A 57671-nucleotide genomic window follows, 5' to 3' on the forward strand; every position below is an offset into this window, starting at 1 on the left:
CGTCATGTTCGAGCGTCATGTTCGAGCGTCATGTTCGAGCGTCATGTTCGAGCGTCATGTTCGAGCGTCATGTTCGAGCGTCATGTTCGAGCGTCATGTTCGAGCGTCATGTTCGAGCGTCATGTTCGAGCGTCATGTTCGAAGGTAGTTAGTTGTCCGTTTCGTCATTGCTGCAATTTCTGGAGTTCGCCTGTGCGCCGTTTGTTCGTTGCCGTTTCCCTCGCTGTTCAACTTGCCGTTCCCGTCGCCGTTCAGTTCGCCGCGCCCGCCGCGCATGCGCAGAGCACGCAGAACGCGCCCGATCCACAGAAGCTGCTGCGCGACAGCGACGCGATCCGCACGCCGGCCGGCTCGTTCGTGCTGAACGCGACGCTGACCGAGTATCGCGGCGGCAAACAGGTGGACGGCAACGCGCTGACCATCTACTCGAAGCCCGATGCGCCCGGCGGCGCGTTCCGCACGCTGGTGCGCTTCGTCGAGCCGGCCCGCGACGCCGGCAAGCTGATGCTAAAAAACGGCAACGATCTGTGGTTCTACGATCCGGCCAACCAGGCGAGCATCCGTATCTCGCCGGACCAGCGGCTGCTCGGCCAGGCGGCCAACGGCGACGTGGTGACGGTGAATCTCGCGCACGACTACACCGCGAAGCTGATCGGCGCGGAGGATGTCGCCGACGGCGACCGGCAGACCCGTCATTGCTACAAGCTGTCGTTGTCCGGCCAGTCGGCGGGGCTCACGTATCACCGCATCGAGATGTGGCTCGATGCGAGCAATAGCCGGCCGGTGAAAGCGAAGTTCTACTCGGAGAGCGACCGGTTGCTGAAGACCGCGTTCTATCGCCGCTATACGTCGGAGCTCGGCGTCGAGCGGCCGACGGAGACGGTGATCATCGACGGCCTCGATTCGAGCTGGGTCACGGTGATGCGTTTCTCCGGCTACGCGTGGCGTGAGATTCCCGATGCGTGGCTGCAACGCGATTCGCTGCAGCGCTTCAAGGCCGAATGACGCGGCGCGCGGTGCGGGCGCTCGCGCCCGCGGCGACGCTGTGGATGGCGACGTGCTGGCCGTTCGCGTGCGGCAAGGCGATGGCGGCCGAGATTGAGCCGCTCGATGCGGCGGGGACAGTCGGCGCGGCGGGCGCGGAGGACGGAGCGGGCGGAGTGGATGCTGCGACGAGCGCAGCCACCACGGACGCGGAGCACGCGGCGGGCGTGGCGAGCGTAGCGGATGCTTCGCCGAGCACTGCCACCACGGATGCGCAGCCGGCGGCGGGTGCGACGCGCGCAGCGGATGCTACGGCGAACACTGTCGCCACGGACGCGCAGCCAGCGGCAAGCACGACGCGTGCGGCGGACGCTACTGCGAGCACTGCCCCGAGCACCGCCGACGCGATCCCCGACGCGATCCCCGACGCCACCGACGCCGCCCTGAAACTCGCCGACTCGACCCCCGACACACCGGTGCAAACCTCGCGCCCGTGGAAGGTCGCGATCGAAGAAGCGCTGCGCGCGAGCGGCAGCCGCGACGGCACGCACTCGGCCCGCAACCAGCTGTCGGTCGATTTCCAGTACGCGCAGGCGCTCGGCTCGGCGTTCGTCGTCAACTTCGCCGCGCGCTACGACCGTTTCGATCCGCTGTCCGCGCAGGCCGAATCGCATCGCGACGTACCGCTGGTGAAGGAGGGCTATGTCAGCTGGCATCTGTCGTCGCTGCAGCAACTCGACGTCGGCCGGATCAACGCGCGCATCGGCGCGGGCATCGGCTACAACCCGACCGACTTCTTCGGCGCCGGCGCGATCACCACCGACGTGCGTCCCGATCCCGACAGCCGCCGCACCAACCGGCTCGGCAGCGTCGCGGTGCGCGCGCAACAGCTGTGGGATACGGGCTCGCTGTCGCTTACGTATTCGCCGCGGCTCGCGAGCCGCAGCCTGCCGGGCAACCCGAACGCGTCGTCGGATTTGCAGCGCACCAACGGCGTCGAGCGCTGGGAGCTGCTCGGCAGTCAGCGGCTCGGCGCGAGCGTGCAGCCGCAATGGCTGATCTACCGTCAGCAGGGGCAGTCGCCGCAGTTCGGCCAGAACCTCAGCGTGCTGCTCGGCAATTCGGTGGTCGCGTATGCGGAGTGGACCGGGGGGCGGCGCCGCTCGCTGATCGGCCGCGCGAACGGGATCGACGACACCGCGTTTCGCGCGAGTTCGTCGATCGGCGCGACGTGGACGTTGCCGGTCGATCTGTCGCTGACCGCGGAGCTGCAAAGCAATGCGGCGGGCGCGAGCGCCGCGCAATGGCGCTCGCTCGCGGCCAGCAATCCGGCCGCGTGGGGCAACGCGGTGCAGACCGCGGTGACCTCGCAGGAACTGCCGGCCCGCCACGCGCTGTTCGTGATGGCGATGTGGCGCAACCTCGGCATGCGCGGTCTCGATCTGTCCGCGTTCGTGCAGGCCGACGCGGGCGGCGGCCGCCAGTATTGGGCCGAACTGCGGCGGCGCTTCCAGAGCTTCGACGTCGCGGTGCAGGTGCAGACCCAGGTGGGTCCGGCGTGGAGCCGCTTCGGCGCGATGTCGGAGGCGCGCAGCGTGCAGGTGCTGGCCAGTTTTTATCGATGAGTTTTACCAGGCAATTGCGGCAACGATTCAACAACTTCAGCAACGACACGGAGGAGAGAGCGAATGAGCGAGCACATCCCAGGCGAGGCGGCTGGCAGATCCACCGGCAACCGCGCCGGCAACCCCAACGGCAACCCCGGCAGCGCGGGCCGGCGCATGTTGCAGGTGGCGACCGCGATCCTCGCGGTGGTGCCGACCGTCAGCGGCCTCGTCGCGATGACCGGTGTCGGCGATCCGTTGTACGCGCAGCTGGCGCTGCCGCACGACGCGACGCTCGATAGCAACCTGCGCTTCTACGCGGGCGTCTGGCTCGGCCTCGGGCTCGCGGCGTTCTGGGTGGTGCCGCGCATCGAACGCGAAACCGCGTTGTTCCGCGCGCTGTGGCTGATGATTTTTATCGGCGGCATCGGGCGTCTGCTGTCGCTGTTCGCGCTCGGCCTGCCGTTTCTGCCGTTCGTCGGCTTCACCGCGCTCGAGATCGTTGGCGCGCCGCTGTTCGTCTGGTGGCAGCACCGCGTTGCGCGCGCGGCCGCCCGGCGGCGCTGTCCGAATGTTTGACGTGAGCATCCAGCAATCCCTTAATTCATCCACCCAATTCATCCACCCTGAGAGACCCTAGCTTTGAATAAGATCAGTTCCACTGTCCGTTCCCTGCGCAACCGGATCGCCGGCCGCGCGCGCGATACGCTGCTGGCCGCGCTGCTCGCGCTCGGCCTCGGCGCCGGCCTTGGCGTCGCCGCCGTCCCCGCGCACGCGGGCACCAGCGCGGCCGCCGGCACCTATGCGCAGACCCGCTACCCGATCATCCTCGTGCACGGGCTGACCGGCACCGCCAACTACTTCGGCGCGCTGCCGTACTGGTACGGGATGCAGGCCGACCTCAAAAGCCACGGCGCGACCGTCTACGTCGCCGATCTGTCCGGCTTCCAGAGCGACCTCGGCGCGAACGGCCGCGGCGAACAGCTGCTCGCGTACGTGAAGCAGGTGCTCGCGGTCACCGGCGCGCAGAAGGTCAACCTGATCGGCCATAGCCAGGGCGGTACGACCTCGCGCTACGTCGCCGCGGTCGCGCCGCAACTGGTCGCGTCGGTCACGACGATCGCGACCCCGCATCGCGGCTCCGAATTCGCCGACTTCGTGCTGGACGCGCTGAAGCTCGACCCGACCGGGATCGCGACGCCGGTGTTCGGCTCGGTGCTGAACATCTTCGGCGTGCTGTCGAGCGACACCCACAACACCAACCAGGATGCGATCGCGGCGCTCAACGCGCTGAGCACGAAGACCACCGCGTCGTTCAACCAGCTGTTCCCGAGCGCCGGCCTCGGCAAGCAGGGCTCGTGCAAGACCGGCGCGGCCAGCGAGAGCGTGAACGGCAACACGCATCTGCTGTACTCGTGGAGCGGCAACGCGTTCCAGCCGCTCTCGGTGTTCGGCATCGTGACCGGCGTGCTCGATACCAGCCTCGGCCTGATCGACCCCGCCGCGCTCGATGTGTCGACGCCCGTGTTCGGCGTTGCCGGCCTGATCATGGCCAAGAGCAAGGCCGGCGCGAACGACGGCTTCGTGTCGACGTGCAGCTCGCTGTACGGCTCGGTGATCAGCACCAGCTACAAGTGGAATCACTTCGACGCGATCAACCAGTTGCTCGGCATTCGCGGGCTGAACGCGGCCGATCCGGTCATGGTGCTGCGCACCCACGCGAACCGTCTGCGCAGCGCCGGAGTGTAACGATGGCGCGCGCCGAAACTGACTGGAAAGTGTTGTTCGCGGTGGGCGGCGCGATCGCCGCCGGCATCGTCGCGTGGGTGCTGCTGGCCGGGCGCGCCGACGACGCGCCGGCGCTCGCGGACGACGAGCCGGCGGCGCCGCTCGCGGCGTCTGCGGTCGATGCCGCCGCGAGCGAGCCCGACGCGCCGTCGCTGGCGCTGCCGGCGTCGCTGGCCGGCACCGAGGCGCCGCGGCTGCCGCTCGATGGCCGCGGCCACCTGGCCCATACGCGCGCGGTGCGCGACTTCTTCGACTACTTCCTGACCGCGCAGGACAACGAAACACCGCGCACGATCGACGCGCTGGTGCGCCGCGCGCTCGCCGCGCAACTGGACGGCACGCCCGCGGCCGGCGAAGCGCTGGCGGTGTGGCAGCGCTACAGCGCGTATCGCGCGGCCGGCGCGCAACTGACGGCGCCGGCCGGCATGGCCGGCAGCGTCAGCGGCAAGCCGGACCTCGACGCGTTGCAGCAGACGATCGACCAGCGCGCGGAACTGGCGACCCGCGTGATGGGCGACTGGAGCGACGCGTTCTTCGGCGACGAGTTGCGCGAGCAACGCGACGACCTCGCGCGGCTACGCATCACGTCCGATCCGAATCTGAGCGACGCGGACAAGCGCGCGCGTCTGGCGGCGCTCGATGCAGCGCTGCCCGAACCCGAACGCGAGGCTCGCGAGCGCACGCGCACGCAGCAGGCCGCGATCGAGACGGTCGCGCAATTGCAGAAGCAGCACGTGCCGGCCGACGAACTGCGCGCGCAGGTCGCGCAAACGCTCGGTTCGGCTGCCGCCGAACGGGTCGTGCAGATGCAGCGGGACGCCGACGACTGGCAGGCGCGCTACGCGAGCTACGAAGCGCAACGCGCGCAGCTGGAGCGGGCCGGGCTGACGCCGCAGGACTACGCGGCGCAGCTCGCGCATCTGCGCCAGCAGAGCTTTCCGGACAGCGGCGACGCGCTGCGCGCGGCGGCGCTCGATCAGGGCGCCGGTCATTGAACGGGAACGGCGGCGCGCGCACGGCACGCGCCGCCATCCCGATCGAAAAATAGAACAGGACCGAAGGTCCACAGGGGGAGCGGTTTTATGCGGTTGTCTTCGCTATGGGTAGGGGCGCTGGTTGTTCTTGGCCTGTCGTTCAGTCATGGCGCGTCCGCGCAGGCGCTATCGGCCGCGCAGGACTTCGCCGATCTCAGCGCGAGCGCCGAAGCGCTTGCCGACAATGCCGCGCAGAATTCGACCGGCGGGCTCGCGTCGGTATTCGCGCGGCAGCGCTGCGTGAGCGGCTATACGTTCGACGGCAAACAGGGCGCGCTCGCGCTGACCGTTGGGATGACGAACTATCGGCTGTTCAACCCGGACACCAATTCGTTCGATACCGTGTCGATGCGCTCGTACAACGGCTGTCCGGCCGGCCCGACGCTCAGCGTCAAACCGGGCATGCGGCTCGACGTGACGCTGAACAACCGGCTGCCCGCGGAAAGCCCGGCGACCTGTCCGCCGAATCCGGACCCGGCGGCGCCGCACTGTTTCAACACGACCAATCTGCACACGCACGGGCTGCACGTGTCGCCGTCCGGTCATGCGGACAACGTGATGGTCAGCGTCGCGCCGAACGCGAGCTTCGACTATCGCTTCGAGATTCCCGCCAGTCATCCGGCCGGCACCTTCTGGTATCACTCGCACCAGCACGGCTCGACCGCGATCGACGTGTCGAGCGGAATGGCCGGCGTGCTGATCGTGCGCGGCTCGCGCACGGCAGCCGCGCGCGCGGCGAACGGCGGGATCGCGGACATCGATACGATCCTGCATCGGCGTGAACGGCAGCAGCCGTTTCGCGAGCACGTAATGCTGTTCCAGCAGATCGAATACGGCTGTTTCGACAACGCGACGGCGAGCGCGCCGCTCGCCAATCCGGCGACCCAGGCCTGGGTGTGTCCGCCGGGCGGCGTCGGCGAAATCCGCAATTACACGAACCAGCTGAACTTCGTCGCCGATCCACGGCCCGGCCATGCGGGCGAGTTCAACAGCACGTGGGCGATTTCGGGCCGCTATACGCAGATCAACGGCGTTGTGCAGCCGGTGTTTCCGGGCGTCGCGAGCTATGTGCCGGCCGGCGAAATCCGTCGCTGGCGGATGATTCACGGCGGCAATCGCGACACGATCAACGTGAAGATCGTGCGCGCGAATCTGCCGGCGCTCGGGCTCGCCGATTCGCCCGCGTTGAGCACCGGCGACGTGGACAGCGCGACGCGCGCGGCCGCGTCGAGATTGAGCGCCGCGCATGGCCGCGCGCAACAGACCACGCTCGACGCGCTGTGCAACGGCGAAACCGTCAAGCAGGTGGAGATCGCGGTGGATGGGCTGACGCGCGCGTCGATGGTCGAGAAGGACGTGAACACGCTCGACCCCGGTTATCGCAGCGACGTGCTCGTCGCGTTTCCGCAGCCGGGTCTCTACTGCATCCTCGACGAAGCGGCGAGCGCCGCCGCGACGATCAATTTCCGCCGCCACTCGGCGAGCGTGAAGGACCGCCGCCTGCTCGCGTTCGCGCGCGTCGGGCCGGGCACCAACATCCCCGCGTATGTCGACGACGGTCTCGGTCATTCGAAGTACTGGCAATACGTGCGCAACCAGCTGGTCGACGCGAACCAGAATCTGCCGCGCGACGTGCTGGCCGATCTGAACCGGCTCGACACCCGCGCGTTCGCGCCGCCGCGCGTCACCGACGGCGTGCCGGCGCGCACCGTGCCGGTCGCGTTCGATGTGGATACGTCGTCGGGCGCGCCGCATTTCGTGATCAACGACCGGCTCTATGACATGAGCCGCATCGACCATACGGCGACGCTCGGCACGCTCGAAGAATGGCGCGTCAGCGCGACCGTCGCGGGCGGCGGTCATGTGTTTCATATCCACGTGAATCCGTTTCGCGTCGCCGATGTGCTGAACCCGGCCGGGCAGTCGATCTACGACTCGACCGGCGCGTGCACGCAGGCGGAACTCGCGACCGGCGACGCCGAGTACTGCACGCAGCGCGACGTGCTGCGCGATACGGTGTTCGTCAAACCGGGCTATACGCTGGTGCTGCGCACGCGTTACGAGGATTTCACCGGCCAGTTCGTGATGCACTGCCATATCCTCGATCACGAGGATCAGGGGATGATGCAGAACGTCGCGATCGTCGCGGCGCAGGGCACGGGGAGTGCGGGGTTGCCTGCTGGGGCGAATGGCGGGAACGGTGCGAATGGATCGAAGCTCGCGCAACTGCTGAAGCCGACCGGAATCGCCGCGCTGCCGGTGATCGGCGATCTGCTCGCGAAGCTGTTCGGCACCGCGTCTAACCAGCTCGACGCCGCGTTGGCCGCATCGCTTTGCAAAGGCAGCCGCTGACAAGCTGACGGGTTGACGCGAGGCCGCGCCGCTCAATCGTCGTTCACGTCACCCGCATTGTCAGCATGATGCGCGACCAGTTCGAGCAGCCCGTCGAGTTGCGGCGAGCGGTTGCCGGCGCGCCACGCCATCAATAGTTCGATCTCCGGCACCGGGCCCGCCAGCGGCCGCGTGCAGATCGCCGGGTTGGTCAGCGACGCGGTGTAGCCCGGCAGCAGCCCGAAGCCGAGTCCCATGCCGATCAGGTTCAGGTTCAACAGGATATTGCTGGCCACCTGAATCACCTTCGGCTGCACGCCGTGCTGCCGGAAGTAACCGTCGACCACGTCGTACACGTCGCCCGAATAAAGCGGATGCGTGCTGATGAACGCCTCGCCGTCGAGCTGCGCGGGCTTGATCCGCTTGTAGCGCGCAAGCGGATGCGCGACCGGCAGCACCACGAGGATCGGCTCGCGCAGCACCACTTCGCTGAGCAGATCGGGCGAGCGGATCGGCTTGCGCATGAAGGCCACGTCGATCTCGTTGTCGAGCAGCATCTGCTCCTGTTCGGAGGTCGGGATGCTGCGCAACTCGACGTTCAACTCCGGAAAGCGCAGCCGCAGACGCGGCAGGATCGCCGGAAAGATCCGCACCTCGGCGGCCGGCACGAAACCGATCGTCACCGTCGAACTGCTTTTGCGGCCTACGTGCCGCGCGCGCGTGACCGCGCGTTCGGCCTGCGCGAGCGTGAGCCGCGCCTCGATCAGAAACACGTTGCCAGCCTCGGTCAGTTCGACCTTGCGGCGCGTGCGCTCGAACAGCTGCGTGCCGACCTGTTCTTCGAGATCGCGAATCTGCTGACTCAGCGACGGCTGCGCGGTGCGCAAACGCTCGGCCGCGCGCGTGAAGCTCAGCTCCTCGGCGACGGCGATGAAGTAGCGCAGGTGTCTCAGTTCCATCGGCGGGCTTCCTCGGCGACTCGTTCAGTTATCGTTGAAATGTCTTAATCCAAACAAACAAAATATTTTACAGCGTAGGCTCGGAAACCGATCATTGGCGCCACACCCCACCTAAAAACCTCCTGTGGAGGAGACGCCAAATGTCTCAGAAATCGATCGATTTCGACGCGCTCGTCGACGCGCGCACCGGCCGGGTCGCAGCGTCGATCTATTCGGATCCCGAACTGTACGAACTGGAGCTGGAGCGCATCTTCGGCCGCTGCTGGCTGTTTCTCGCGCACGTCAGCCAGATTCCGAAAGCCGGCGACTACTTCAATACCTACATGGGCGAAGACCCGGTGATCGTCGTGCGTCAGAAAGACGGCTCGATCAAGGCGTTCCTGAATCAGTGCCGGCATCGCTCGATGCGCGTGAGCTACGCCGATTGCGGCAATACCCGCGCGTTCACGTGTCCGTATCACGGCTGGTCGTACGGCACCGACGGCGCGCTCGTCGATGTGCCGCTCGAAGCGCGCGCGTATCCGCAGGGGCTGTGCAAAAAGCAGCTGGGCTTGCAGGAAGTGACCCGCGTCGCCGAATACAAGGGGCTTATTTTCGGCAACTGGGACGCGAGCGCGCCGGAGCTCGAAGCGTATATGGGCGATATCGCGTGGTATCTGGACGGCGTGCTCGATCGCCGGCCGGGCGGCACCGAGATCGTCGGCGGCGTGCATAAGTGGGTGATCGACTGCAACTGGAAGTTTCCGGCCGAGCAGTTCGCGAGCGATCAGTATCACGCGCTGTATTCGCATGCGTCGGCGGTGCAGGTGCTGGGTGCGAAGCAGGGCGACGCGGAGGGCGCGGCCGAAGGCGGCGACGGCGGCGACGCCGGCAAGGCGCTCGGCGCCGGCCAGACCGCGCGACCGGTGTGGGAGACCGCGAAGGACGCGCTGCAATACGGCCAGGCCGGCCACGGCAGCGGCTTTTTCTTCACCGAGAACCCGGACGCGAACGTGTGGGTCGACGGCGTCGTGTCGCAGTACTTCCGCGACACCTATCCGGAAGTCGAGGCGCGTCTGGGCAGCGTGCGCGCGCTGCGCCTCGCCGGCCACAACAACATGTTCCCGACGATGTCCTGGCTGAACGGCACCGCGACGCTGCGCGTCTGGCATCCGCGCGGGCCGAATCAGGTCGAGGTGTGGGCGTTCTGCATCGCCGACAAAGACGCGTCCGATGAGGTCAAGCAGGCGTTCGAGCGCAGCGCGACGCGCGCGTTCGGACCGGCCGGTTTTCTGGAGCAGGACGACTCGGAGAACTGGGTCGAAATCCAGAAGGTGCTGCGCGGCAAGCGCGCGCGCTCGACCAAGCTGATCGTCGAAATGGGTCTTGGCAACGAGAAAGTGCGCGACGACGGCATTCCTGGGATGACGAACTACATTTTTTCGGAGACCGCGGCGCGCGGCATGTATCGCCGCTGGGCCGATCTGCTCGCGTGCGACAGCTGGGACGAAGTGCTCGAGCGCACCCGCGCGTACGAACAGGAGGTGCTCAAGCATGACTGAAGCCGCTTTGACGCGCACGGCCGCGGTGCCGCTGCAACTGCATCACGAGATCGAACAGTTCCTGTATCGCGAGGCCGAGTTGCTCGACGACTGGCGTTTTCGCGACTGGCTCGCATTGATGGCGGCAGACGTCCACTACTCGATGCGCACCACCGTCAACGCGCAGACGCGCGACCGCCGCCGCAGCGTGCAGCCGCCGACCACGTGGATTTTCAACGACACGTACGCGCAACTGGAGCGCCGTATCGCGCGACTCGAAACGGGGATGGCGTGGGCGGAGGAGCCGCCGTCGCGCACCCGCCACCTGGTGACCAACGTGGTGGTGAACGCCACTGATGAGGCCGACACCTTCGACGTGCGCCTGAACTACCTGCTGTACCGCTCGCAGAAAGAGCGCGACGAAACGATCTACGCGGGCAAACGCTGCGACCGCGTGCGTCGCGCTGACAACGCGGCCGGCTGGCAGATCTGCCGCCGCGAAATCACGCTCGATCAGGCCACTCTTAATTCACACAACCTCAGCGTACTTTTCTGAAGCGAATCCCATGACACGCATTCTCGTTTGCGCGGATAGCGCATTGCCCGATGGCGAGGCAATCAAGGTGGAAGGTCCCGGCGAAGCGGTCGCGGTGTTCCGTTCGAATGGTGAGCTGTACGCATTGGCCGACCGTTGCAGTCATGGCAATGCGTCGATGTCCGAAGGGTACGTCGAGGACGACGGCACGGTCGAATGTCCGTTGCATGCGGCGCGCTTTTGCCTGAAGACCGGCGCGGCGCTGTGCCAGCCGGCCACCGAAGCGCTCAAGACCTTCCCGGTCGCGCTGCTCGACGGCCAGATTTACGTCGACGTGCCGGAGGCGGCGGCATGAGCGCGGCGGATACGACAAATACGCAAGCTGCGCAACACGCGGCGAGCGGCGCCGGCTGGCTGCAGGGCCAGGTCGCGCTGATCACCGGCGGCGGCTCGGGGCTCGGTCTCGCGCTGGTCGAGCGCTTCCTGCACGAAGGCTGCCGGGTCGGCGTGCTCGAACGCTCGGCGGAGAAAGTCGCGGCGTTGAACGAGCGCTTCGGCGACGCCGTGGTCGCTGTGGAAGGCGACGTGCGCTCGCACGAAGACAACGCGCGCGCGGTCGACGCGACGCTCGCGCGCTTCGGCTCGCTCGATACCTTCGTCGGCAACGCGGCGATCTGGGACCACGCGGCCGGTCTCATGGACCTGCCGGCCGAACAACTGGCGAGCGGTTTCGACGAACTGTTCGCGATCAACGTGAAGGGCTATCTGCTCGGCGCGAAAGCCGCCGCGCCCGCGCTGCTCGACAGCGAGGGCAGCATGATCTTCACGCTGTCGAACTCGTCGTTCTATCCGGGCGGCGGCGGTCCGCTCTACACCGCGAGCAAGCATGCGGCGGTCGGCGTGATTCGTCAGCTCGCGTACGAACTCGCGCCGAAAGTGCGCGTGAACGGCGTCGGTCCGTGCGGAATGGCCAGCGATCTGCGCGGACCGGCCGCGCTCGGCCAGCAGGACAAACGCATCATGGATTCGCGCTCGCCCGATGCGATCGCGAGCATCCTGCCGCTGCAGTTCTTCCCGGAACCGGCCGATTTCACCGGGCCTTACGTGATGCTCGCGTCACGCGCGAACAATCGCGTGCTGAGCGGCGTGATGATCAATGCCGATGCGGGGCTCGGCATTCGCGGCATCCGTCATGTGGCGGGCGGGCTGCATCTGTGATGTGTGCTCGCATCGGTCTTGCCTCGGTTTGGATAGCGGTTTGAATTAGCAGGTTGAATCGATGAATCGTTCTACTTATGTAATTGTTGGCGCGGGCCAGGCCGGCGCGAACGCCGCGGCCGAATTGCGGCGCCAGGGTTTCGACGGCGACGTGCTGCTGATCGGCGATGAAGCGCATGCGCCGTATGAGCGGCCGCCGTTGTCGAAGGGGATGCTGCTGGAGCCGGAGCAAACGCGCTGCGCGGTGCACGCGGACGGCTTCTACGACGAGCAGCGCATCGCATTGCGGCTCGGCGTGCCGGTGGTCGCGCTCGATCGCGCCGCGCGCACGCTGACGTTGGCCAATCGCGACACGATCGCCTACGACAAGCTGCTGCTGTGCACCGGCGCGCGGGCGCGGCGACTGCCGCTGCTCGACGCGCTGAAGACGAATGTGCATACGCTGCGCACGCTCGACGACGCAAGCCGGCTCGCGAGCGAGTTGCAACCGGGCCGGCGGATCGTGCTGGTCGGCGCGGGCGTGATCGGTCTGGAACTGGCGTCGAGCGCGCTCGAACTCGGCGCGCAAGTAACGGTGATCGAAGCCGCGGGCTCGGCGCTCGGACGTTGCGCGCCGCCGCTGTTGAGCGAGTTTCTGTGCGACGTGCATCGCTCGCGCGGCGTGAGTTTTTATTTCGGCGCGACGCTGGTGGACGCAATCCGCGAGGCCAGCGAGATCGTGCTGAGCTTGCTGGACGGCACACGCATCGCGGCCGATGCGGTGATCTACGGAATCGGCGCGCAACCCGACACCGCGCTCGCGCAAGCGGCGGGCCTTGCGATCGATAACGGCATCGCAATCGATGCCAACTACCGCACGTCGGATCCGCACATCTACGCGGCCGGCGACGTCGCGAGCCGGCAACACGCGGCGAGCGGCATCTATCGACGTCTCGAAACATGGGAGAACGCGCAGAAGCAGGGGATCGGCGCCGCGCGTGCGATGCTCGGCGTCGCCGGCGAAGCCGACGCCGCGCCGTGGTTCTGGACCGATCAGTGCGGCCTGAACGTGCAGTTCGCCGGCGACATGGCCGCGCCGCACTGGCTCGTACGCGGCCAGCTCGACGGCTCGCCGTGCGTGCTGCTGGGGCTCGACGAACACGGCGCGCTGAGCGGCGCGATCACGATCAACCTCGGTCGCGAGATGCGCAGCGCGCGGCAACTGGTCGAACGGCGCGCGAAGTTTGCGCGCGACGTGTGGCTCGATGCGGGTCGTAGCTTGCGGGAACTCGCGAAGCAGGTGCGGTAAACCGGTGCTCGGATCGGCAGCGCTCGCGCCACGCGGGGTGCCGCCGCCGCTCAGCGGCCTGTCGTTTGCAACAGATCGCGCGCGCTGCTCAGCATGCCGTTGGCGATCTTGCCCGCATCGATCCGGTAGCTGCCGTCGCGCAGCGCGGCCTTGATCGACTCGACCGCCGCCGTATCGATATCGGATTCGCTCGACGTGCGCAGCGACGACGTCGACGACAGATCCACCGTCTGGGTTTGCGCGCCGGCCGCGTTCACTGGCGGCACCGCGCCGGCGCCGCTGTTCTCATCGCCGGGGTTCGTCGCGCGTGGTGCGCCGTTCTGCAAAACCGCGTACGTGTTGTTGCCGGATTCGATCTTCATCGCTCTGTTCCTCACCTGTTGACTGCTTAACGGTCGGGTCGCTGAAATCTTCACCGTGGCGGCGGCGCCGTCCGCGGGTCCGCGCTGCGGCGAAACCCGCAAAGCCTTGCCGGACGGGCTTGCCGGCGATTTGCAACAAAGTGAAACAGAGTGTAAGGATTGCCGTGCGAGGCGGCGCGCCGCGCCGCGCGCTGCGGCCCAACGCTCAGTCGTAAGAACGCGCGTCCCGGCGCCGCCCCCACACCCCCGCCGCGATCCCAGCAGACACTGACGCAACGCGAGCAGCAGCGTCGTGCCGAGCAGCAGCGTCGCGATCGGGAACGTGCCGGCGGTATTGAGCGCGATTTCCTGCGGCCGCTCGCTGAGCAGTTGTAGCCGGCGCCGGGTCATCCGCGTGCCGAGCGTCTGCAGTTCGCTCTTCAGCATGCGCTCCGCGTCGGGCAACAGAATCGTTTCCTCGCCGTTCTGATTATTTTCAGCCCCGTATTGCATCCCAAACTACCTGGTACTGGAGATCTGAGAAATGAAACGCACCGACGCATATTGGAACGGCTATCGCGGGTTTGGAGACGGCGTTCTGCAGAAGCAAAATCCGAACGCCGAGAACACCTTCGGGATCGCGCTATCGAACTCCCCCACTTCTCCCGGCCGGACACTCACTACGTCAGCTCGATGGATACCTGACCACTCATTTCGGTGATATTAAAAAAGCAAATCTGTCTTTCGGATAAATCCGAATTGGATATTCCCCTTATTAACTTTCAGGAATTGACATTGGTTAACTCCATAAAATCTCGCTTCTGCGATAACTTTCGCCCCGGTAAAAGAATAATCGCTACAGAAAATGAATACGAAGATGTTTCGGCTGGTCTACAGCCGATGCCGGGGTATGCTCGTTGCAGTCGCCGAGACCGCAAGCGCTGCACGCAAAGACAATGCAGGCGAGACCACTGTCTCTTCAGCGCCCTCCCTCTCGCTGTTTTCAATGCGGCTGGCGGCCTTTGCCGCGCTGCTGACGTTCGGCGTCGTGCCATCGCTCGTTGAAGCACAGGTGGTCGGTGGCGGTGCGCACGCGCCGAATGTCATCAGTACCGCCGACGGGGTGCCCCAGGTCAACATCAACACCCCTAGCGGTGCGGGTGTGTCGGTGAATACGTATTCGCAGTTCGACGTTCAGAAGCCCGGCGCCATCCTGAACAATTCCCCGACCATCGTGCAGACGCAGCAGGCGGGCATGATCAACGGCAATTCGAATCTCGCGCCAGGCCAGTCCGCGCGGATCATCCTCAACCAGGTCAACAGCAATTCGCCCAGTCAGCTGCGCGGCTTCATCGAGGTGGCCGGGAACAAGGCCGAAGTCGTCGTCGCAAACGGCTCGGGCATCGTCGTCGATGGCGGCGGCTTCATCAATACCACGCGCGGCATTCTCACCACCGGGACGCCGATGCTCGATGCGGCCGGCAACCTGACCGGATTTAATGTAACGGGCGGCGCAATCTCGGTGCAGGGAGAAGGTTTCGACGCATCGGATATCGATCAGGTGGACCTGATTTCCCGGGCGGTACAGGCCAACGCAAAGATTTACGCCAATACCCTGAACGTCGTCACCGGCGCAAACCAGGTGAATCACGATACGCTGGCCGCGACGCCTGTCGCAGGCAATGGCGCGGCGCCGGGCGTGTCGATCGATGTGAGCCAGCTGGGCGGTATGTACGCGAACCGTATCGTCCTGGTAGGCAACGAGTATGGCGTCGGGGTCGCGAATGCCGGCACGATCGCCGCTCAGGCCGGTGACCTTACGCTGACGACTTCAGGCCAGCTCGTCCAGTCGGGCAGGATGACCGCAAGCGGCAATCTGGGTATCAACGCAGCAGGCGTGGCGAACACCGGCACCGTCTACGCGCAGCAGAATGCCGTTGTCCGCGCAGCCGGCGCGCTGACCAATAGCGGTACGCTGGCGGCGCAACAGGATACGACGGTCAACGCCGGGTCCATCAGTTCGACCGGCGCGCTCGGCGCAGGGGTGAGCGGTGACGGCACGGTGGGCAATGGCGGCGAGCTGTCGCTATCGGCTTCTGGCCAGCTCAATGCCACCGGCCTGAACGTGGCGGGTGGCAATGCCACGCTGCAGGGCAGCGACGTCACACTGGCGGGCAGCCAGAGCGCTGCGAATGGCGCGCTCAATGTTTCCGCCGTACAAACGCTCGACACCAGTGCGGCGACACTCAACGCGTCGCAGCTATCGCTGGCGGCTGCGAACCTCATCAATCGCGGCGGCACGCTCACGCAGACCGGCACCGGGCCGACCACCGTCAATGTATCCGGCACGTTCGACAACACGAACGGATCGCTGGCGACCAACAGTGCCAGTCTCACGCTCACACCCGCCGCGCTGATCAATGACGGCGGCAGTATTACCGATTCCGGCACCGGCGCGCTGTCCATTACCACCGGTTCGCTATCGAACAACGGCGGCACCATCGCCACGAATGGGGCGCTGGATGTTCACAGCGGCGCGGTATCGAACCGGGGAGGGACGCTGGCCGGGCAATCGTCCGCGGCGTTGCAGGTGGCCTCGCTCGATAACAGCGCAGGCGGCTATGTCGGCGCACGCGACGTAGCGATAACCGGCACGGGCACGCTCAACAACGCGGGCGGCGTGGTGCAGGCTGACGACGTCCTTGACGTGTCAGCGCAGAGCATTGCGAACGATGGCGGCACACTCGCGAACGGCGGCACCGGGGCTACGACAGTAAGCGCCAGCGGCGCGCTCACGAACACCGGCAACGGACTGATTGGGGGCAACGGTGGTGTGTCCGTCGCGGCAGGCAGCATCAACAATGCGGGCGGCACGGTCACCGCATCCGGTGCGACAACCGTCCAGTCCGGCAACTCGCTCGACAATTCAACGGGTCTGATCCAGGGCAGCGGCAGTGTATCGGTGCAGGCATCCGGCGCGCTCGTCAATACCGGCGGCCAGATCGAATCCGACGGCGCGGCTACGGCATTGCAGGTGTCGGGCGCATCGGTGGACAACACGAACGGCCGTATCGCCAATGTCGGCACGGGTGCGACGACCGTTAGCGCGGCGAATATCACGAACGCCAACACGGGCGGCGTGAGCGGCGCGGGCACCATCGGCGGCAACGGCGACGTGACCGTGAAGGCGCAGACGCTGTCGAACACGGACGGCGCGCAGATCGTGTCAGGCCACGACCTGACGCTGAACGAGACGGTCAATAACACTGGCGGCACGCTCTCGGGCGCGAATAACCTGACGCTCGACCAGACGGGCGCGACGGTCGTGAACCGGAACGGTTCGATCCACGCCAACGGTGGGCTCGGTCTGAACGTGGCGGCGCTCGACAACACGTCGGGACGGATAGGTAATGACAACGGCAGCGGCGGCAGCGTCGCCATCACGGCCGGCACCCTGGCAAACCAGGGTGGTGCGATCGGCAGCGATGAAGACCTGAGCGTCACGACGAACCAGCTGAGCGGCGACGGCCGCATCGTGGCGGGCCGTGACGGCACAGTGACTATCAATGGCGACTACACGCTCGACAGCGCCAATCTGATCCAGGCGAATCACGATCTGGGCTTCACGGTCGCGGGCAACTTTACCAATCAGGGCACCCTGGGCGCGGTCAATGCGCTGACGGTCAACGCGGCCAATGTGGACAATCAGGCGGGCGCCGACCTCAATTCGTCCAGCACGACCGTGAACGCGGCAAACGCGATCACCAACGAAGGCCGCATCGAAGGCGATACCGTCACGACGAACAGCGCCACGCTGACCAACACCGCCACCATCATCGGTAACACGGTCACGCTCAACGGCAGTCAGGCGATTGTCAACGCGGGCGCAGCAGCGATCATCGCGGCGGCGTCCGACGTGAATCTGTATTCGGGCGGCGATATCTCGAACACCGGCGGCGCCAATATCTTCAGCCTCGGCGATATCAACATCGCCGCCGACGCCACACGCGACGCGAACGGTCTGCTGGCCAACCGCAGCCAGTCGGTCACGAACGACCAGTCCACCATCGAGGCGCAGGGCAACATCGAAGTCGCCACGCAGACGCTGACCAACTCGCGGCCCGCGCCGACGGTTGAGACCGTGACGACCGATGTCGAATCGGTTCACCAGACCAAGCGCAGCAAGTACATGGCCTGTACGCCGAGCAATGGCGACGGGAATGCGGGCTGTGGTGATGCGGTGTGGTCGGGGCCCTACAAGACGCCGCTCACGGCGACCTACGCCGCTTCGGACGTCGTTTCGGAAACCTCCGGGCCGAACGCAACCGACCGCGCGCTCGTCGTGAACGCGAACGGTGTCCAGCAGACGATCTGGTACAACACGGCCACGACGAATTCCGACGGCTCGGTCACGGTGACCTACTGGGACGCCTACGACCCGAACATCAACTACGATCCCGCGACCGAATATCCGGTGCGCAGCGATGGACACAATGGCTACCAGCGCGTGGAGATTGCGCGCGATACGACAACGACCACGCAGCAGGACCAGATCGCCGGCCCGCAGGCGCAGCAGGGTCAGCTGCTTGCAGGCGGCAACCTGACGCTCGCGAATGTCGGCACGCTGAACAACGTGCATAGCGCGATCGCCGCGGGAGGGTCGATCCAGATCGGCGCGAGCCAGCAGGACGGCGAAATCGGCAACGGAACCGGCAACTACGGCGGCACCACGGTCAACAACATCGGCCAGACGCTGTACCAGTACCAGCGCCAGGACATCGTGTCGACCTACGCATGGAACGAGAACATCACCCAGGACGTGGGGACGGTACCCGAGCCGTCGATCGTGCTGGCGCCTGTCGCGATTGGCGGTACCGGCGGCACCATCATTGCAAATAACGCGGTCCAGATCGTCGGCACCGACATCAACAATACGAATGTCGCGGCCGCGAGCTCGGCGACGGGCGCAACGGGCGGTACGCTCGGCGCGAACCAGGCTCTGGCTGGCCAGCAGGTCAAGGCCCCACAAACGGTCGCGAGCGGCACTGGCGCGCTGAACATCACGCTGCCTTCGAGCGGCCTGTACAGCTATCAGAGCGCACCCGGCGCGGCTTATCTGGTCGTGACCGATCCGCGGCTGACGAGCTATACGAGCTTTATCTCCAGCGACTACATGCTGCAGCAGCTGGGGCTGAATCCGCAGAGCGTCGAGAAGCGCCTCGGCGACGGCATGTACGAAGAACAGCTGATCCGCGAGCAGATCACACAGTTGACAGGCCGCGTGTATCTCCAGGGTTATACGAACAACCTGGACGAGTACACCGCGCTCATGACGAACGGTGTGAACGTCGCGCAGCAGTTCGGGCTTGAACCTGGTATTGCGCTGACGGCCGCGCAGATGGATGCGCTGACCAGCGATATCGTCTGGCTGGTGAGCCAGACCGTGACCCTACCGGACGGCACGACCCAGCAGGTGCTCGCACCGGTCGTGTATCTCGCGCAGACCCATGCGAACGACCTGCAAGCGACCGGCGCGCTGATTTCCGCCGATGACGTGGAGATTCACGCGACGGGCAGCGCGACGAACAGCGGCGTGATCAAGGGCGGTACGCAGACGGTGGTGAGCGCGACGGACATCCTGAACCGCGGCGGCACCATCGGCAGCAGCGGTACGGACGGAACCACGGTCGTTTCCGCGACCAACGACGTGGTGAACGCGTCCGGCATGATCAGCGGCAATCGCGTGGCGGTGCTGGCCGGTCACGATATCGTCAATACGACACTGGTCGATACGGGCGGCGTGAGTTCGGCGGCCGGCAACGGCAAGGTCAGCCAGACGCTGCTCGGTGCGCAGGGCACGATTGCATCGACCGGCGACATGGTGATTGCAGCGGGCAATGACCTGACCGTGCGCGGCGCGAATATCAGCGCGGGCGGTGACGCGCAGATCACCGCCGGTCATGACATCACGGTTGATGCGGTGCAGTCCACCACGTCGCAATCGCTGGCGCAGAACGACCAGCATCATTGGGAAGAGAGCACTGTCCTCAACCAGACCAGCGCGATCTCCGCGGGTGGCGGTCTGGCGATACAGAGCGGCAACGACGCAACGTTCAGGGGCGCGACGGTGACGGCCGGCGGTGATATGGCGGTTGTTGCGGGCGGTGACCTGACGGCGACCACGGTCACCGATACCGCGAAATACGACAACGTCGCTGCCGATAGCAAAACCCGCAAGGAAGTCGATCACACGTACGACGAGCGGGCCGTGGGGACGAGCTTTACGGCGGGTGGTGATGCGACGCTTGGGGCGGTCAGCGGGGATGTCGACAAGGGCAATGTGACGCTGACCGGCTCGACACTCTTGGCCGGCACGGGAGCAGCGACCATCGCCGCAAGCGGCGACGTCACGCTGAACGAAGCCCGCGAGCAGCATGACAGCTACGTGTCGACCGAATCGAAGCGCGGCAGCGTGTTTCACGGATCGACCACGGACACGGTGCAGAGCACGCAGGCCAATATCGGCGTGGCAAGTACCGTGTCAGGCGATACCGTGAACATCAATGCGGGCAAGGACCTGACCGTGAAGGGCTCGACGGTCGCGGGCACGAACGACGTGAATCTCGCCGCTGCTGGCAACGTCAACATTACGACGTCGCAGGATACGCAGAGTACGTCCACGTACTACCAGAAACACGAGTCGGGATTCGGTACAAGCGGCGGAATCGCTATCTCGGTTGGCAGCAAGACGCAGACCGATACCATTAATACGTCGCAGGTGACGAACACGGGCAGCACCGTTGGTTCGCTCGAAGGAAGTCTGAACATCGCCGCGGGCAAAGATCTGCATGTGACGGGCAGCGACCTCATCGCCGCGAAGGACGTGACGGGCACCGGCGCGAACGTCATCATCGATGCTGCAACCAATACCGCTCATTCAGATGAAACGCATGAGGTCAAACAGACCGGTTTTACGCTGGGCCTGTCAGGCAGTGTGGGCGATGCGATTAACGGTGCAGTTGCACAGGGGCAGAGCCTTGCCAGCGGCAAGAGCGACGACCGCGCAACGGCATTGCATGCGATCGCGGCAGGTGGCAACGCGGGGATGGCCGCGGTAGGTGGAAAGGCGCTGCTCGATGGTGCCAAAGGTCCGAATGCGCCGTCGATCGGCGCACAACTGAGCTTCGGCAGCAGTCAGAGCAAGAGCACGTCCAGCGAGGACCAGACCACGCATACCGGCTCGACGGTACAGGCTGGCGGCACGGCCTCGTTCGTTGCAACCGGTGACGGCACGGCGGGATCGGGCAATCTCACTGTTGCGGGTTCGAACGTGAGCGCGAATGACGTGGTGCTTGCTGCTAAGAACCAGGTCAACCTGCTTAACACCACCGATACCGATTCAACCGCCAGCACGAACAAGTCGAGCAGCGCGAGCGTGGGCGTATCGTGGGGCACGCAGGGCTTCGGGGTGTCGGCGTCGATGTCGAATGCACATGGAGATGCGAACAGCGACGCCGCAATTCAGAACAACACGCACGTGACGGGTGCGAACAGTGTGACGCTCGTGAGCGGCGGCGATACGAACATCATCGGCTCGAACGTGAACGGCGGCACGGTCACAGCGAACGTTGGCGGCAACCTGAACGTCCAGAGCGTGCAGGATACGACCGCGAGCACCGCTCACCAGAGCAGCGCGGGCGGTGGTTTCAGCATCAGCCAGGCCGGCGGCAGCGCGAGTTTCAGCGCACAGAACGGCCATGCGGATTCGGACTATGCCCAGGTCAAGGAGCAGGCGGGTATCCAGGCGGGTGGCGGCGGGTTCAATATCAACGTCAATGGCAACACGGACCTGAAAGGCGCGGTGATTGCCAGCGATGCGGATGCGTCGAAGAATTCGCTGACGACCGGCACGCTCAGCTACAGCGATATCGAGAACCGGTCACATTACAGTGCGACGAGTGGGAGCATCGGTGTTGGCGCGGGTGTGGGGAGCACCGGCAAGTCGGTTGGGCCGGGATCGGTGAGCGGCGCCGGCGGTGCGGTGCCGATGCTCCTGAACGAGAACGGCGACGGCAGCGCGACCACGCGCAGTGCGATCGGCGCCGGAGCGATCAATATCACCGACGGCGAGCATCAGACGCAGGATGTGGCCGCCCTGAATCGTGACACGACGGATACGAATGGTACGGTCTCGAACACGCCGGATGTGAACCACATCCTGAACCAGCAGGCGGATACGATGGCGGCGGCGCAGGCGGCCGGCCAGGTAGTGGCGCAGGGGATTGCGGCGTACGCGGATTCCAAACAGGAGACTGCCCAGAAAGCGGCGGACGCGGCCAAAGCTTCCGGTGATATGGAGAGCTACGCGAAGTACCAGGCGGAGGCGGATTCCTGGGCAGAAGGCGGAACGAATCGCGTGGGGCTGCACGTCGCGGGTGGTGCGTTGCTTGGAGGTCTTGCCGGAGGTGGAATTGGCTCGGCGGCGGCCGGCGCAGCCGGCGCCGGAATGTCGGCGGCGCTGGCCGGGAAGCTGAATAGCCTGGCCGATGAGATCGGCAACGCGACGGGCTCCATGACCCTGGGTAATGTGACGTCGAATGTGCTGGCGGGGTTGAGCGGTGCGCTGGTGGGTGGGGGCATGGGCGCGTTTACGGCGTCGAATGCGGACCTGTATAACCGCAGCACCACTAACGCCGATGGCAAGGGCGGCACAGGCAACCCGTTCGGTATGGGTAAGGATCTTGTGTCGAGCGTATGCGGTGCGGGCGCGCAGTGCAGCGATGCGACGCTGAATGCGGCAATTCAGGCACAGCGAGACAATGCAGCGGCGGCCTCGGAGAACATGAAGGCCGTGGCCATTTACGGTGCTGCTGCTGCGGGTACTGCGGCTGCGGTGGCGCTTGCTCCGGGAGCCCCGATCTTCAGTTCGGTAGGGGCGCTGGGCTCTGCCGCTCTGACTTCTCCGATGGGCACGGGCGTAATCAGCGCGGGGATTAACGCAGGATCACAATACATTCAGAACGGAGGTGTCAATCTGGTCGATGTGGCAGGAGCATTTGGCACAGGCGTCGCGGGTTCGTATGGCGGTTTGCTTTGGAATGTAGGCGTCAATACATTTGGCGGTGCCACGACAACTGGGCTAAATAACATCCTACAAGGGAAGAATGACAGCGTCGTAGGTGCTGCCATCACGAGCGGCGTGTTCAGCTCGGTGGGTTATGGCGCCGGTTCGGTTACGGCAAACACGATTAACTCAATAATGAAGCCGACGATCAATAACGCTGGCTCTTGGGCTGGCAGCGGAGTATGGGCAGGGAGCGGATACAATCTCTTTAACCCCAACAATACCGCCGTCATCGGTGGCGGCTTCACTGGGGGCACTTTGCAGGAGATTGTGCAAGGTGCGACTAATGGAGTACAGCAAGCGGGAAACAAGAAATGATCGGTAAATTGGCCGCCGTTTTTTTATGTACTTTTTGCATTTGGTTTTTTGCATGCTCAATTGTATGGGTCGGAAGCCGCTATACATATGCCATATTTAATGGTTTGCAATACTCTGTTGGATGGGGGGGGCTTGGTGCGATCGTCTGGATTTCGCTCACTATTGCGGCAAGCTTCACACTGATAACTTGGCTAAAAGTGAGAAAATCATAAACAACAATCCCGGCCCGCAGCTAGGATTGTTGTTTGAAACTTTGTTCAGTTTGACGTTATGACGAGTCTGCCGAACTGGACCTCGATCTTCACGCGCTGCCCGGGTTCGAAGCTGGCGTGTTCAAGCCACCTGCCTGCAATGCGCAGTCATGGGAAGAAGGTAGGTATACGCCTGTCCCTGCCGGGTCTGGGCGAGCGTCGTCAGGCGCATGAGTCGCTGGCGGGTTGCCATTATCGTTCGCCTGCACCAACGGATTCGTGTCGACGTGTCGAAAGGAGTCGATGCGATGTTTCGGTTGCGACAACGATTCAAAATTGGATAACCCAGAAATCGAATCCGATTTTTAATCCGAATGGGGCGAAACAATGAAGTTGATCGAAGAGGGGAATTTCTCCGGTTGGCTGCGTGGAACCTTGTTAACCGCAGCACCACTAACGCCGATGGCAAGGGCGGCACAGGCAACCCGTTCGGAATGGGCAAGGATCTTGTGTCGAGCGTATGCGGTGCGGGCGCGCAGTGCAGCGATGCGACGCTGAATGCGGCGATTCACGCTCAGGGCGACAATGCTGCGCTGGCTTCGGAGAACTTAAAGACAGTGACTATTTATGGGGCCCCGGCTGCAGCAGTAACCGCTCTCGGCCCTAATGCGCTAATAGCAGCTGGGCTTGCAGGTGGCCTTGATTTCGCGGGGAGCGTTTACAGTTATGCAACAGGACTTACAAAGGACGCGCCAAGCTTTACGAACTCGTATATCGCTGGGGTCGTTGGCGGTCTAACGTATCCCTTCGCGATAGGTGATGCTGCAATTTCGGGAATGGGACTGGCCGGAAAAATAGGAGCCAACGGATATAACGCGGCTGTGGCCGGGGTGGGGGCGTTTGGCACCGCGGGGATGACGGGAAGTAGTTCAGATATTTCTGCTGGCTTTGCCACTGGAGCTGCTGCAACGGGAAGCATGGTGAAGGCTATGTTTCCTGGTTCTGTCGGCAACTTCTTGAATAACTTGATTCAAGGTGCAGCGGGACCAATACAGAATGCTGTAACGCAAGGTGAGGCAAGCAAATGAAACCGTTTTCGACCGAGTATGAGAAGCAGCTCAAGAAACTGATTCTTCGAGCGCTAATCGCTTACGCCGGCGCCATTGGAGTGGTTGCCGTGGCATTGGCAATATCTGTCGCTCATGGTTCCGGCTGGAGACCTGCACTGGCTGGAGTGCCGCTTTACGTAATTCTGTTCGGCGGGGTGACATACCAATTGATCAAGGAATTTCGCGCGATGAAACAGGAGGAGCGTAGTCGTTCAGTTTCCAGCGAGGGCGATCAATGATAGTCAACCTTGGCCGCGGTCGGGTCTGCCGTTTGTAGAGTCGTTCGATCTGAGCAGAGGCGTGACAGATCGCATGGGGATGCACGTTGCCGGTGGCGTGATGCTTGGAGGTCTTGCGGGAGACGGATTGGCTCGGCGGCGGCGGGAGCGGCGGGCGCCGGGATGTCGTCGGCGCTGGCCGGAAAGCTGAATGTTCTGGCCGATGAGGTCGGCAGCGCGACCGGCTCCATGACGCTGGGCAATGTGACGTCAAACGTGCTGGCGGGCTTGAGTGGTGCGCTGGTGGGCGGAGGCATTTCCGTCTTCGGCGATTTGTTGCGGGCGGAATGCCGTTGAATCAATTTGAATGCCCCGCCATTTTGATCTTGGGTTAGTTAGGCTAGTTTTTAATTGGATTGTATTGTGAATAAGATAATTGTAATCGCTGTGCTGGTTGCGGGAATGACTGGTTGTGCTTTCAGTTCTGGTCAGAGAACGGGGAATATGAAGCTTGAGGACGCGACACAAGAGTCACTGGTCGATCAGTTCAAACTCGAGGTCACGACCCGAGATGACGTGGTTGGCCAATTTGGTCCGCCCGATAAGAAGATTACTGCCGGGTCGATGGAGGTCTGGACTTACTCGTATAAATCGACCGCGTACGTAATCGTCGGGTTTGCATCAGTCCCAACGGGCACAAGCAAGTCGGCAAATTTCTATTTTGACGAGAAGACGGGCGTATTGAAGAAAATCGAACTCGAAGCCCATCGAGGGTAAGGCGTTCTACGCTCCTCGTATAGCGTCGGCTCGGCGAACGTGCCGATTATCCCTTGTAAGTAGAACAGCTATCCCAATGGAAATTAAAAGAAGGCTGGCGGCCCTGCCGCTCACAGCTTTGGCATCGCTCGCCTTCGCGCAGCAAACGCCCACGCCCACACCGGCGGACAAAGCGGCCGCGGCACGCGCAAACGCAGAGCAAAACCAGCAGGTCGAGCAGCAACGCAGTGCGCAGGAACGTGACGCGACTGTCAATGCATCTTCGGTGCGTTCGACGGTCGCGCGCGCCTCTGGCTGGTCCGAACTGCCGGCCGAAACGCCGTGCTTCCGCATTGACTCGTTCGTGCTTGATGTGCCGGCGACATTGCCGGACGCAGTACGGAAACAGGGAGCATCCGCGCTCCCGCAGGACCGCTTCGCATTCGTGCGCGAATGGCTCGACCATTACCGCGGTCAATGCATCGGCAAACAGGGTGTCGATATGCTCACCAAGGCGCTGCAACAACAGATTTTGAGTCGCGGCTATATCACGACGCGAGTGCTGCTGCCCGAGCAGGATCTGTCGAGCGGTGCGATGAAATTCGCGCTCGTGCCAGGCGTGATCAGGCAGATCCGCTTCGCCGATCCAGATACGCGTGGCAGCTGGAAGTCCGCTTTCCCCACTCGCGACGGCAATCTGCTGAACCTGCGCGATCTTGAACAGGGCCTCGAACAGATGAAACGTGTCCCGAGCCAGGACGTCGACATGCAGATCGTGCCGACCGAGGTCCCCGGCGAAAGCGACGTCGTGATTTCGGTGAAACGCACGAAGCCGTGGACGGTGGTCGCATCCATCGACAACTCCGGCACGCGCGCCACCGGCAAACTGCAAGGCAGCCTGAGCGTCGGTATCGACAATCCCCTCGGCCTGAACGACATTTTCAACGTGGGCGTAACGCAGGATCTCGAATTCGGCGACAAGACGCTCGGCTCCCACGGCTGGAATGGCTTCTATTCCGTCCCGTGGGGCTACTGGACCGGCACGCTGTCGGCCTACACGAACACGTACTATCAGCAGATCGCGGGCGCTAACCAGACCTTCGTGTCGAGTGGCAATTCGCAGACCGTCGATTTCAAGCTGGCGCGTGTCCTGATGCGCAGCCAGAACAACGTGCTCGGTGCGCAGTTCCGTCTGACGAAGCGTTTCGGTGAAAGCTTCATTGAAGACACCGATATCCCGCAGCAACACCGCAACAACACCTTCATCGAGGCCGCGCTAACCGATCGTCATTACTTTGGCAATGCGCAGTTCGACGGCACTCTCGCGTACCGCCAGGGTGTGGGTGGACTCGGGGCAGAGCCCGATTTTCATGGACCTGACTACGTGGGCGGCGGTCCAACGTACCGATTTCACATGGCCGTGCTCGACGCGAACCTGTCGGTGCCATTCAGGATTGCAAGCCAGCCATTGCGCTACGTGACGAGCGTGCATGGGCAGTTCACGAACAATACGCTGAACTATATCGATGACCTGACCATTGGCAGCCGCTACACGGTGCGTGGCTTCGACGGCGAAACCATGCTCGCGGCCGAACGCGGTTTCTTCTGGCGCAACGAACTGCAGCTACCGGTTGGATCGACGGGGCAGGCACTGTACGCAGGCGTCGACTATGGCCATGTGTTTGGCCCAAGCGCGGCGTATCTCACCGGTACGCAACTGGCAGGCGCGGTCATTGGTGTGCGCGGCAGCGTATCGGCAAAAGCCGGTGCGCTCGTCTATGACCTGTTTGCCGGGACGCCGATCTACAAGCCGTCGGATTTCCCCACTGCGCGCGTGACGGTCGGCTTCCAGTTGACTGCGCAGTTCTGATCCCGCTTTCACGTGGACGTTCTGGCTGTCGTCTGTCCGGCCAGGATCATTTAAAAAGGAGTGGTTGATGCTCACAAAAAGTCGATTGATCTGTTCGAAGGCACTGACGCGTCATGCCTTGCTGGCTGCTGTCACGGCCATGGCGCTCACTGCATGCGGTGGTGGCGGGGATGGCGATCCTGCGACAGGCATTACCGGTAACGCCGATGCGGCTGGCAGCAACGCTGCGCCGGGCGCGGTGGCCGTGAGCCTGTTCGACAGTATCTTTCTGAACAGCAGCGGTTCGGGCTACTACCAGTTCGGCGCCAACTGGAACGCGGGCAAACCTGTTGCCACCGGGCGCACGTCTTTCGGTGTGAACGCCGTTTCGGATACGGTCTTCAGCGAGACAACCGCAGCTGTCGCCGGACCGTACACACAGCAGTACTACAGGGAGGGCTATATCACTGCGGAGGGTCTCTTTACATCGAACAACACGCCCTACACGGACATTGGCGACAATGCCCGCCTCTTCAGCAAAACGGCGAACGGATTTCAGTTCGGCATGAACGGCATGTCCGCGCCCCTGTACGAGATCACGTTAACGTCGCAGGACGTGTCTGGCCAGCCTCTCGGACAGGCTCTGGCAAACGACAGGGGGCCCGCGACGAATGGCCTTTACGCCCTGCTAGGGCAGGACACGACGCCCCTGCCGGCCGGCGCGCAGATGATCCAGCATACGGAAAAGGTGCTGACACCCCATCTGTGGTTCAACATTTCGACGGGCAGCAACGGCTTCAGTTCGCTTGAGCAGTTGCAGCCAAGTACAGGGGGCACGATCCAGAGTCTGGGTGGTTACCGCTATCTCGCGCCGGGTGGTGGTAGCGCGAGCTACGTCGAGTACAACGGCGCGGTCTATGCCGGCGAGTATTTCGCCGTGGGCAATGTTGAGGATGTCCAGCCCGCTGCCTATAACCGCATCGCCGCCGATTTCATCGCCCAGGAGCAGCAGCGGATCGGATTGCCGCAGTAGCCGACACCATGAAACGAAAGAGAAGCAGTGCACGGACTCCACGTACGAAGGACATGCTGTTGCCACTGCCTGCCGACCTGCTGCGCGATATTTCGCTGGAAGGCCATCTTGCTGTGGCCGTCTTCCGATCCGGAGAAGGGACGGGTGAGACGATGACGAGTCTGCATGCGGATGCTCTATATGACTTACTTCATGCTTGGTACGCCGTGTCCGGAAGCAGACCTCATGCTCTTTATCGAAGCTGAGGCTGTCCTGGACAACGGCATTACTGCTGCCGAACGCATCCGAATGTGGTTTGCCAAAAATAAAATTTACTGATAACGACAAGCACTCGCTGTCAGTCAGACACCCGGGCATAGCATTGACCATACCGTCGACGACGTGATGCACGACCTCGCGCATCAACTGCTGAAACAGGCCATCGTACGCGGCGCGTTCCGGGCCCATCGCGCGCAGCCTGGCGATCGTAGCGCGCATCGCGTCGTGTTCGGGGCGGCTTTTCGCGAGATGAAGCGTTATCGGACATGGCTGTTCTCCTCGAGGCCGGGGGGCGCACGCCGACCCTGCCGGGCGCGCGTCACGAGTCGGCTCGCGGGTTGCCACCTCCGCCATGCCCGCCGCCACCGCCGCCCGCTGTCGCCGGCCGCCGCTCATACGAGGTCAAACTTACCCGCGCGCGCGATCCAGGGGAGAATATCGGGATGGCGCGCGCGGCGCGCCCACCGGGTTTCGGTGGCGCGGCGGGCCGCGCCGAAGATTGGCAGGCGCGCTGAGCGGACTCACGCTCAGCGGCCGAACGTTATCGACTAGACAGCGGAGAAGGGATGGACAAACAAGGCTTTACCACCGGCATCGTTCACGGCGACCGGATCGCGGGCTCTGAGCACGGCGGCGTGCGTCAGCCGATTCATACCTCGGTGCAATACGGCTTCGAGCGCGTCGAGGATCTGATCGGCGTGTTCCAGGGCACCAAGAAAGGCGGCTTCAACTACGCGCGCCAGGGCACCCCGACCACCGCGGCGCTCGAACGCAAGATCACGAGTCTCGAACAAGGCGTCGGCACGGTCTGCTTCAGCACCGGGATGGCCGCGATCACGGCGACCTTTCTGACGCTGCTGCGCGCCGGCGACCACCTGCTCGCGAGCCGCTACGTGTTCGGCAACACCAACAGCCTGTTCGGCACGTTGCGCACGCTCGGCGTCGAAGTGACCACCGTCGACGCCTGCTCGATCGACGAGGTGCGCGCCGCGGTGCGTCCGAACACGCGGATGGTGTTCGTCGAGACCATCGCCAATCCGGGCACGCAGATTCCCGACCTCGAAGGGATCGGCGCGCTGTGCCGCGAGCACGGCCTCGCGTACGTGGTCGACAACACGATCACGTCGCCGGCGCTGTTCAGGCCGAAGGCGGTCGGCGCGAGTCTCGTCGTCAACTCGCTGACGAAGACGATCGCGGGCCACGGCGCGGCGCTCGGCGGCGCGGTCACCGATACCGGCCTGTTCGACTGGAGCGCGTATCCGAACATCGCCGACGACTATCGCCGTTCGGCCGCCAAAGAACAGGGTCTGCTGCAAATTCGCAAGAAGGGTCTGCGCGATATGGGCGGGTCGCTGTCGTCCGAGCAGGCGCATTCGATCGCGCTCGGCGCGGAAACGCTCGCGCTGCGCGTGAAGCAAAGCAGCGACAACGCGCTCGCGCTCGCCAGGTTTCTCGAAGGCCACCCGGCGATCGGCAAGGTGTTCTATCCGGGCTTGCCGAGCCATCCGCAATACGAGGTCGCGCAGAAGCTGTTCAAGGGCGCGTCGTGGCTACTGTCGTTCGAACTGCTGAATGCGGAGCGCATGATCGACGTCGTCAACGCGTTGCAGCTGCCGATCAAGGCGACCGGTCTCGCCGACACGCGCACGCTGATCATTCCGGTCGCGCCGACGATCTTCTTCGAAGCCGGCGCGGAAACCCGCAAGGCGATGGGGATTTCGGACGGCATGCTGCGGCTGTCGGCGGGCATCGAAGATATCGACGATCTGCTGGCCGACTTCGCGCAGGCGCTGAAGCTGGCGGCCTGACGCCGGCGCGCATCGAGCGCACGGAGCGCACTGATCGCGCCCAGCGCGATCAACCGCGCTAACCGCGCTAACCGCGCTAACCGCGCTAACCGCGCGGTTCGCCGAGCCGCTCGATCGCTTCGAGCCGCGCCAGCAGGCTGCGGACCTGCGGTTCGAGCGCCGGCGAGATCGCCGCGTTCGCGACGACGCGCGCGCGCCAGTACTCCGGCAAGGTCACGACCGTGGTTTGCCAGTCGGCTCGCTGGCTGTGCGCCAGCTGTTCGAGGCGCAGCACCACGGCGCCGATGTGTGCCAGATCCTTTGCCGCGTCGTTGATATTGCGCACGGATTTCACTGAATTGCTCTCCACGTTTGTGCCTGTCGCGAGCGGGCGGATGGCCATGCCGCCCGTTCGCGCAGCGTCGCGAGGGCAGTCGGCCGGCGCGCCGGTCAACGTTCCCGCATCATGTTTCGCAGAAGGGATTCGCCGTGATTCGTCACGCGCGGGCGATGCACGCCCGACGCGCTGTGCTCCATTGCCACCAGTTGCAGGTCGAGCAGTGCGCTGAACTCTGCGCGGGTGACATCGGTCTGGTCGGGCGACGCCCTGACCAGCATCAGTACCGCAAATTCGTGGGGGCTCAGCATGTCGTCTCCTGAAGTTTTTAATTACGTGCGGAACCTCCAGGTTCGGGGCGCCGGTGCTGTTTTTCTGTTTCCTGCCGGCTCACGCGTTATCTCAAAATGCGGGGTCAAGAATACGCTGGGGGCGGTGCCCGCGTACATCGGCGGCCGATGTCCGTAACCCGTGCTCAGCGGACAGGTTGATGGACGCTGGGACAGCGTTGCTTCGGCGCGTTTTTCGCGGCCCTGGTGGGGCCGGCGGCGGCGCGCCGGCGAGGGCCTGTCCGAACCGCGAGCGTTCCGGACAGAGGCAGTTCGCGCGATGCGGCGAGGGCGGATAAAAGGCGGCGACTTGCGCATCTGGAAGTGCCACCATACCGTTCGTGTAAGTCGCGAATAAACGCTCCCGAAGTGCCCGCTTTGCGGCCGCAATCCGATTCGCGCCGCCCCCGGGTGCCAGTCAACCAGTCGCCTTAGCGCAGGAGGACAGCAATGCTTACGCAGAAAACAAAGGACATCGTCAAAGCCACCGCGCCGGTTCTCGCCCAGCACGGTTACGCGATCATCTCGCGCTTCTATACGCGGCTGTTCGAAGCGCATCCGGAGCTGAAGAACGTATTCAACATGGCGCATCAGGAGCAGGGGCAGCAGCAGGAGGCGCTCGCGCGCGCGGTGTATGCGTACGCGGAGAACATCGAAGACCCGGGCAGCCTCGCCGCGGTGCTGCGCAATATCGCCAACAAGCACGCGAGCCTCGACGTGAAGCCGGAGCACTATCCGGTGGTCGGCGAACATCTGCTCGGCGCGATCAAGGAAGTACTCGGCGACGCCGCGACCGACGAGATCATTTCCGCGTGGGCGCAGGCCTATGGCAATCTGGCCGACGTGCTGATGGGGATGGAAAGCGAACTGCGCGAGAGCCGCGGCGCGCAACTCGGCGGCTGGAACGGCTGGCGCACTTTCGTCGTCAAGGACAAGCGGCCGGAAAGCAGCGTGATCACGTCGTTCATTCTCGAGCCGAAAGACGGCCAGCCGGTCGCCAACTTCGAGCCGGGGCAGTACATCGGCATCGCGGTGGACGTGCCCGCGCTCGGCCTGCAACAGATTCGTCAGTACAGCCTGTCCGATATTCCGAATGGCTACACGTACCGCATTTCGGTCAAACGCGAGGACGGCGACGCGACGCGGCCGCCCGGCTATGTGTCGTCGTTGCTGCACGAGCACGTGAGCGTCGGCGACGAAGTGAAACTCGCCGCGCCGTTCGGCACGTTCTATATCGACGTCAACGCGACGACGCCGCTCGTGCTGATCAGCGGCGGCGTCGGCCTGACGCCGATGGTCAGCATGCTCAAGCGCGCGATTCAGGACCCGCGGCGCCAGGTGGTGTTCATTCACGGCGCGCGCAACAGCGCGGTGCATGCAATGCGCGACCGTCTGCGCCAGACCGCGGCGACGCACAAGAACTTTCGCGCGATCGTGTTCTACGATTCGCCGCTCGATACCGACGTGCAGGGCGCCGATTACGATCAGGCGGGTTTCGTCGATCTGGGCAAGCTGCGCAACGACATTCTGCTGCCCGACGCCGACTATTACATCTGCGGACCGGTGCCGTTCATGCGCATCCAGCACGATGCGTTGAAGGCGCTCGATATTCACGAGTCGAAGATTCACTACGAGGTGTTCGGGCCGGACCTGTTCGCGGAGTAACGGCGCCGGGGAGCCCGGGCGGCGCGTGGCGACCATGCCCGATAACGGCTGGTCGCTTTTTTTTGCCGGCCGAGTCAGGATTTGCCGAGTTCCTCGCGCGGCGGATAAACCCCCGCGAGCCGCGCAATCAGAATGGCCACGAAGAGCGCGCCGACAATCTGTTCGACTACGCAGACTCCGCGGGCCTGACGGCTGAGCGGCGTGATATCGCCGAAGCCGGTGCTGGTGAGCACGGTGAAACTGAAATAGACGAGATCGTAGAACGTCAACGACGCGGCATTGCCGAATAGCGCGAACGAGCCCGCGTAGAAGTACGCGATCAGGGCATAGAGAAACGACCAGAACACGGCGATCAACAGATAGGCCGAGGCGGCGCCGAATAGCTTGTCCGCGGTCATCACCTCGCGACGGAACACGTAGCGCAGCAGATAGGCGATCGTCGTCGCATAGAGCAAGGCGCCGAACGCCCACGATTTCGCCATCGCATGCGGATCGGTGCCCGCGATCGCAATCCATTGATACGCCAGCGCCGGCATGCCGAGCAGCACGGCGATCGTGAACGACAGCGTCGATCGCCCCACCGACGCGACGGCGGCAATGATAATAAATGCGTTCGCGCAGTTGATCGCAAAACGTCCGATCGGAGTCGGTTCGACGAAAGGCGCGGCGCAGATAAAAAGCATCAGCACGATAAACAGATAAAAGCAGCGCTGAAAAAAGATCCTGCCGAAAAACTCACTGACATTCCGGATCACCATGATTTCATCTTCGTTATAGAAACCGCATGTTAGGTCCGGTTGCGCTTCGTCTTATCCCGCCACGTTGCCCGCCAGTTCGTATCCGCCCGCGCGGATCGATACGCGCGGCGGCGGATGTCGAGAACCCCCTTTGAATTACAGAATTACTGCGTGTCGTTGCGGGAGGTGGTTTCAATATAGTCAGTACACCAGTGGTTTTCCACGACTCCCTGAAAATGCAGCCGCCGCGACGGCTCCGTATACCTAAACTGAAACGCGCAGACGGTCGCAGCAGCATCCCCGTGACAGGCAGACAGGTTTGAACGAACGGAGAGTGTCATGGCAAGCATCGAGTTCGGCTTCGCGACGGTTTCGGATCTCGATGACCTGCTGGCGCTCTACGCGGTGCTGCGACCGCAATATCCCGCCTATGCCCGCGGAGAAGCGGAAAAAGCGCTGGCAAGCCTGCTCGGCCAACCGCACCTCCGGCTGATCGTCGCGCGGCTCGACGAGCGCGTGGTCGCCACCTGCCGATTGGCGCTTCTGGCGAATATCGGACGCGCGAGCAGGCCGATTGGACTGCTCGAATACGTGGTGACCGCCGGGCAGTTTCAGCGCAAAGGCATCGGACAACAAATGCTGGCGTTCGCGCTGGACGTCGCGTGGCATCTGGACTGCTGCAAGGTCGTTCTACTGTCGGGCACGCAACGGGATCTGACTCACATGCTGTATGAAGAACTCGGATTCCGGGGCGACAGGGAGCATGGTTTTATCATTGACGCGCCTTTCTGAATGAAGATTGCCGGGCATGGGCGAATAGACGAATGGGCGCATGGACGAATAGAAAAATTCCGGCCGGCGGATCTCAGCGCGGCAAAGACGCGAGATCTTCCTCGACGAAACGCAGGATCGTCTCCGTCAGCGCTTCCCGTGGATAAGCGTTCTGCGTGACGAAGAGTGCGCCCACGGTCGGATGGGTCCGCGCAATCGGCACCGCAATCGCCCAGTGATCCGCATTCACGTACGCGAGCAAGGCACTGCCGGGCACGATCTGATCGTAGAAGATGACCTGACTGTCGTTGCGCGTATCGATGCGGGCGAGTTTGTCATAGCTCGATTCGAGAATCGACGAGATGCGGGCCGGCTGCGGATATGTCGCAATGGAGTAGGTGTGTAGATCGGCCGGAAGAGGATGCTGCGCGAGCCACGCCCGGCGCGTGGCGGGCCGCAGACTCTGCACCGCGCCGCCGTCGCCTTCGGTGCACTGAGCGCCCGGAAAGTACTGCAAGAGTTCCGCGTGATACTGCTCGACGTCGTTGGCGAGCGGCGACCCGCCTACCGCGCCGGCCACACTGACGAACGCCGCGACGCGGCTGTGGATCTCCGGATAGGCGACCAGCGCTTCCATGATGTCGGGCGTGCCCTTCGAGTAACCGATCAACACGAGACGCGCAGCCCCCGGCTGCGCGGGCATCGCCATTACCGCATCGCGAATCTCGCGCGCGTTATGCGCGGAACTCGATAACGCATCGACCTGAAGCACCGTCGCGTCGTAACCGAACTGGCGCAAATGCGCGGCGACGCTGCCGGGCGGATCGAGCCACGCCTTGAAGCAGTCGTAACCGATACCGGCGACGATCGCCGCGACCAGGTGCCGGCCGGATTGACCCAACTCGACCGGTCGACCGGAGCCGGCCGGCTCGCTACCCACGCGCGTGAGGGCGTCTTCGCAGGGCCGGTAGTCGGGCAGCCCGGGTCCGCGAGCCGCGAGCACCGCGCAATAGATTTCGCGAAAGCGTCCCCGGTCGTCGTGCACGCCGGCATAGGAAGCGGGGACCAGCACCAGCGGCGGCGTGTCGGTCGAATACGGGACCAGCGGTTTGCTCGCGCACGCGCCGAGCGCGACACACAGCGCAATCGGCGCAATCGGCGCAAGCGGCGCGACGCGGAGCGCGGCGTCCCGCAACGCGCGAAGCGCGCGGGCATGCGTGCGCCGCCGCTCACTTCGCGAGTCGGCGCACGGATCACCGGCGTTCATCGCTTTTCTCCTTGGCTTTTTCCTGGTCGGCCGGATGCAGGTACGGTACCCAATCGAGAAATTCGACGTCCGCCAGTCCGAGCGGCCGCGTTGCGAAAAACAGCACGGCTCGCAAACCGTCCGTGTGCCAGCTCGAACCGTCGAGCGTGGTCCGCGGATGCGAGGCCGGCACGGGACCGACGCCGTACACGAAGCCGAGCCGCTCCAGCCCGCCCGAATACACCATGTCCTGCACGAGCAGGTTTCTGGCTTCGTCGACGTCCGCTTGCAGCGCGCCGCTCGCGGGCTCGCCGGACGTAAAGCGTCCGCCGACGGGCCGGCCGATCTGCGCGACGTAGACCGCCTGGCCGCGGAAACGGACCGGCGCGAGCCAGCCGCGTAGCCGGGTTGCCGGTGCGCCGACCGGCTCGCGCTTGCGCAGCACGATGTCGGGCTCGCGTCCGTACAGCCGCTGCGCGAAATCGAAGTCGTGCTTGTAGTTGTGGTAGCCGCGTCGGACGAAGGCCGCGCCGATGTTGTCGATTGGACCGACGAACACCGCATTGAGCGGATCGCCCGGCGCGGTTGCGCCGGCATCGGTCGCGCAACACGGCAGGCGTTCGAGGGCGGCTCTCAGGGAGTCGAGGTCGTCGTAGTCAGAGACCTCGGCATCGGCATAGTGGAACAGCGTCTCGTGAAAGCGCGGATTGCCGGCATCGTCCGGCACCTGCAGAAAAAGCGAAAAGGCGATCAGCGTTCTGTCGGCAAACAGATCGATGTTGCAGAGCTTCGTGCCGCGATCGGGGTTCGTGAACAGCAGTCCCGAGTGTGTCGCGCCGGCCGGAATCGGGTTTCTGAAACCGAGCTGGTCGAAGTACTCGTCCATCCGCGCGTTGGTTGCACCGCCGAGTAGCGAATGCATCGACCACGCTACTTCGCGCGGAGAGAAGTAGCGCGGATCGGTGCCCGTGCGCAGCAACCATAACGGCTGCGAACTCGTGTTGACGACCTCGATCCACACCGGCTGGATGCCGGCGGCATTCAGATCGGCGCCGAACATGCGCTTGCTGTCGTCGGAACCGAGCACTGCCGCGCTGACGCGCACATCGCGACCGCTTGCCGTTACCGCACGCGCGCGCAGCGGCGAAGCGTCGGTGCTAGCTGGACTTTGCCACGTCGAGCAGCCGGCCAGCGCGAAACACAGGCTCACCCAGCACACCGGGTATCCGACCAGACGATATACCCGCCGCGACGCATTCATCGGTCGGCTCCCGCGCGAGAACTGTCGCGAGCAGCCGACGTGTGCCACGGGAAAAAGACGATGCCCGCCAGCGAGGTGGGCTTCTGGTCGAACACGAGCACCATCCGGTAGCCGTCGGTGTAGTAAGGGTCCGTCGTCAGGTTTTCGCGCGGCGCGTCCGGCGGTGCCACCGGGCCTCCCTTCACGAGGCCGAGCTTCATCAGGCTCTGCGAATACGCCATATCCTCGGTGAGCGCGCTGCGCGCCTCGTCCACATCCGGATCGATCTTGTGCGTCGTGAACGTCGGTGTGTGAATCGTGAGCCGAACGCCGATATCGCGGCTGATCTGACCGACCCAGACGGGTTTGCCGTGGTATCGAAACGGGCTTAGCCAGAGCCGCAGATGGTTGCGTTCGTGAATCGTGTCGCGGGCTTTCTGCAACGCGAGATCCTGCGGCCGTCCGAACAGGTAAAGGTCGCTGACCGGCGCGTTCACGTAGGGCTCTCCGGCCAGCGCCGCGCTCACCATCCTCATGATGGCGCCCGTCCATTTTTCCTCTGTCGGCGTCCAGCCGCGCCGCACCAGCGCGGGGAACGCGTCGTCGAGGCCGCCCACGATCACCAGATTGAGCGGATCGCCGTTCTTCGTCCCGCCTTCATTGGAGGTGCAGCAGGGCAGTGCTTCGAGCGCGGTGCGCAATGCTTCGTCGTCCGTATAGTCGACGATCGATTCGCGCGGATACAGCTCGCGCATGAACACTTCGCTGGTCTTGTAGTCGGCCTGGAAGCCGGGAACCGTCACGAACAGCGGCATCGTGAGCGCGCGCCGGCTCGCGACCAGATCCACCTGCACGACCTTGACCCCTTCGCGTAGCTGGGTCAGCACGAAGCCGGATGTGGTGCGCCCGGGCAATACCGGGTTATGGAAGGCCAGTTCGCGAAAGCGCGCGTCGGGTTCGGCGGCACGCTCACGGTGACCGTGCTGCGCAAATGCCTCGGCGACTTCCGACGCGGCGAAGAAATCCGGATCGATTCCCGGCGACAGCAGGAAATAGCTGACGTCGGTGTCGTTGCGCACCTCGATCCAGACCGGCTGGACGCCCTTGCTGGCGAGCGCGACACCATAAGCGGCGGCACTCTCGTCCGATGAAAGCGCCGCCGCCGACACACGGATGCCGTTCTCGCTACGCGTGGCGGCGCGCGTTCTGTAGTCGGACGCGGGGGTCGTCGACGCAGGCGCGACGCATGCGGTAACGGCGCACGCAACGACCAATGCGCCAAGCGGCCGGGCAAACATGTGTTTCGTCCGAGTGCAACGCAGGTTCCGCTGCTGCGCACCGCAGCGATAGCGATCCGCTTTGCGATGGACACCGTGCGCTTTTTATACGGGTACGCCTATAGACATTTGCTCACCGAACCGGCGGCGGCACCTCCCTCGCCCCGGAATCCGACCGACGAACCGGCGCCGTTCGGACGCACCAGCGCCGCCGCACCGCCGGGTGGCCGCTGGCCGGGTACATAGACGTTGAAAGAGCGGTCACCGGCGAGTTGATGCTCCATGTAGACCGTCTGCTGTGAGGCGTTTGCCCAACCCGTGGCGATGCAGCGCGCGACCGCGGCGGGCGGCTGCTGACTTTGGCCGATGGAGCTGCCTTGTTCTGGACCTGGGCTCGCGCACGCGGCGAGTGCCAACACGGAGACGAAAAAGGGATATTTCATTTCGGTATTACCTCCTCGATCTGTTCGTCGCGACGCAATGAACCCGCTTAATACACCCCCATTGTCCGTACCGTTGAAAGAGTTCCGATTTCTAATTCGTTAAACGGTTAGTTTCGCTCACGAAACGCATACCGTTCGAGCCCGCTTTGCAATATAGGCAGTAAGCAGATGATTTTCCACACCGCGTTTTGACACGCGGCGGCGCTATCGCGCGAACTGTTCGTTGCAGCCTGGGTTTTGTCATTTATTTGCGCGGCCGGACCGATACGATTGTTTGCGCACGATCAGCAATACCGCGCTCAGTCGCGGATGGTAGGCGAATACTCCACGGCAGTGTTTGAATGCGACCAATTCATGGAGAACATGTGATGCTCAAACGTCTGATGTTGATGCTCGCAATCCTGCTGTTATTGCCTGTTTCCGTCGCGCGGGCCGACGAATATACGGAGACACTCAAGCTATTCAAGAATGCGGGAGAAAGCGGCACGTTTCTGCAAAGTGCCTATGCGTACGCAGTGTTTCCGAAGATCGCCAAGGGAGGAGCCGGGATCGGAGGCGCGCGCGGCAAGGGCCGCGTCTATGAGCAAGGAAACTATATCGGCGATGCGACGATGACTCAGCTCACCGTCGGCCTGCAACTGGGTGGCCAGGTGTACAGCGAACTCATTCTGTTCGAGGACGAACGGGCGCTCAAGGAATTCACCGACGGCAACTTCGAACTCGGCGCGGATGCCAATGCGATCGCGATCACCGCGGCCGCGGGCGCAAAGACGGGCTCGACCGGCACGTCCGCCAATGTCAGCGGCGGCAAGAACGACGCCAAAACGGCGGGCGTCTACCGGAAAGGCATGGCGGTCTTTACCGTGGCCAAGGGTGGGCTGATGTACGAGGCAAGTGTCGGCGGTCAGAAGTTCTCCTATAAGCCGAAGTAATCTCCACCGCACGCAGCGCGGGCTCCCAGCCGGGAACGCTGCGTGCTGATCCATCACGTCGTGATATGTATGTAATCGACGAAGGGTGGATCCATGAGCAAACAGCAAAAGAGCGACGCGTATCCGTATGCGTCGGGCGGGTGGGGCTCGCTGAAAGCGGTCACGTCGATCCTGCTGCAGGAGAAAGTGCCGCTCGCGAATAGCCAGGTGCTGATGCGGCAGAACAAGCCGGACGGCTTCATGTGCGTGAGCTGTTCGTGGGCCAAACCGGCCGATCCGCACACTTTCGAGTTCTGCGAAAGCGGCGCGAAAGCCACCGCGTGGGATCTCACCGCGAAACGCGTGACGCCCGACTTCTTCGAAGTCCATACGGTCAGCGAGCTGGCGACATGGCACGACCACGATCTCGAGGACGCGGGCCGCCTGACCGAGCCGATGCGCTACGACCCGGCCACGGACCGCTATGTGCCGATAGCGTGGGAGCAGGCGTTCGCGGAAATCGGCGCCGAGCTGCGCGGCTTCGATCCGGCCAGCGTGGTGTTCTACACGTCGGGGCGCGCGTCGCTGGAAACCTCGTACATGCTGCAGCTGTTCGCGCGTATGTACGGCAACAACAATCTGCCCGACAGTTCGAACATGTGCCACGAAAGCACGGCGGTCGGGCTGAAGGAAGCGATCGGCGTCGGTGTCGGCACGGTCATGCTGGAGGACTTCGAGAAGACCGATCTGATGTTCTTCTTCGGCCAGAACGTCGGCACCAACAGCCCGCGCATGCTGCATCACCTGCAGGACGCGCGCAAACGCGGCGTGCCGATCATCACGTTCAATCCGCTGCGCGAGCCGGGGCTGCTGCACTTCGCGAACCCGCAGTCGGCGGTCGATATGCTGACGCCGCACGATACGCAGATCAGCACTCAGTACCACCAGGTTAAGACCGGCGGCGACACTGCCGCGCTTCTCGGCATCTGCAAGCTGGTGATCGAGGCCGACGATCGCGCGCTCAGCGCGGGCGCGCCGCGGGTGGTCGATAGCGAGTTCATCCGCGAGCATACGAATGGCTATGAGAGCTTCGCGCAGTACGCGCGCGATGCGAGCTGGGACGATATCGAACGCGTCAGCGGCTTGCCGCGCGCGGCGCTGCAGGAGGCCGCCGACGAATACGTGAAGGCCAATGCGGTGACCGCCCATTACGGGATGGGACTCACCCAGCACCGGATGGGCGTGCAGAACGTGCGGATGCTGGTCAACCTGCTGCTGTTGCGCGGCAATGTCGGCAAGCCGGGCGCGGGGCCGTCGCCGATTCGCGGGCACTCGAACGTGCAGGGACAGCGCACGGTCGGCATCACCGAAAAGCCCGAACTTGCGCCGCTGGATCAGCTAGCCAGACAGTTCCTGTTCGAACCGCCGCGCGAGAAGGGGATGAATACTGTCGAAGCGTTCGAGGCGCTGCTGGACGGCAAGCTGAACGCAATCGTCAACCTCGGCGGCAACCTCGTGCGCTCGGTGCCCGACCGCTACCGGATCGAGCCCGCATGGTCGGCACTGCCGCTGACCGTCAATATCACCACCAAACTCAATCGCAGCCAGCTGTTGCCCGGCAAGCGCTCGTACATGCTGCCGTGTCTGAGTCGCATCGAGATCGACCGGCAGGCGGGCGGCGAGCAGGCGGTGTCGATGGAAGACAGCACCGCGTGTTTTCATGGTTCGCACGGCGTGGTCGAACCGGCCGCGCCGACCCTCCGCTCGGAGCCGTTCATCGTCGCCGGGATCGCGAAGGCGACGCTCGGCGAGCGCTCGACCGTCGACTGGGACGCGTGGCGCGACGACTACACGCGGGTACGCGTCGAAATGGGCAAGACGTGGCCGGAGATGTTCGAGGACTTCGAGACGCGCATGTGGAAACCGGGCGGCGTGGTGCGGCCGCTGCCGGCGCGCGAGCGCACCTGGAAAACGAAAAGCGGCAAGGCCGAATTCATGGTGCCCGAGGCGCTCGGCGAAGACCCGGACATGCCCGAGCGCGAGCCCGGTTCCCTGCGGCTGATGACGCTGCGCAGCGACGGCCAGTTCAACACGACGATCTACAACCTCGACGACCGCTTCCGCGGCGTGAAGGGCTCGCGGATGGTCGTGCTGATGAACCCCGCCGATATGGCAAAACGCGGACTCGCGGCGGGCGACCGGATCGCCCTCGAAACGATTGCCGACGACGGCGTCGAGCGTCGCGTTGACGGCTTTAGCGTGATGTCGTTCGACGTGCCCGAGGGGTGCATCGGCGGCTTTTACCCCGAGTGCAATCCGCTGCTGCCGTTATGGCATTACGCGAAGGAGAGCAAGGTGCCGGGCGCGAAGTCGATTCCGGTGCGCGTGACCGCGTCCGCTCGCTGAGTAGGTATCCGCATCCGCTCGCTGAGCGCGGCGCGCGAACTCCCCGCTGTCCATTAGCCGGCATTTACGGACAGTTCGCGCTGTCCCGCCTTGTTTCTATACTGCGTCGTCCCCGCGAATTTCGGGGACAGCGTTTCTCCGGAAGCGCTCATGGCGATCGTGCCGCGTGCCGGCTAGCCGCTCTTTTCCCTCCGGCCCCGCGCCGGACGAAGCGCGCCCGGCGCGGGTGCAAGCCGGAACCTAGGTCGCGGTGAGGTCATTCGAACGCAGTGAAAAACTTGCCCGGTGAGGGAGACGATGTCGGTACGCATAGAAGATGTGCTCGCGGATGCGATCAGCGTGAGCAGCGAGATCAGGGTGCGCAGCGCGGCCCTCGTCAGGATGGAACAGCGCCTCGGTGACGGCGACGAGCCGTTGTTGCGCGAGGCGCTCGCCACGCTTCGGCGCGAGTTGACGCTGCTGCAGCGGCACAAGGGCGAATTGATGCAGCGGTTGCAGGTGCTCGAAACCGGTCTCGACAACTTCCCGCCGCCCGGTCATCAACTGCCGACCCCGTAAATGAGGGCCTCGCACAGGCCCATCTCACGGGAGCCTTCGGCCTCTCCGAACTGGCTATCACGCTGACCCACGCGCTGTATAACGGCAGTTATATCGACGCCGATCACGGCTGCTTATCTCACGTACTAGGTATGGAAAGCGATTGCGCTCGACCCGTAATTCATGCGTGAATTCCGTGAGCCGTGCGCGCGCTTATTGGCATTTGCAGGTTGGTATTTGCAAGTTGGCCGCCCGGGAACGCTCGTTGCGAACTATTCACGATGGTCCTGACCTCGACAGTTAGTTAGCCACCTTGAATAGGAGAACGAGATGAGTACCGAGAAGGACACGAATCGGCAACCGGCCAACCCCGCGCAACCGGCCCGGGAAAGCGGACAGCAACAGCAGAATCAGAAACCGCCGCAGCACCAGGGCGGCCAGCGGCAGCCGTGAGCGCCGCGCATCGCGGATTGCGACTACGTGAAAGGGCGACGTGGAAAAAGTACATATTTATCTATTCGGCGCAGACGATCCCGTGCGCCGCGAGCAGGCTTTGATCCGTCTCGACAAGGCCGGTTATATGGTCACGCTCGCGCGCCTCGCGAACGAAGATGTGCCGACCTATCTGCCGGCGCGCGAGCGGCCGGAACTGCAGAGCCTGATTCGCCGGCTCGCGCCGCGCGACACGCTGGTGGTACTCGAACTGGCCGCGCTCGGCTGCAACGCGCGCGACATCCTCGCCACCGTGATGCAGTGCCGGAAGGCGGCCGTCTCGCTGAAATGCGTCGAGGTAGGCCATACCGATCTCGCGGGTCGGCCGGAGCCGTCGGCGGTGAAGGCGTTGCGCGCGCTGGTGCGGCTCGATGCGACCTGCCGCAGCCTGCGCAGCCGCGACAGCCTCGCGGCCGTGCGCGCGAACGGCAAGCACACCGGCAGACCGCCGTCGCTGTCCGAACAGCAGCGTGAGCGCGTGCTGCAATCGCTCGGACGTGGCCAGTCGGTCAGTGAAGTTGCGCGCCGCTTCGGCACGTCGCGCCAGACCGTGATGCGGATTCGCGGCGATACGCAACCCGCGTAATTTCCGTTGATATTCCCGCGATGGCGTCCGCATAGCAACGCGCGCGCCAACCCGTCCGCCTATGTCCGTAACGCTGCCGTTACGGACGAAGCATGATGCTTTGCAGTGAAAGCTGGTCGGACTAATCTCAACGCACGCCTGTCGATTGCCATCTGACCGGAACGAGGCGCGGCGTGTCGCCGTGTTGCAGCCGTGAAAGTGAAACGTCTGACTGTCTATGCGAGCCCCGGATCGCTACGCGTGATTGCAGTCTGGAAAAGTCTGATCGAACAGCGAGCCCAGGTATGCGGCTGGTCCGCGCATGTGAACTGCACGGGCGGACGCGAATCGCTGAGCGTGGATCTGGTCGATTGCCCGCCCGATCGTCTCGCGGTGATTTCGGCCGCGTTGAGCGGCGGACCGATGACCGTGCTGATGAGCGACACCGAGTCGCCGATCCGGCGCGTGTAGGCGCACGAAGTAGCCGGTTGCCGATGGCGGCGCCGCTTCGCGCGCCGCTGAAACGCTTATAGAAATGCCATTGCCCGTTCGCCCTTCGCGGCATGGCTTTTGAGCGGCCTCCGCGGCACTGCTCCCCAAGCGGCCCTTTGTGGCCGCTCTTTTTTTCCGTAGCCGCAAGTGAAGTAGTTGGCTCCCACCCGAGCAACTCGCGCGCGCAACACGACGCAACACGACGATACGACGATCCAGCGCGCCGCGAGCGCCGCCGGCAGCGACGATGCAGTCAAGGAAAGAACACCTTGAAACGAATGGCGCCGTACAGCCGCCAGAAGATCGATAGAAACGGAATCGGGATCGAGGTCCAGACCATCTCGGCGATGTGGCGCCAGCCGTGGTTGCGCCGGCGTAGCCGCAGCACCGAGAAATAGCCGGTCAGCGCGCACCATGCGAGCCAGCCCGCTGTCGCCACCGCCGCTTGCTGCGCGAACATCCCGCCGACGGCGACCAGCGCGGCGATGAGGATCGCGTAATACAGCAGCGGCGGCCGCGAGCGAATCCGCGCGCGAAACAGTTCGGGATGCTTGCGATACAGCAGCGCGTCGAACTGGCTCTTCCTCTGCTGACCGATGCTCACGCCCCAGCGCGCGGGCCGCACCGGGTGGACGACGATCGCGTCGGAAGCGCGGACGATCTTGCCGCCCACGCTCAGCAGCGTGAATTGCAGGTCCGAATCCTCGCGCCACGCGCAGGTGAAGCGCTCGTCGAAGCCGCCGGTCGCGACCAGCGCCGCATGCGTGACGAACACGTTCGCGGTCGCGAACTCGGCGCGCGCGAGGCTGCTGGTGTCCGCTTCGTAATCGGTCGGCAGTTCCGGCAGTGCCGGCAGCGGTACGACGATCGTGCCGGCTGCCGCCGCCGCGCCGTGCGAAAGCGCGGCGATCCCGGCGCTCAGCCAGTGCGGGTCGGGCAGCGTGTCGTCGTCGGTGAACGCGATCAGCGACGCGCGCGCGTGCTGCCAGCCCGCGTTGCGCGCGCCGGCCGGCCCCTGGGTGCGGGTCACCGGCACGTACAGAATTTCCAGGCCGCGCGGTGCCTGTTCGCGAGCGAAGCGTTCGACGCATGCGCGGGTGGCGTCGTCGGGGCCGTCGTCGCAGATCACGATCTCGTAGCGGTCCGGCGCCAGTTGCTGCGCGCACAGCGCGCGCAGACAGTTCGCGAGCATCGCCGGGCGCCGGTAGGTGGGCACCACCACCGACACATCCGAGAACGAGCGCGCTTCCACACCCCAGCCGGACTCTTCGGAGTCCGCACGGCTGCGGCGCGCGGTGACACCGCCATGCAGCAGCGGCGCATTCATTGGATCGCTCCCTTGCGGCGCGCGGCGGCGCCCGCCGGCATCCCGTGCAGCACCACGTGTTGCGCGGCCTCGTGCAGATTGGCGGCGCGCATGCCGGGCACGCGTTGCGGGCCGACCCGCCATTCGGTCTCGTGACCGTTGTCGAGCAGCACGGTATGGCAGCCGGCGCGATTGCCCGCTTCGACGTCGTCGAGAACGTCGCCGATGAACCAGCTGTTCGCCAGATCGAGTCGATGCTCCTGCGCCGCGCGCAGCAGCATGCCCGGCTCGGGCTTGCGGCAATCGCAGGCGAGCGCGTAGCGCGCGACGCTGCCTTGCGGATGATGCGGGCACCAATACACGCCCGCGAGCTTCGCGCCGCATTCGGCAAACATGTGCTGCAGGCGGTTTTCGACGTCGAGCAACGCGGCCTCGTCGAATTTGCCGAGCGCGACGCCGGCCTGATTGCTGATCACGAACAGCGTGAGCGGATACGCGGCGAGCAGCGCGAGCCCTTCGCGCGCGCCCGGCGCGAAACGCATCAGCGCGGGGTCGGCGTTGTAGGGCACGTCTTCGAGCAGCGTGCCGTCCATGTCGATGAAGACTGCGGGTTGGGTGGTCATGGGCATTCGAGGGGCGGTGACGGATTCGTGGCGGTGTAGAACGGCGCCGAGCATGTGGCGTGCCACTCGTCTGTCTACCGCGCGAATGTCGTCGCGACCCGCGGCGAAGGGGGCTATTCCTGCCGCAGCCGGGTCACGCCTGTCGGCAATGAGGTTCCACCGACGCAATCACGCCTGGTAGCCCAATTCCGCGCTGATCTTCGCGGCTTCGTGGCGCAACTCGTTGGCGATAAGACCGTCCGGCGACGCGTCGAACCCGCCCGTTGCGCCCAACGCTGTGATTGCCCCGCAGATGTGTCCGTTCGCATCGAATAGCGGTGCGGAGACTGCGCTGATGCCTTTCAGGTTCGTGTCGTGCACCACGGCCAGACCGGCAGCCCGAATCTCGCGCTGCAATTGACCAATCGGATCGACGCCGTCGAGTTGCGCGCGCAGTTCGGCGGGCGTGGCAGCCAGTTCTTCTTCCGCCAGTTTCCGCACGCGCTTTTCATCGAGCAGGGCGAGAAAAAGCCTTCCGGTAGCGGACCAAAGTAGCGACATCACCGAGCCCGCGCGCACGTTCACCGTCACGGGCAAGCCGGGTTCTTCGAAGCGCATGATCGTCGGTCCCCGATTGCCCATGATCGCTACGAAGCAGGTCACTTCGAGGCGCTCGCGCAAGCGTATCAGCGACGGTTCCGCCAGACGGATCGGATCGGCCATGCGCATGGCCGAGAGGCCGATCGCGATGCATTGCGGCCCCAAGACGTACTGCTGGGTCCCCTTGTCCTGCGTCACAAACGACTCTTCCATCAGGCTCGCCAGATAGCGATGCACCTTGGCGGGATTTTCGCCGAGTCTCGCGGCCAGCGCGGTGAGGGTTGCGCGCCCGCCCGACGCGGCCAGTTCCTTCAGCACCAGCAAGCCGGTTGACGCCGATTGGACACGCTGGCGGCGATCCCGCGCGGCCGGCGCGATTTTCTCGATTTCGGTAACTGTTTTCATAGGCGTGATCTTAGCCGAGGCGCGCCAGGCGATGCGGTGCCCAGGCTTAACCCCAGTCGTTGAATTACGCAATGCGTACTATAGTTACGCAAATAGTATCGCACAGGAGCGAACCATGCCTTCGAATGCGCGTGACGCAGCGTCGTCAAAGTGCCCCTTCCATGCCGTTTCGGACGTTGCGCAAGTCGCGCCCAATGGTTGTCCGGTGAGCGCGCGCGCCGCCGCGTTCGACCCGTTCGAGGACGGCTATCAGCAGGATCCACCGGAGTACGTACGCTGGTCCCGCGAGCAGGAGCCGGTATTCTTCAGCCCAAAGCTCGGCTACTGGGTCGTCACCCGCTACGACGACATCAAGGCGATTTTTCGCGACAACATCACGTTCAGTCCGTCAATCGCGCTGGAAAAGATCACGCCGACCGGTCCCGAGGCGACCGCGGTCCTCGAGTCGTACGGCTTCGCGTTGAACCGCACGCTCGTCAACGAAGACGAACCCGCGCACATGCCGCGCCGGCGCGCGTTGCTCGATCCCTTCACGCCCGCTGAGCTCGAGCATCACGAGCCGATGGTGCGCAAGCTCGCCAGTGAATACGTCGACCGCTTCATCGACAACGGCCGGGCGGATCTGGTCGATCAGATGCTTTGGGAAGTCCCGCTCACGGTCGCGCTGCATTTTCTGGGCGTGCCGGAAGAGGACATGGACACGCTGCGCGAATACTCGATTGCCCACACGGTGAATACGTGGGGACGTCCGAAGCCGGAGGAGCAGGTGGCGGTGGCTCACGCGGTCGGCAAGTTCTGGCAATACGCGGGCAAGGTGCTCGACAAGATGCGCCAGGATCCGTCCGGCCCGGGCTGGATGCAATACGGCATCAGAAAACAGAAAGACATGCCCGAGGTCGTGACTGACTCCTATCTTCATTCGATGATGATGGCGGGCATCGTTGCCGCGCACGAGACGACGGCCAACGCGACCGCCAACGCGATGAAATTGCTGCTTCAGCATCCGCAGGCGTGGCGCGACATCTGCGAGGATCCGGGTCTCATCCCCAACGCGGTTGAAGAGTGCTTGCGACACAACGGATCGGTGGCCGCATGGCGGCGTCTCACGACCAAAGATGTCGTCGTAGGCGGCGTTGCGCTTGCGGCCGGCTCGAAGCTGCTGATCGTCACCTCGTCCGCCAATCACGATGAGGCGCGCTTCGTCGATGCCGATTTCTTCGACATTCGTCGCGAGAACGCGAGCGATCAGCTCACCTTTGGCTATGGCTCGCATCAGTGCATGGGCAAAAACCTTGCGCGGATGGAGATGCAGATTTTCCTGGGAGAGTTCGCGCGCCGGCTCCCACACATGAAGCTCGCCGAACAAAGCTTCACGTACGTGCCCAACACATCGTTTCGCGGTCCAGAACATCTGTACGTCGAGTGGGATCCCGCGCTCAATCCCGAGCGCCACGACCCGGCAGTGCTCGCTGCGCGCGCGCCGGTGCGTATCGGCGAACCGTCATCGCATGCCGTTAGCCGCGCGGTGAGAGTGGAGCGCGTAACGGCGTGCGCGGATCGCATTGCGCATCTGCGTCTGGTTTCGGCCGATGGCCGGCCGCTGCCGCGCTGGACGGCGGGTGCGCATATCGACGTTGCATGCGGCAATACTGGCCTGTCCCGGCAGTATTCGCTGTGCGGCGACCCGGAAGATCGCAACGCGTTCGAGATCGCCGTGCTGCATGAGCCGCAGGGCCGGGGTGGATCGGCGTGGGTCCATGCGAACGTCGAGGCGGGCGATGTGCTTCACATTCGTGGGCCGCGCAATCACTTCCGTTTTACTGGAGAGGCGACGCGCGCCGTGTTTATCGCCGGCGGAATCGGCATCACGCCGATCAGCGCGATGGCGCGTGAGGCCAGGGCGCGGGGTAGCGGCTACGTGATTCACTACAGCGGAGCGCGCCGGGCGTCGATGGCCATGCTCGACGAGCTGAGCGCATTGCACGGCGAGCGTCTGCATGTGCATGTGTCGGAGGAGGGCTCTCGCAACGATCTCGCATCGCTCCTCGCCAAGGCGGACGACGACACGCACATTTACGCTTGCGGACCCGCGAGGATGCTCGACGCACTGACATCCAGCTGCTCGCATTGGCCGGCGGACGCTCTGCGCATCGAACATTTCGCGGCGACGAAGACGGTGCTCGATCCGTCGAAAGAGCAGTCCTTTGACGTGGAGCTGAAGGACTCGGGCCTGGTGCTCACCGTGGCGGCCGACCAGACCGTGCTCGATGCGTTACAGCACGCCAACATCGACGTGCAGAGCGACTGCCGCGAGGGCTTGTGCGGATCGTGTGAGGTTCGGGTGCTGCAAGGCCGGGTCGATCATCGCGACACGGTTCTCACGCGAACGGAACGGCAGGCCAACGATCGCATGATGACCTGCTGCTCGCGCGCATGCGGCGGCGAACGACTGATTCTCGAACTTTGACGACGACGACGACGACGACGACGACGACGACGACGACGACGACGACGACGACGACGACGACGACGACGACGGCCGGCGCAGCGCGGCCGGCCAGACGGCGCAACAGCTATAACTAGACCGGAGACTGAAGGTGATAAAGAAACGTGCCAATCTGATGTTCGCCTGTACCATCGGCACCACGCTCGAGTGGTATGACTTTTTCGCCTTTGCCGCGTGTGCCGTACTGGTATTCGACAAGCAGTTTTTCGTGGTGGGTAACCCGCTCGCCGCAACCCTGCTGTCACTGGCGACGTTCGCGGTCGGCTTTATTGCGCGGCCGCTGGGCGGCATCGTGTTCGGGTTGATCGGCGACCGTGTGGGTCGCCGCAAGACTCTGGTCGTCAGCCTGTTGATGATGGGTCTGAGCACCTTCGCGGTGGGCCTGTTGCCGACTTATGCATCGATTGGTCTGGCCGCCCCGTTGTTGCTCGTGTTGCTGCGGATACTGCAAGGTATCGCGGTGGGCGGCGAAGCCACGGGTGCGATCCTGATGATCGCGGAGTCGATGCCGCGTGCGCAACGAGGCTTCTGGACCAGCTTCACGATGTTCGCCGGGCCGCTCGCCAATGTCCTGACTGCGTTCGTCATCGGGATGGTGCAGAAAGTGTATGGCGATTCGGCGTTTGTCGAATGGGCGTGGCGCATTCCGTTCTTCATCTCCGCTCTGCTGGTTATCGTCGGTTTCTGGACTCGTCGGCGGGTCGAGGAGTCGGCGGCATTCGCCGAACTTGCCGCCGCGCACAAGACGGTTGAGCGCGCGTCGCTGAGCGAGACCTGCGCGCGTAACTGGCGGCAAATGGGCAAGGCGTTTTTCGTGAAGGCCGCGGAGAACACCTTTCTGTATCTCTTCTCGACATTCGTTCTCGGGCTAGCCATCGGCTATCTGCACTTCAGCCGCCAGCAGGCACTGTCCGCGCTGATGTGGGCATCGGCAATCGAAGTGTTCGTGATCCTCATGGCCGCGCACGTGTCGGATCGGGTCGGACGTCGGCCTGTGCTGATTGTGGGTCTGCTTGGCGCCGCTGTTGCGAGTTGCACCCTGTTCACGCTTTCGCCGGGCAGCAACTACCTGCATCTGCAATTTGCGCTGATCGCCTGTCTCACCTTCCACGGCGTCATTCTCGGACCGATGGCCGCCTACATGGCCGAACTCTTCCCGACGCGCGTGCGCTTTACCGCGATGTCGACGAGCTATCAGCTTGCGTCGGTGCTCGGCGGATCGATCGCGCCGATCGTCGGGACCCTGCTGGTCAGCTTCACCGGATCGGCGGCTTTCGTCGCGGGCTACGCGATCGTCATGGCGGTGCCCGCATTGATCGCCGTGGGTGTCTCGCGTGAGTCGCGCGGTCAGGATCTTGCAGCGGCGCAGGGTTCCGACGAGAGCCCGATGGTCCTGCCGGTCGACGTGCGTCCGACTTGAGGAAGCAACGAGATGAGCACGTTCACCGTGCGAATGGTGCGCGTCGCGCGACCGAACCGCGTCCTCAGCGCCGCACCCGCGCGACGATACTCAGCAAATCCTCGAGCACGACCGGCTTCTTCAGATGCGCATCGAAACCGGCAGCTTCGGTCGCATTGATATCGGCCTGCTGCCCGAAGCCGCTGACGGCGATACATGTCACCGCTTCCATCCCCGGCATGCCGCGCAGCTTGCCGATGAACTCGATGCCGTCCATCCCCGGCATGCCGATATCCGACAGAATCACGTCCGGCGCATTGCCGTTGATTACCGTCAGCGCTTCGTCGCCGCTGGTCGCGGTGCGGACCTCGGCGCCTTCGGTTTCGAGCAGCAGCCTGAAGGTTTCGACGGTTGCCGAGTCGTCGTCGACCATCAGGATGCGCAGCCCCTTCAGCGAGTCCGCGACGATTTCCGCGCCCGCGTCCGCATGCATCGCGGTGCGGTGAGTCGGCAGCGTGACGGTGAAGGTCGCGCCGCGGCCCAGCCCATCCGACTCCGCGCGCACCGCGCCGCCGTGCAGATTGACGAGGTCGCGCACCAGCGCGAGGCCGATGCCGAGCCCGCCCCGGCGCGAGCCCGGATCGCGGCTTTGCTGGAACATATCGAAGATATGCGGCAGCAGCGCGGGCTCGATGCCGGCGCCGGTATCGCTCACGCGCAGCACGGCTTCCGCGTGATCGTTGGCCTGCAACGACACGTCGATCGAACCGTGCTGGGTGAATTTCAACGCATTGCTGATCAGATTCCAGACGATCTGCTCGACTCGCGTGAGGTCCGCGTGCAGGATCACCGGCGTGTTGGCCATCGCGACGCGCAGCGTGATGCCGCGCTGCGCGGCGTCTTCCTGCACCGCGCTGCACACGCGATGCACGATGTCGCGCATATCGACCACGGTACGCACGACAGACAACTTGCCGGTCCGCACCCGCGAAATGTCGAGCAGGTCGTCGATGATCTGCGCCTGGCCGATCACCGTGCGGCGGATCGTGTCCGTGGCGCGCGACACGTTCAGGTTCTGGCGCGTTTCCGGCGACCGCGCGATCAGCTCGGCGCTCGCCGAAATCAGATTGAGCGGATGCTTGAGTTCGTGCGACACCACCGCGAGAAACTCGTCGCGGCGCCGCTGCGCGTCGCGCTCGCTGGCCGCGCGCAGCGTTTCGACGTGGGTGCCGCGTCCCGACGCGGTGTCGTTCGCGAACTCGCCGAGATCGCGGGTGATCTTCGCGAAGCCGCTGATGCCGGGTTCGTCCAGACGCGACAGCACACCGCTCGCGAAAAAGCGCGTGCCGTCCTTGCGCAGATGCCAACGCTCTTCTTCGGCGCGGCCGTTCAGGCGCGCTTCCGCGAATTCGCGCTGCGCCACGTTGCCGGCGCGGTCTTCTTCGGTGTACAGCATGTCGGCGGACTGGCCGATCATCTCCGCTTCGTGGTAGCCGAAAATCCGCTCCGCGCCCGCGTTCCAGCTATTGATGATGCCGTTCTCGTCGAATGTGATGATCGCGTAATCCTTGGTGCCTTCCGCGACGATCCGCATGCGCCGCTCGCCTTCACGCAGCCGGTCTTCTGCCTGGCGGCGCCCGGTGATGTCGATGAACGACAGCACCGCGCCGTCGATGCGGTCTTCGGTGGTGCGATACGGCACGAAGCGCGCGAGATACCAGCGCCCGTCGTTGCTCTTCAGCTCGCGCTCGATTAAACGCAGCGAATCGAACGCTTCGGCCGCGTCGTCGGCGAGCTTGTCGTATTCGAGCCGGTGCGTGATGTCGAGCAGCGAGCGGCCGATGTCCGACGGGATGATGCTGAACACGTCGGTCGCGCGCGGCGTATAGCGCTTGATGCAGATATTGCGGTCGACGAAGATCGTGCCGATGTCGTTCGCGGCGATCAGGTTGTGCAGGTCGTCGTTGATTTTGCCGGTTTCCTCGACCTTCGACTTCAACTCGGCGTTGACGGTGGTCAGCTCCTCGTTGATCGACTGCAGCTCTTCCTTGCTGGTTTCCAGCTCTTCGGTCGCCGAGCGCAACTCTTCGTTGATCGCCTGCAATTCCTCGTTGGACGCCTTCAGTTCCTCGGTCGAGGTTTCGGACTGCTCGATCGTCGACTGCAGCTGTTCCTTCGTGCGTTGCAGTTCGCGTTCGAGCTGGCTGATGATCGGGTCTTTCTGCACGTCGGGAGACGCGATTTCGGCGTTGCCCATGCTGTCTTCGACTTCGTCGAACAGCACCAGCACGAAGTCGGCGTTGGCCTCGGGATCGTGCACCGGCCGCGCGGTCATATTGACGAAGTACGAGCGGCCGTCGCGCTCGATACGCACGCGCCGCGCCTCGACGCTGCGATTGGTGTGCAATGCCTGGTAGATCGCGGTGCGCAATTCGAGCCGCAATTCGGGCCGCACCACCGCGACGATGTTGTGCGACGGCTCGCCGCCCGAATACTGCAGAAAGCGCCCGGCGCGGTCGGACAGATGGACGATTTCCGATTCGCGGCTGACCAGCACGCTAGGCGGCGCGTATTGCTCGACCAGCCGCTGATGCAGATCGCCGAACGACAGACGCCGCCGTCCGGGCGGCTGCACGGTGGTGACGAGCGGGCGCGCGCTCATCGTGCCGGAGATCGCGACCGGCACCGGCGTGTCGCCGCGCACCGCCATGTTGGCGCGGTAAATGCGGTTGCGCTTGTCGATCACGCTGAACATCGCGCTGACGCTGTCGGCGGATTCAGAACTGCCGAGAAACAGCACGCCGCCCGGGCGCAGCGCGAAGTGGAACATCTTCAGGATTTCGATCTGCGCTTCGCGATCCAGATAGATCAGCAGGTTGCGGCAGCAGATCATGTCGAGCCGCGAGAACGGCGGATCGCTGAGCACGTTGTGATGCGCGAACAGCATGTGCTCGCGCAGCTCCTTCTTGATCCGGTAGTGCGCGGCGTCTTTCGTAAAGAACTGGCGAATCCGCGGCGGCGACAGGTCTGCGGCGACGGAGTCCGGGTACAGGCCGGTGCGCGCGAACGAGATCGCGCGTTCGTCGATGTCGGTCGCGAACACCTGGAACGACACGCCCTCGGGCGACTTCAGCGAGCGCTCCTGCAGCAGCATCGCGATCGAATACGCTTCCTCGCCGGTCGCGCAGCCGACCGACCACACGCGAATGCGATCCTGTTCGCCGCGGTTTTCGAAGATCGGCGGCAGCACCTCGCGCTCCAGCACGTCGAACGCTTCCTTGTCGCGGAAGAAGTTCGTCACGCTGATCAGCATGTCCTGCAGCAGCGCCTAGGTTTCTTCCGGATGCATGTGCAGGTAATCGCGATACGACTGCAGGTCGGTGATGCCGTTCACCTGCAGGCGCCGCTCGATCCGGCGCAGCACGGTGGCCCGTTTGTAATGCCGGAAGTCGTGCGCGGTGCGGGTGCGCAGGATCACCATGATTTCGCGCAGCGCGCGCTCGGCGGTTTCGTCGACGGCGGTTTCTTCGCGCTCCTCGTTCTGCGCGGCCGGCAGCTGGATTTCGCGCGCGGTCGACAACAGATCCAGCAGCCGTTGCGGCATTTCGGCGGCGGTCAGCACGAAGTCGACCGCGCCGGTTGCGATCGCGCTGCGCGGCATGCTGTCGTATTCGGCCTCGGCCGGATCCTGCGCGAGCGTGATGCCGCCCATTTCCTTCACGCGCGCGAGCCCGACCGAGCCGTCCGAGCCGGCGCCCGACATCACGATGCCGATCGCACGCGAACGATGGGCCTCGGCGAGGGTGCGGAAGAATACGTCGATGCTGGCGCGGCGGCCCTCTTCGTGCTGCTGCGGGGTGACGCGCAGATAGTCGTCGACCATCGTCAGTTCGCGCGATGGCGCGACGATGTAGACGTGATCGGGCTCGATGTGGGTGGCCTCGGTGACCGCCACCACCGGCATGCTGGTCGCTTTTTGCAGCAGCGAGGCCAGATTGCTTTCGTGGTCCGGCGCGAGATGGACGACCACGACGAACGACATCGAGGTGTGGGCGGGCAGCGCGTCGAAGAATTCCAGGAGCGCGTTCAGCCCCCCCGCCGATGCGCCGATACCGACGATCGGATGGAGTGACTGGCTCGGCAACGTCTGCGCCCGCTTTTTTGACATGGCTGCTGGTCCTTGGGAAAAAGGATAGTGTCTCGCGCTGTATTTTTACAGGTGGCCGGGCCTATGGCACGGTCGCGCAGATCACTATTATCCCGCATGAGATCAGGTTTCCAACAGCATCGACTGCAAAAATCCTGCCGCGGCGCGCGCACGCAGCGCGGTTTCTTTCTCGCGCTGCTGTGCGTTGACGGCGCCGATCCGGCCGAAATGCTCGCTCATTTCGCGGCTCATCATTTCGCGTTCGCGCAGTGCTCGCAGCGCATCGCGCAGCGAATGCTCGACGTCGCGGCGGCGGCCCTCGCGCAGCGACATGGCGGAGTACGCATGGCCGGTGTGGCAGCGGTAGCGCAACAGATGCGGATCGTTCAGGCGCCACAGCGTGCCGTTGCATTCGGGGCAGGTGTAGGTGGATGGGGTGGCGATCTGCTTGAGCTCTTCGACCGGCAGCGACTCGCTCATCCATGCCTTCTGCTCGATACCGGCACGCTCTACCGCTGCGCGGCGGGCCAGGTCGCCTTTGGCCGCTCCGCCGAGCCGGCCGTCGGTCAGATCGACGAGGCACGCGCCGAGTGCCGCGAGCGGCAGCACGTGATCGGCGAACGGGGCCGCATGCAGCGGCATCTCGCTGGCGAACGCGTCGTCCGGGTGTTGCACGACGGTGGTGCCGCCGCACGCCTGGATCGCTTCGAGGCCGGCCGCGCCGTCGTCGAGCAGGCCGGTCAGCACCACGCCGATCGCGCGTTCGCCCAGTTGCGTGGCGGTGCTGCGAAACAGCGGATCGATTGCGGGGCGCGCGAAATTTTCCTTCGCGCCGTGCACGAGGCGCAGGCGGCCGCCTTCGACCACCAGATGCTGATCGGGTGGCGCGACGTAGATGCGGCCGCGCTCGTAAACGTCGCCGTCGCGCGCATGCGTGGCCGGCAGCGGGCCGGCGGTATTGAGTAGCGAGGGCAGCATGCTGCTGTGCGCGCCGACATGCAGAACGATCGCGATGCTGGCGGGCAGGTCGCGAGGGAGTTGGGAGGCGAGGGAACGGAGGGCGTCGACGCCGCCCGATGACGTACCGATAGCAATGAAGTCACGATGGGTCAAATTTGCTCCGGGACGTGATGGGCGGTTTTTGCCGTATAGGTAAATATGAGCAATCGGCATGCCGCGGGAGGGCTGCCGTGGCTCAGCTTCTGGGGTTGCGAAGCCGCTGTTTTGGCGGCGCGCGGGCCGGCGCCGATGCGTCAAATCTGCACGTTCGCGGGCCGCAATTACATCGGTAGCGCGGACAGCGCTCGCCCGCTGTCGCTCGCGGCGGCCGAGCGCGGTATAGCGTTTGCTCGACCGGGGCAACTCTCTCTCAAGGAATTGCCATGAACAACACCAAAACCGCCGGCGGCCGCGATACCGTTACCACATCCGACGCGCTCGCGCTGCTCGAAGCCGATCACCGCGCGGTCGAAAAACTGTTCGACGCATTCGGCAAGGAGCGCGGCGACGAACGCGCGACGCTCGAAGCAAAGGCCGCGTTGGCGCAGCGCGCGTGCGAAGAACTGACGATGCACGCGATCATCGAGGAAGAACTGTTGTACCCGGCCGCGCAGCAGGCGCTGCCCGACGACGACAAGCTCGACGTCGACGAAGCGTTCGTCGAGCACTACCTGGTGAAGACGCTGATCGCGCGGTTCGAAACGCTGAAGGCCGGCGACAAGGGCTTCGACGCGACCTTCAAGGTGATGTCCGAACTCGTGAAGCATCACGTAGAAGAAGAGGAGGGCGAACTGTTTCCCGCGTTGCGGCGCACCGGGCTCGATCTCGCAGGGCTCGGCACGAAGATCGCCGCGCGCAAGGAAGCGCTGCAAAGCAAACTCGACCAGGCGGGTAGCCGGGCGGTCGGCGATAAGACGTGATTGGGTTTTAGTGGGACTGGGATGAAGCTAATGCGTGGGCGTGGTCGCTGGTATCGGCCGGCCGGAGCAATCGCGCCGCCGATCCCCGTAGCACGAAGCGCCGGTCGATGCGATCCGGGCCGGGTCAAAAGTGGACTTCGGTGCATCGCACAATGCGACGCCGTATTGAAAGCTTCGCCGCAATAGGGTGTCCGAAAGTGCATCGTTATGGACGAACGCAGCGTCGCGGACTCCACTACCATCGTTGGCAGGAGACGAAGCCCCCACACCAAGCTGGATGTAAGGCAGGGAACCGACATGTCGAGGAGAAAACTGAAACTGACGCGATGCTCGCCGAGCGTTGCGATGTCGCGCAACGACTTTTCGGTTTTCGTCACCGCGCGACGCAGTTGCGATGGCCGCTTCTACGCCGATCTGCTGGTCAGCCGCAAAGCCGACGGCCGCCGTCTGTTCCCGTTCGACGGCGCGCCGGAAGTCGGCCCGTTCGAAAGCATCGAGGAAGCGCGGCTGGCCGCCGAAGAGTATGGCGCGCGCATCGTCGCCGCCGATCTCGCCTGTCCCGAAGCGTGACGCGCAGGCGTCGCGCCACCATTTCTCCACCTATCGCCCGCGCCGGTTCATGACCGGAACGCGGCGCATCCATCCGCGCGGCGCTCGCCTCCTCGCGGATCATCCCCTTCGTCACTGTGGCCGTCGTCACAATCGACAGGTAACATCGTTCCCGGAACTGTGAAGCGCTCGCTCGCCGGCCGTCTGGTACGGTAAATGCTTGAATTCGCTGGGGCGAGAAAATTCGACGATGTGTTCGGCCGCCGCCGACGCGCGACAGTTTCGACAATCAGCCGTTGCAACGTGGTGAAGGATTTCCGTTATGCGACTCATCTCCGGAATTCTGGCAGTCCTTGCAGTTTTTCCATCTGCCGCGTGGAGCGTCACGCTGGACGATCAGTTGGCGTGCTCGGAAACGGCGCACGATTTCGTTTCCCAGCTGGTCGATGCACATTCGATCAAAACTCCGCCGCAGCGCGTCGAGCCCAATTCGGTGAACGCGTACCGGCCCGCTAACGGTGCAAATCTGACCGCATTCGGTCTGC

47 protein-coding genes and 1 pseudogene (1 of these 48 running past the window's edge) are annotated in these 57671 nt (G+C 64.2%); 33 read left to right on the plus strand and 15 right to left on the minus strand.

The features are described from left to right. Positions 1 to 201 precede the first annotated feature (201 nt). From BTH42_RS29720 to BTH42_RS29745, 6 genes are all read left to right on the plus strand, one after another. Positions 202 to 1005 (plus strand): outer membrane lipoprotein-sorting protein, encoded by an 804-nt coding sequence (locus tag BTH42_RS29720; protein WP_075304795.1) that lies wholly within the window; start codon positions 202 to 204, stop codon positions 1003 to 1005. Between the two features lie 386 nt (positions 1006 to 1391). Beyond that, positions 1392 to 2609, plus strand: coding sequence for a hypothetical protein (locus tag BTH42_RS29725; RefSeq protein ID WP_075304796.1), 1218 nt, complete (start codon positions 1392 to 1394; stop codon positions 2607 to 2609). Positions 2610 to 2765: 156 nt separating this feature from the next. Next, positions 2766 to 3167: a DUF4345 domain-containing protein gene (locus tag BTH42_RS29730; protein WP_075304797.1), complete on the plus strand. Its 402-nt coding sequence runs from the start codon at positions 2766 to 2768 to the stop codon at positions 3165 to 3167. A 93-nt stretch (positions 3168 to 3260) separates the two neighbouring features. After that, on the plus strand, positions 3261 to 4337 hold the full coding sequence (locus tag BTH42_RS29735) for a triacylglycerol lipase (protein ID WP_083654981.1): 1077 nt from the start codon (positions 3261 to 3263) through the stop codon (positions 4335 to 4337). Between the two features lie 2 nt (positions 4338 to 4339). Next, on the plus strand, positions 4340 to 5371 hold the full coding sequence (locus tag BTH42_RS29740; RefSeq protein ID WP_075304758.1) for a lipase secretion chaperone: 1032 nt from the start codon (positions 4340 to 4342) through the stop codon (positions 5369 to 5371). Positions 5372 to 5458: 87 nt separating this feature from the next. Further along, positions 5459 to 7762, plus strand: a complete 2304-nt coding sequence (locus BTH42_RS29745; RefSeq protein ID WP_075304759.1) for a multicopper oxidase family protein — start codon at positions 5459 to 5461, stop codon at positions 7760 to 7762. 32 nt (positions 7763 to 7794) lie between these two features. On the opposite strand, the gene hcaR is transcribed toward BTH42_RS29745, so the two are convergent. Further along, entirely contained in the window at positions 7795 to 8700 is a 906-nt protein-coding gene (gene hcaR / locus BTH42_RS29750; RefSeq protein ID WP_075304760.1) for a DNA-binding transcriptional regulator HcaR, read from the minus strand. A 140-nt stretch (positions 8701 to 8840) separates the two neighbouring features. On the opposite strand from hcaR, the gene hcaE reads away from it, so the two are divergent. The 5 genes from hcaE (at position 8841) to hcaD (ending at position 13261) form a co-directional block, all read left to right on the plus strand. Then, positions 8841 to 10241: a 3-phenylpropionate/cinnamic acid dioxygenase subunit alpha gene (hcaE, locus tag BTH42_RS29755; RefSeq protein ID WP_075304761.1), complete on the plus strand. Its 1401-nt coding sequence runs from the start codon at positions 8841 to 8843 to the stop codon at positions 10239 to 10241. Continuing rightward, entirely contained in the window at positions 10234 to 10776 is a 543-nt protein-coding gene (gene hcaF, locus BTH42_RS29760; RefSeq protein WP_075304762.1) for a 3-phenylpropionate/cinnamic acid dioxygenase subunit beta, read from the plus strand. Before hcaE ends, hcaF begins: the two co-directional genes overlap by 8 nt. Positions 10777 to 10786: 10 nt before the next feature. Continuing rightward, positions 10787 to 11110 carry a 3-phenylpropionate/cinnamic acid dioxygenase ferredoxin subunit gene (hcaC, locus tag BTH42_RS29765; protein ID WP_075304763.1) on the plus strand — a complete coding sequence of 108 codons (324 nt, stop codon included), beginning with the start codon at positions 10787 to 10789 and terminating at the stop codon, positions 11108 to 11110. Further along, complete coding sequence (gene hcaB, locus BTH42_RS29770; RefSeq protein ID WP_083654979.1) at positions 11107 to 11973, plus strand: 3-phenylpropionate-dihydrodiol/cinnamic acid-dihydrodiol dehydrogenase; 867 nt, start codon at positions 11107 to 11109, stop codon at positions 11971 to 11973. The genes hcaC and hcaB overlap by 4 nt, the downstream gene beginning before the upstream one ends. A 61-nt stretch (positions 11974 to 12034) precedes the next feature. Beyond that, positions 12035 to 13261, plus strand: coding sequence for a 3-phenylpropionate/cinnamic acid dioxygenase ferredoxin--NAD(+) reductase subunit (gene hcaD, locus BTH42_RS29775; RefSeq protein ID WP_075304764.1), 1227 nt, complete (start codon positions 12035 to 12037; stop codon positions 13259 to 13261). A gap of 50 nt (positions 13262 to 13311) precedes the next feature. Here the strand turns inward: hcaD and flgM are convergent, their stop codons facing one another. Continuing rightward, positions 13312 to 14115, minus strand: coding sequence for a flagellar biosynthesis anti-sigma factor FlgM (gene flgM / locus BTH42_RS36495; RefSeq protein ID WP_372237296.1), 804 nt, complete (start codon positions 14113 to 14115; stop codon positions 13312 to 13314). A 352-nt stretch (positions 14116 to 14467) separates the two neighbouring features. Between flgM and BTH42_RS29790 the strand changes: the two genes are divergently transcribed. After that, positions 14468 to 23044 (plus strand): hemagglutinin repeat-containing protein, encoded by an 8577-nt coding sequence (locus tag BTH42_RS29790; RefSeq protein WP_075304765.1) that lies wholly within the window; start codon positions 14468 to 14470, stop codon positions 23042 to 23044. A 257-nt stretch (positions 23045 to 23301) separates the two neighbouring features. On the opposite strand, the gene BTH42_RS29795 is transcribed toward BTH42_RS29790, so the two are convergent. Then, positions 23302 to 23403 carry a SymE family type I addiction module toxin gene (locus BTH42_RS29795; RefSeq protein ID WP_305954811.1) on the minus strand — a complete coding sequence of 34 codons (102 nt, stop codon included), beginning with the start codon at positions 23401 to 23403 and terminating at the stop codon, positions 23302 to 23304. 326 nt (positions 23404 to 23729) lie between these two features. On the opposite strand from BTH42_RS29795, the gene BTH42_RS35090 reads away from it, so the two are divergent. The 8 genes from BTH42_RS35090 to BTH42_RS29825 all read left to right on the plus strand — a co-directional run bounded on the left by BTH42_RS35090 (position 23730) and on the right by BTH42_RS29825 (position 30266). Continuing rightward, positions 23730 to 24323, plus strand: coding sequence for a hypothetical protein (locus BTH42_RS35090; RefSeq protein ID WP_143752258.1), 594 nt, complete (start codon positions 23730 to 23732; stop codon positions 24321 to 24323). After that, entirely contained in the window at positions 24320 to 24583 is a 264-nt protein-coding gene (locus tag BTH42_RS29800; RefSeq protein WP_075304766.1) for a hypothetical protein, read from the plus strand. The genes BTH42_RS35090 and BTH42_RS29800 overlap by 4 nt, the downstream gene beginning before the upstream one ends. A 162-nt stretch (positions 24584 to 24745) precedes the next feature. Beyond that, the gene (locus BTH42_RS35675; protein ID WP_178392263.1) at positions 24746 to 24919 is read left to right on the plus strand and encodes a hypothetical protein; all 174 of its coding nucleotides are present in this window, start codon (positions 24746 to 24748) and stop codon (positions 24917 to 24919) included. 147 nt (positions 24920 to 25066) lie between these two features. Then, entirely contained in the window at positions 25067 to 25339 is a 273-nt protein-coding gene (locus BTH42_RS29805) for a hypothetical protein (RefSeq protein WP_256702396.1), read from the plus strand. A gap of 76 nt (positions 25340 to 25415) precedes the next feature. Continuing rightward, positions 25416 to 27188: a ShlB/FhaC/HecB family hemolysin secretion/activation protein gene (locus tag BTH42_RS29810; protein WP_075304767.1), complete on the plus strand. Its 1773-nt coding sequence runs from the start codon at positions 25416 to 25418 to the stop codon at positions 27186 to 27188. Between the two features lie 67 nt (positions 27189 to 27255). After that, positions 27256 to 28200 carry a hypothetical protein gene (locus BTH42_RS29815; RefSeq protein ID WP_075304768.1) on the plus strand — a complete coding sequence of 315 codons (945 nt, stop codon included), beginning with the start codon at positions 27256 to 27258 and terminating at the stop codon, positions 28198 to 28200. A gap of 180 nt (positions 28201 to 28380) precedes the next feature. Beyond that, positions 28381 to 28518: a hypothetical protein gene (locus BTH42_RS35680; RefSeq protein ID WP_178392264.1), complete on the plus strand. Its 138-nt coding sequence runs from the start codon at positions 28381 to 28383 to the stop codon at positions 28516 to 28518. Positions 28519 to 29024: 506 nt separating this feature from the next. Then, positions 29025 to 30266 (plus strand): cystathionine gamma-synthase family protein, encoded by a 1242-nt coding sequence (locus BTH42_RS29825; RefSeq protein WP_075304769.1) that lies wholly within the window; start codon positions 29025 to 29027, stop codon positions 30264 to 30266. Between the two features lie 85 nt (positions 30267 to 30351). Here BTH42_RS29825 and BTH42_RS29830 read toward each other — a convergent pair whose 3' ends face one another. Beyond that, positions 30352 to 30699, minus strand: coding sequence for a hypothetical protein (locus BTH42_RS29830; RefSeq protein WP_256702397.1), 348 nt, complete (start codon positions 30697 to 30699; stop codon positions 30352 to 30354). Beyond that, positions 30696 to 30893 carry a hypothetical protein gene (locus BTH42_RS29835; protein ID WP_075304771.1) on the minus strand — a complete coding sequence of 66 codons (198 nt, stop codon included), beginning with the start codon at positions 30891 to 30893 and terminating at the stop codon, positions 30696 to 30698. The genes BTH42_RS29830 and BTH42_RS29835 overlap by 4 nt, the downstream gene beginning before the upstream one ends. A gap of 468 nt (positions 30894 to 31361) precedes the next feature. On the opposite strand from BTH42_RS29835, the gene hmpA reads away from it, so the two are divergent. Beyond that, positions 31362 to 32576, plus strand: coding sequence for an NO-inducible flavohemoprotein (gene hmpA, locus BTH42_RS29840; protein WP_075304772.1), 1215 nt, complete (start codon positions 31362 to 31364; stop codon positions 32574 to 32576). A gap of 74 nt (positions 32577 to 32650) precedes the next feature. Here hmpA and BTH42_RS29845 read toward each other — a convergent pair whose 3' ends face one another. Next, positions 32651 to 33334 (minus strand): potassium channel family protein, encoded by a 684-nt coding sequence (locus tag BTH42_RS29845; protein ID WP_075304773.1) that lies wholly within the window; start codon positions 33332 to 33334, stop codon positions 32651 to 32653. A gap of 318 nt (positions 33335 to 33652) precedes the next feature. Between BTH42_RS29845 and BTH42_RS29850 the strand changes: the two genes are divergently transcribed. Further along, positions 33653 to 34105: a GNAT family N-acetyltransferase gene (locus BTH42_RS29850; protein ID WP_075304774.1), complete on the plus strand. Its 453-nt coding sequence runs from the start codon at positions 33653 to 33655 to the stop codon at positions 34103 to 34105. A 73-nt stretch (positions 34106 to 34178) separates the two neighbouring features. On the opposite strand, the gene BTH42_RS36170 is transcribed toward BTH42_RS29850, so the two are convergent. From BTH42_RS36170 to BTH42_RS29870, 4 genes are all read right to left on the minus strand, one after another. Then, a complete protein-coding gene (locus BTH42_RS36170) occupies positions 34179 to 35351 on the minus strand; it encodes a triacylglycerol lipase (RefSeq protein ID WP_256702398.1) in 1173 nt (390 codons plus the stop codon). Then, positions 35338 to 36591 carry an LssY C-terminal domain-containing protein gene (locus BTH42_RS29860; RefSeq protein ID WP_075304775.1) on the minus strand — a complete coding sequence of 418 codons (1254 nt, stop codon included), beginning with the start codon at positions 36589 to 36591 and terminating at the stop codon, positions 35338 to 35340. Before BTH42_RS29860 ends, BTH42_RS36170 begins: the two co-directional genes overlap by 14 nt. Next, a complete protein-coding gene (locus tag BTH42_RS29865; RefSeq protein ID WP_075304776.1) occupies positions 36588 to 37868 on the minus strand; it encodes an LssY C-terminal domain-containing protein in 1281 nt (426 codons plus the stop codon). The genes BTH42_RS29860 and BTH42_RS29865 overlap by 4 nt, the downstream gene beginning before the upstream one ends. A gap of 98 nt (positions 37869 to 37966) precedes the next feature. Further along, positions 37967 to 38290, minus strand: a complete 324-nt coding sequence (locus BTH42_RS29870; RefSeq protein ID WP_075304777.1) for a hypothetical protein — start codon at positions 38288 to 38290, stop codon at positions 37967 to 37969. Between the two features lie 368 nt (positions 38291 to 38658). Here BTH42_RS29870 and BTH42_RS29875 point away from each other — a divergent pair, with 368 nt between their 5' ends. From BTH42_RS29875 to BTH42_RS29895, 6 genes are all read left to right on the plus strand, one after another. Further along, entirely contained in the window at positions 38659 to 39222 is a 564-nt protein-coding gene (locus BTH42_RS29875; protein WP_075304778.1) for a YSC84-related protein, read from the plus strand. Positions 39223 to 39315: 93 nt separating this feature from the next. Next, positions 39316 to 41607, plus strand: coding sequence for an FdhF/YdeP family oxidoreductase (locus tag BTH42_RS29880; RefSeq protein ID WP_075304779.1), 2292 nt, complete (start codon positions 39316 to 39318; stop codon positions 41605 to 41607). Between the two features lie 297 nt (positions 41608 to 41904). Then, positions 41905 to 42165: a hypothetical protein gene (locus BTH42_RS29885; RefSeq protein WP_075304780.1), complete on the plus strand. Its 261-nt coding sequence runs from the start codon at positions 41905 to 41907 to the stop codon at positions 42163 to 42165. 309 nt (positions 42166 to 42474) lie between these two features. Further along, complete coding sequence (locus tag BTH42_RS36175) at positions 42475 to 42597, plus strand: hypothetical protein (RefSeq protein ID WP_256702399.1); 123 nt, start codon at positions 42475 to 42477, stop codon at positions 42595 to 42597. Between the two features lie 40 nt (positions 42598 to 42637). Next, positions 42638 to 43222 (plus strand): recombinase family protein, encoded by a 585-nt coding sequence (locus BTH42_RS29890; RefSeq protein ID WP_075304781.1) that lies wholly within the window; start codon positions 42638 to 42640, stop codon positions 43220 to 43222. A 198-nt stretch (positions 43223 to 43420) separates the two neighbouring features. Then, entirely contained in the window at positions 43421 to 43672 is a 252-nt protein-coding gene (locus tag BTH42_RS29895) for a hypothetical protein (protein WP_256702401.1), read from the plus strand. A gap of 274 nt (positions 43673 to 43946) precedes the next feature. Here the strand turns inward: BTH42_RS29895 and BTH42_RS29900 are convergent, their stop codons facing one another. From BTH42_RS29900 to BTH42_RS29910, 3 genes are all read right to left on the minus strand, one after another. Further along, positions 43947 to 45020 (minus strand): glycosyltransferase family 2 protein, encoded by a 1074-nt coding sequence (locus BTH42_RS29900; RefSeq protein WP_075304783.1) that lies wholly within the window; start codon positions 45018 to 45020, stop codon positions 43947 to 43949. After that, entirely contained in the window at positions 45017 to 45622 is a 606-nt protein-coding gene (locus BTH42_RS29905; protein ID WP_083654980.1) for an HAD family hydrolase, read from the minus strand. Before BTH42_RS29905 ends, BTH42_RS29900 begins: the two co-directional genes overlap by 4 nt. Positions 45623 to 45790: 168 nt before the next feature. After that, on the minus strand, positions 45791 to 46606 hold the full coding sequence (locus BTH42_RS29910) for an IclR family transcriptional regulator (protein WP_075304785.1): 816 nt from the start codon (positions 46604 to 46606) through the stop codon (positions 45791 to 45793). Positions 46607 to 46721: 115 nt separating this feature from the next. On the opposite strand from BTH42_RS29910, the gene BTH42_RS29915 reads away from it, so the two are divergent. Both BTH42_RS29915 and BTH42_RS29920 read left to right on the plus strand, forming a co-directional pair. Next, positions 46722 to 49073, plus strand: a complete 2352-nt coding sequence (locus BTH42_RS29915) for a cytochrome P450/oxidoreductase (protein WP_075304786.1) — start codon at positions 46722 to 46724, stop codon at positions 49071 to 49073. Positions 49074 to 49206: 133 nt separating this feature from the next. Further along, the gene (locus BTH42_RS29920) at positions 49207 to 50532 is read left to right on the plus strand and encodes an MFS transporter (protein ID WP_075304803.1); all 1326 of its coding nucleotides are present in this window, start codon (positions 49207 to 49209) and stop codon (positions 50530 to 50532) included. 64 nt (positions 50533 to 50596) lie between these two features. Here the strand turns inward: BTH42_RS29920 and BTH42_RS29925 are convergent. Both BTH42_RS29925 and BTH42_RS29930 read right to left on the minus strand, forming a co-directional pair. After that, positions 50597 to 54679 (minus strand): annotated as a pseudogene (locus BTH42_RS29925) (CheR family methyltransferase). 102 nt (positions 54680 to 54781) lie between these two features. Continuing rightward, positions 54782 to 55771 carry a chemotaxis protein CheB gene (locus tag BTH42_RS29930; protein WP_075304787.1) on the minus strand — a complete coding sequence of 330 codons (990 nt, stop codon included), beginning with the start codon at positions 55769 to 55771 and terminating at the stop codon, positions 54782 to 54784. A 269-nt stretch (positions 55772 to 56040) separates the two neighbouring features. On the opposite strand from BTH42_RS29930, the gene BTH42_RS29935 reads away from it, so the two are divergent. From BTH42_RS29935 to BTH42_RS29945, 3 genes are all read left to right on the plus strand, one after another. Beyond that, the gene (locus BTH42_RS29935; RefSeq protein WP_075304788.1) at positions 56041 to 56577 is read left to right on the plus strand and encodes a hemerythrin domain-containing protein; all 537 of its coding nucleotides are present in this window, start codon (positions 56041 to 56043) and stop codon (positions 56575 to 56577) included. A gap of 207 nt (positions 56578 to 56784) precedes the next feature. After that, positions 56785 to 57147 carry a DUF6723 family protein gene (locus tag BTH42_RS29940; protein ID WP_372237297.1) on the plus strand — a complete coding sequence of 121 codons (363 nt, stop codon included), beginning with the start codon at positions 56785 to 56787 and terminating at the stop codon, positions 57145 to 57147. Between the two features lie 301 nt (positions 57148 to 57448). Beyond that, on the plus strand, positions 57449 to 57671 hold the beginning of the coding sequence (locus BTH42_RS29945; RefSeq protein ID WP_075304790.1) for a hypothetical protein. Its footprint extends 242 nt past the window's final position; the window shows 223 of its 465 coding nt (coding positions 1-223); it begins with the start codon at positions 57449 to 57451; its stop codon lies beyond the right edge, outside the window.

The sequence above is a fragment of the Burkholderia sp. SRS-W-2-2016 genome (assembly GCF_001931485.1).
GTDB lineage: Bacteria > Pseudomonadota > Gammaproteobacteria > Burkholderiales > Burkholderiaceae > Paraburkholderia.

What these genes read in the sequence shown, in the direction of transcription:
- BTH42_RS29800 (WP_075304766.1), top strand. Translation starts at nt 24,320, where the DNA reads ATGAAACCGTTTTCGACCGAGTATGAGAAGCAGCTCAAGAAACTGATT.
- hcaR (WP_075304760.1), bottom strand. Translation starts at nt 8,700, where the DNA reads ATGGAACTGAGACACCTGCGCTACTTCATCGCCGTCGCCGAGGAGCTG.
- BTH42_RS29880 (WP_075304779.1), top strand. Translation starts at nt 39,316, where the DNA reads ATGAGCAAACAGCAAAAGAGCGACGCGTATCCGTATGCGTCGGGCGGG.
- BTH42_RS36170 (WP_256702398.1), bottom strand. Translation starts at nt 35,351, where the DNA reads ATGAACGCCGGTGATCCGTGCGCCGACTCGCGAAGTGAGCGGCGGCGC.
- BTH42_RS29730 (WP_075304797.1), top strand. Translation starts at nt 2,766, where the DNA reads ATGTTGCAGGTGGCGACCGCGATCCTCGCGGTGGTGCCGACCGTCAGC.
- BTH42_RS29850 (WP_075304774.1), top strand. Translation starts at nt 33,653, where the DNA reads ATGGCAAGCATCGAGTTCGGCTTCGCGACGGTTTCGGATCTCGATGAC.
- BTH42_RS36175 (WP_256702399.1), top strand. Translation starts at nt 42,475, where the DNA reads ATGAGTACCGAGAAGGACACGAATCGGCAACCGGCCAACCCCGCGCAA.
- flgM (WP_372237296.1), bottom strand. Translation starts at nt 14,115, where the DNA reads ATGCAATACGGGGCTGAAAATAATCAGAACGGCGAGGAAACGATTCTG.
- BTH42_RS29900 (WP_075304783.1), bottom strand. Translation starts at nt 45,020, where the DNA reads ATGAATGCGCCGCTGCTGCATGGCGGTGTCACCGCGCGCCGCAGCCGT.
- BTH42_RS29935 (WP_075304788.1), top strand. Translation starts at nt 56,041, where the DNA reads ATGAACAACACCAAAACCGCCGGCGGCCGCGATACCGTTACCACATCC.
- BTH42_RS29815 (WP_075304768.1), top strand. Translation starts at nt 27,256, where the DNA reads ATGCTCACAAAAAGTCGATTGATCTGTTCGAAGGCACTGACGCGTCAT.
- BTH42_RS29835 (WP_075304771.1), bottom strand. Translation starts at nt 30,893, where the DNA reads ATGCTGAGCCCCCACGAATTTGCGGTACTGATGCTGGTCAGGGCGTCG.
- BTH42_RS29915 (WP_075304786.1), top strand. Translation starts at nt 46,722, where the DNA reads ATGCCTTCGAATGCGCGTGACGCAGCGTCGTCAAAGTGCCCCTTCCAT.
- BTH42_RS29745 (WP_075304759.1), top strand. Translation starts at nt 5,459, where the DNA reads ATGCGGTTGTCTTCGCTATGGGTAGGGGCGCTGGTTGTTCTTGGCCTG.
- BTH42_RS29810 (WP_075304767.1), top strand. Translation starts at nt 25,416, where the DNA reads ATGGAAATTAAAAGAAGGCTGGCGGCCCTGCCGCTCACAGCTTTGGCA.
- BTH42_RS29875 (WP_075304778.1), top strand. Translation starts at nt 38,659, where the DNA reads ATGCTCAAACGTCTGATGTTGATGCTCGCAATCCTGCTGTTATTGCCT.
- BTH42_RS29870 (WP_075304777.1), bottom strand. Translation starts at nt 38,290, where the DNA reads ATGAAATATCCCTTTTTCGTCTCCGTGTTGGCACTCGCCGCGTGCGCG.
- hcaC (WP_075304763.1), top strand. Translation starts at nt 10,787, where the DNA reads ATGACACGCATTCTCGTTTGCGCGGATAGCGCATTGCCCGATGGCGAG.
- hcaD (WP_075304764.1), top strand. Translation starts at nt 12,035, where the DNA reads ATGAATCGTTCTACTTATGTAATTGTTGGCGCGGGCCAGGCCGGCGCG.
- BTH42_RS29860 (WP_075304775.1), bottom strand. Translation starts at nt 36,591, where the DNA reads ATGAATGCGTCGCGGCGGGTATATCGTCTGGTCGGATACCCGGTGTGC.
- BTH42_RS29790 (WP_075304765.1), top strand. Translation starts at nt 14,468, where the DNA reads ATGAATACGAAGATGTTTCGGCTGGTCTACAGCCGATGCCGGGGTATG.
- BTH42_RS29905 (WP_083654980.1), bottom strand. Translation starts at nt 45,622, where the DNA reads ATGACCACCCAACCCGCAGTCTTCATCGACATGGACGGCACGCTGCTC.
- hcaF (WP_075304762.1), top strand. Translation starts at nt 10,234, where the DNA reads ATGACTGAAGCCGCTTTGACGCGCACGGCCGCGGTGCCGCTGCAACTG.
- hcaE (WP_075304761.1), top strand. Translation starts at nt 8,841, where the DNA reads ATGTCTCAGAAATCGATCGATTTCGACGCGCTCGTCGACGCGCGCACC.
- BTH42_RS29910 (WP_075304785.1), bottom strand. Translation starts at nt 46,606, where the DNA reads ATGAAAACAGTTACCGAAATCGAGAAAATCGCGCCGGCCGCGCGGGAT.
- BTH42_RS29885 (WP_075304780.1), top strand. Translation starts at nt 41,905, where the DNA reads ATGTCGGTACGCATAGAAGATGTGCTCGCGGATGCGATCAGCGTGAGC.
- BTH42_RS35680 (WP_178392264.1), top strand. Translation starts at nt 28,381, where the DNA reads ATGACTTACTTCATGCTTGGTACGCCGTGTCCGGAAGCAGACCTCATG.
- BTH42_RS29845 (WP_075304773.1), bottom strand. Translation starts at nt 33,334, where the DNA reads ATGGTGATCCGGAATGTCAGTGAGTTTTTCGGCAGGATCTTTTTTCAG.
- BTH42_RS29825 (WP_075304769.1), top strand. Translation starts at nt 29,025, where the DNA reads ATGGACAAACAAGGCTTTACCACCGGCATCGTTCACGGCGACCGGATC.
- hcaB (WP_083654979.1), top strand. Translation starts at nt 11,107, where the DNA reads ATGAGCGCGGCGGATACGACAAATACGCAAGCTGCGCAACACGCGGCG.
- BTH42_RS29940 (WP_372237297.1), top strand. Translation starts at nt 56,785, where the DNA reads ATGGACGAACGCAGCGTCGCGGACTCCACTACCATCGTTGGCAGGAGA.
- BTH42_RS29740 (WP_075304758.1), top strand. Translation starts at nt 4,340, where the DNA reads ATGGCGCGCGCCGAAACTGACTGGAAAGTGTTGTTCGCGGTGGGCGGC.
- BTH42_RS29805 (WP_256702396.1), top strand. Translation starts at nt 25,067, where the DNA reads ATGAAGCTTGAGGACGCGACACAAGAGTCACTGGTCGATCAGTTCAAA.
- hmpA (WP_075304772.1), top strand. Translation starts at nt 31,362, where the DNA reads ATGCTTACGCAGAAAACAAAGGACATCGTCAAAGCCACCGCGCCGGTT.
- BTH42_RS29865 (WP_075304776.1), bottom strand. Translation starts at nt 37,868, where the DNA reads ATGTTTGCCCGGCCGCTTGGCGCATTGGTCGTTGCGTGCGCCGTTACC.
- BTH42_RS35675 (WP_178392263.1), top strand. Translation starts at nt 24,746, where the DNA reads ATGTCGTCGGCGCTGGCCGGAAAGCTGAATGTTCTGGCCGATGAGGTC.
- BTH42_RS35090 (WP_143752258.1), top strand. Translation starts at nt 23,730, where the DNA reads ATGGGCAAGGATCTTGTGTCGAGCGTATGCGGTGCGGGCGCGCAGTGC.